The following is a 56,623-nucleotide window of genomic DNA, read 5'->3' as shown; positions in this document are numbered from 1 at the left end:
CGGCCGAGCGCATGGTGACCGCGATCGGCGAGCCGACTTTCTTCGATACCAGCGGCGACGAACGGCTTGGCCGGATATTCGCCAACAGGACGATCAAGATTTATCCGTCTTTCGCCGACTTCTACGGAATGGAAGACACGATCGAGCGCATCGCCGGCTATTTCCGCTATGCATCGCAAGGGCTCGAGGAACGCAAGCAGATCCTCTACCTGCTCGGGCCCGTCGGCGGCGGCAAGTCCTCCCTTGCCGAGCGTCTCAAGAAGCTGATGGAAGAGCGGCCCATCTATACTTTGAAAATTGGCGACAGGATCAGCCCGGTTTTCGAATCGCCGCTCGGCCTTTTCCATCCTGACCGCATGGGTGACCTTCTCGAGGACAAGTATGGCATCGCCCGGCGGCGGCTCAACGGCCTGATCTCCCCCTGGGCGTCGAAGCGGCTGGACGAACTGTCGGGCGACATCTCCAAGTTCAGCGTGGTCAAGCTGATGCCTTCGCGCCTGCGCCAGATCTGCATCGCCAAGACCGAGCCAGGCGACGAGAACAACCAGGACGTTTCGTCGCTGGTCGGCAAGGTGGACATCCGACAGCTCGAAAATTTCAGCCAGTCCGATCCCGATGCTTATTCCTACAGCGGCGGGTTGAACCGGACGACGCAAGGACTTCTCGAATTCGTCGAGATGTTCAAGGCGCCCATCAAGGTTCTCCATCCTTTGCTGACGGCCACCCAGGAGGGCAACTACAACGGCACGGAGAATTTCGGCGCCTTCCCCTACCAGGGCATCATCGTTGCGCACTCCAACGAATCGGAATGGCTGCAATTCAAGAGCAACAAGAACAACGAGGCATTCCTCGACCGCATCCTGGTCGTCAAGGTGCCCTATTGCCTGCGCGTCACCGAAGAAAGACAGATCTACGAGAAGCTGCTGCGCGAGAGCGAACTGGCCGAAGCCCCGTGCGCGCCGGAGGTTCTCGACCTGCTCAGCCGGTTCACCGTGTCGACGCGCCTGGCCGAGCACGACAATTCGCCGCTCTATACGAAGATGCGGGTTTATAACGGGGAAAACCTGAAGGAGAGCGACCCGAAGGCAAAATCCATTCAGGAATATCGCGATGCCGCGGGTGTCGACGAAGGCATGACCGGGGTGAGCACGCGCTTCGCCTTCAAGATCCTGTCGCAGACCTTCAACTTCGACACCAAGGAAGTGGCCGCCGATCCTGTGCATCTGATGTACATTCTGGAAGCGGCGATCAAGCGCGAGCAATTCCCGAAGGAAACAGAAACCGCCTATCTCGATTTCATCAAGACAGAGCTTGCCGCTCGCTACGCCGAGTTCATCGGCCACGAGATCCAGAAAGCCTACCTCGAATCCTACAGCGAATACGGCCAGAACCTGTTCGACCGCTATATCGCCTATGCCGACGCCTGGATCGAGGATCAGGACTACAAGGATCCCGACACCGGCCAGATTCTGAACCGCGAGGTCCTCGACAACGAACTGTCGCAGATCGAAAAGCCGGCCGGCATCGCCAACCCCAAGGACTTCCGCAACGAGGTCGTGAAGTTCACCCTGCGCGCCCGCGCCAGGAACCACGGCCGCAACCCCTCTTGGACGAGCTATGAAAAGCTGCGGGAAGTCATCGAGAAGCGGATGTTCGGGCAGGTCGAGGATCTGCTACCGGTGATCAGCTTCGGCTCGAAGCAGGACAGCGTGACTGAGAAGAGGCACACCGAATTCGTGCAAAGGATGGTCGAACGCGGCTATACTAAGCGTCAGGTCCGCCGGCTGGTGGATTGGTATATGCGCGTGAACAAGGCGGGCTGAAACCAACCCCGGAAGTTCCGATGACCATCTTCATCGACCGCCGACTGAACCCGAAGGACAAGAGCCTCGGCAATCGCCAGCGCTTCCTGCGCCGTGCCCGCGCGGAGCTGAAGCAGACAATCCGCGAACGGATCCGGGCCGGCAAAATCGCCGATGTGGATGGCGAGCATGCCGTTTCGATGCCGGCAAACGGAACCAGCGAGCCACAATTCACCGACGCAAGGGACAGCGGCACGCGCCGTCATGTCCTGCCGGGCAACAAGCAGTTCGCTCCCGGCGATCGGATGCCGAAGCCGGGTGAAGGCGGCAATGTTGGATCCTCGCCGTCGATGAAGGAATCGGAAGACGACTTCCGCTTCGTCCTCAGCCGCGAGGAGGTGCTGGACCTCTTCTTCGAGGATCTCGAGCTTCCCGACATGGTCAAGCTCAATCTCAAGGAGATCGTCGCCTACCGGCCGCGGCGCGCCGGATTCGCTGCGACCGGCTCGCCTACCAACATCAACATTGCTCGCACGATGCGCAACAGCCATGGCCGTCGCATAGCGCTGAAGCGTCCCAAGCAGGAGGCGCTCGATGCGATAACCCTGGAGTTGGCAGCGCTCCAATCGGGCCCACCCGATCCCGCGGCGCGTCAACGCATCGTGGCGTTGCAGGAGGAACTCGATCGTCTCAAGCGCCGCCGCAGGGTGATCGCCTATGTCGATCCGGTCGATATTCGCTTCAACCGCTTCGACGCGCAGCCGCAGCCGAACGCCAACGCCGTGATGTTCTGCCTGATGGATGTTTCGGGTTCGATGGGCGAACGCGAGAAGGATCTTGCCAAGCGCTTCTTCGTGCTGCTGCACCTTTTTTTGAAACGGCGCTACGACCGCACCGAAATCGTCTTCATCCGCCATACGCATGAGGCTCAGGAAGTCGATGAGGACACATTCTTCTACAGCACGCAAAGCGGCGGCACCGTCGTTTCCACCGCGTTGGAGGAGATGCACCGCATCATCAGGAAGCGCTATCCCAGTCGCGACTGGAACATCTATGCTGCCCAGGCGTCCGACGGCGACAATTTCCCCACCGATTCCGATCGCTGCATTGCGCTCCTCGATGGTGAACTCATGCGCTTGTGCCAGTATTTCGCCTATGTCGAAATCATCGATGAGCGAGAGACGCACATCTTCGGCTCGACCGAGAACGGAACATCGCTTTGGCACGCCTATCAGGAGGTCAAGAAAGGCTGGCCGAACTTCCAGATGACGCGGATCGCCAAGGCCTCCGACATCTACCCGGTCTTTCGACAGCTCTTCACTAAGGAGAAGCCGCAGCGTGGAGGCGGCTGAAGGAGCACGGATGCCAAGGCTCGCTCCCAGTTCCGGTTTGCTGTTTTCCGGATCCGACTGGAATTTCCAGACCTTGTCGCGGGCTTACGACGCTATCGAGGCGCTCGGCATCGAAGAGCTCGGCCTCGACATCTATCCGGTGCAGATGGAGATCATCTCGTCCGAGCAGATGCTCGATGCCTATTCGTCCACCGGTATGCCGCTGATGTACCGCCACTGGTCGTTCGGCAAGCATTTCCTCTACCAGGAATTGCTGTACCGCAAGGGCGGTCGCGGCCTCGCCTATGAGCTGGTCATCAACTCCGACCCCTGCATCGTCTACCTGATGGAGGAAAACACCATGGCCCTGCAGGCCCTGGTGACGGCCCACGCGGCGCTCGGCCACAATCACTTCTTCAAGAACAACTATCTCTTCCGGCAATGGACCGATGCCGGCGCCATCCTGAGCTATCTGGACTTTGCCAAGGGCTATATAGCCCGGTGCGAGGAAAAGCAGGGCCTGGCCGCGGTGGAGGCCGTTCTCGATGCCGCGCACGCCCTGATGGGACAAGGCGTTTTCAGATATCGGCGGCCGCCGAAACTGTCCTCCGAAACGCAGCGCGAGGGACTGCGCGAGCGGTTGGAGTACGAGGAGCGCTCCTACAATGATCTCTGGCGGACCCTGCCCCAGTCGAAGGACGGCAAGAAGGCTGCCGAGACAGACGACGCGATCGCCGAGCGGAAGAAGTCGCTCCACCTTCCGGAGGAGAACCTGCTCTACTTCCTTGAGAAGAACAGCCTCATCCTGGAGCCGTGGCAGCGCGAAATCCTCAGGATTGTCCGCGTCATAGCGCAATATTTTTATCCACAGCGGCAGACGCAGGTGATGAACGAAGGCTGCGCGACCTTCGTGCATTACACGCTCATGAACGCCCTTTTCGATCGTGGCCGCATCAGCGAGGGCGCCATGCTCGAAATCCTGAGCAACCATTCGAACGTGGTGTTTCAGCCGGGCTTCGACGACCGGCGCTATTCCGGCATCAATCCCTACGCGCTGGGCCTCGACATGATGCAGGACATCCAGCGCATTTCGACGAACCCCACCGAGGAGGATCGCGACTGGTTTCCCGACTTCGCCGGCAATGGCAACTGGCGCGACACCTTGCTCGACGCCTGGGCCAACCATCGCGACGAGTCCTTCATCCGCCAGTTTCTCAGCCCGGCCTTGATCCGCAAATGGCGGATGTTCGTTCTTGCGGACGCGGCGAACGAGCCTTTCTACGAAGTCGCCTCGATCCACAATGAGCGGGGCTATGAAGCGGTCCGCAGCGCCCTTGCCCGCAGCTACGACATCGGCGCAAACAGCATGGACATCCAGGTCGTGGACGTGGACCTGCTCGGCGACCGTCATCTTCGCCTGCAGCACAAGGTCCATGACGGTATCGTTCTGGAGGGCCGCAGCCGCGACGCGACGCTGCGCCATATCCGCAATCTCTGGGGTTACGAGGTGAGCCTCGAAGGCATAGACGCCCAGACAGGCGCCGCTCTTTACGAACGCTCCAGCAGCCAGGCCGGCGAATGACCGGCGGTCAGACCAGAAGCTGCTCTATCCTGATCGGCAGATCGCGGATGCGTATACCTGTTGCGTGATAGACCGCGCTGGCAACGGCGGCGGCCGTGCCGACATTGCCCAGTTCCCCCAATCCTTTGACGCCGGCCGGATTGACCGCGTGGTCGACCTCCGGCACCAGGATCACCTGCAGGTCCTTGATGTCGGCATTGACCGGCACGAGGTAGTCTTGGAGATCGCGGTTGACATAGCGCGCATAGCGCCTGTCGATCTCGGTCGCTTCATGCAGCGCCTGGCCGATGCCCCAGATCATGCCGCCCATCAGCTGGCTGCGGGCGGTGCGCGTGTTCATGATGCGGCCTGCCGCGAATGCACCGACCATGCGAGGCACGCGGATTTCACGCGTGTAGCGGTTGATCCGGACCTCGACGAATTCGGCGCCGAAGGCATATTTCACCGAATCCTCGTCCTGCTCGCCGCCATGGAATTCCGACTGGCCGGCATAAAGCTTTTTCAGCGCCTCGGGGCTCGCGCCCTTCGGCGCAAACTCGGCATATTCCTCGATCGCGCCGACTTGCATGAGCTTGAAGACGTCCTCGATCTTGGCCGCAGCGCCGCCTTCCGCCGCGATCTTGCCATCGGCAAAGGCCAATTCCTCGTTGTGCGAGCCGGCAAGGGGCCCGCCTTCCTTCGTCGCGGCGGCTACGAGCTTGCTCCGGATCGCGTCGCAGGCCTTCAGCACCGCCGAGCACACGCTCGCGGTGGAGATCGATCCACCCGACACCGGCGCCGGTGGCAGGCTGCTGTCGCCCATCTCGACAGCCACCTTGTCGATCGCGACACCAAGGCGCTCGGAAGCCATCTGTCCGGCCACCGTGCGGATCCCGGTGCCGATTTCATGCGAGCCGCATTGCACCCGCACGCCGCCGTCGGAAGCTAGGCGCACGCGCGACGCGCAAGGGGCGACAGCGGTCGGATAGATCGCCGTGGCGCAGCCCACGCCGATCAGCCAGTCTCCCTCGCGCATCGCGCCGACTCCAGCATCCCGCTTCGCCCAGCCAAAGGCTTCGGCAGCCTGGTCATAGCACTGGATCAGCGAGCGGCTGGAGAACGGCCTCTTGCCGATCGGCTCCAGCTTCGGTTCGTTGATCCGGCGGAATTCGACCGGATCCATGCCGAGCGCCACGGCCATCTCGTCCATGGCGTTTTCCAGCGCGTAGACATACGGCGTCTCGGGCGGCGAGCGCATATAGCCCGGCGTGTTGCGGTCGGCCTGCACCAGCGAGACATGCGTCAGCACCGAGCCGTAGTCGTACATGCGGCTGGTCGCCGAAGTGCCGCCGACCACGTAGGAGTCCGGGCGTGACGTCACTTCCCAGCCTTCGTGGGCGAAAGCGGTGATGCGCCCGTCCCTGCCGGCGCCGATGCGGATGCGGTGGCGGGTTTCGGCGCGGTAGGTCTGGGTACCGAAGGCCTGCATGCGGCTCGTCACGCAGCGCACCGGCCGGCCAAGCCGCTTGGCGGCAACGGCTACGATCGCGGTGCGCGGCGTCATCGGCCCCTTCGAGCCGAAGGCGCCGCCGATGAAGGGACTGACGATGCGCACATTGGCCGGTTCGATCTTCAACTGCCTGGCGAGCTCCACCTTCCAGCCGGTGACGTTCTGCGACGGTTCGTGCACGATGAGCTGATCGCCCTGCCAGAGCGCCGTCGTCGAGAACAGCTCGATCGGATTGTGGTGCTGCGTCGGCGTCGAATAGCGAGCATCGATCTTCATCGCCGCTTGCGCATAGGCGGCATCGAAGTCGCCCGCTTTCACATCTTCCTTGTACATCGGGCTCTTGCCCGCGGCGGGAACGGTCTTCGTGCCCGCGCTGTCGAAGCTCGCGCTCGGCTTCTCCTCTTCGTATTCCGCGCGGATGAGTTGCGCGGCCTCTTCGGCCGCCTCGAACGTCTCGGCAACGGCGAGCGCGATGATCTGGCCGTCATGGAAGATCGTGCGGTCATGCAGCGGCCCGATCGACGTGGCGCCGGAGTTGCCGAATTTCGGCTTCTCGATCTTGTCCATGTCGCCATAGGTGACGATGTCGAGCAGGCCGGGTACCGCGCGGGCGTCATCCAGATGAAGCTTCGTCACCTTGCCCTTGGCGATGCTGCTGGTCGCCAGCGCGCCATAGGCGATGTTGGCTGTCGGCAGGTCCGCCGGATAATGCGCCTGTCCCGTGACTTTCAGCCGAGCATCGATGCGCGGCAGCGGTTCGCCCATGTTCTCCTTGGGCCTGGGAGCAGCTGCATTCATGTCACACCTTCATGTCACGGGTTTCCAGCAGCGCCCGCACCAGCGCTCGCTTGCCGAGTTCGATCTTGAACGCGTTGTGCCGGCCGGGATTCGCATGCGCGAAGGCGGCTTCCGCTGCTGTGCCGGCCGACATCTCGTCGAGCTTCTTGCCTTGCAGGGCTGCTTCCGCCGCGCTGGCGCGCCATGGCACCGTCGCCACGCCGCCCAGCGCGATCCGGGCCTCGCGAACGCTGTCGCCGTCGAGATCGAGCGCGACCGCCGCCGAGGCCAGCGCGAAGGCGTAGGATTGGCGATCGCGGATTTTCAGGTACATTGAACGCGCCGCCCACGGGAGGGCCGGCACCTCGATGGCGGTGACGATCTCGTCCGCCGCCAGTTCCGTCTCGATATGCGGCGTGTCGCCGGGCAGCCTGTGCAGCTTGGCAAAGGCAATGTTTCGCGCACCGCGCGAACCCTCCACACGGACCACGGCATCGAGCGCGATCAGAGCCTGGGCGAAGTCGCCGTGATAGGTTGCGATGCAGGCCTCGCTGGTGCCGAGCACTGCATGCTGGCGGTTGAAGCCTTCCATCGCCGCGCAGCCCGAACCCGGCACCCGCTTGTTGCAGGCCCAGGAAGTCTCGCGGAAATACTCGCAGCGCGTGCGCTGCAGCACGTTGCCGGCAAGGCTTGCCATGTTGCGGATCTGGCCGCTTGCCGCCAGTCGCAGACTGTCGGCTATGACCGGATAACGTCGTTTGACCTCGCTGTCGTCGGCCGCCTCTCCCATCCGCACCAGCGCGCCGAACCGAATTCCGTTGTCCCCGACCGTGATCTCCCGGAGCGCAGGCTCGTCCAGCCGATTGAGATCCAGCAGCCGGCTCGGCTGCGCGACGCCGAGCTTCATATAGTCGGCGAGATTGGTGCCGCCGGCGATGAATTGGGCGTCGGCCCGCGTTGGCTGATCGCCATCGGAGGCAAATCGGGACGCGACGGCGACGGCGGTGCGAATGTCCTGCGGCTGTTCATAGATGAAGGGGCGCATGTCAGGCTCCCCTCGTCTCTTCACGCGCCTGCACGACGGCCGCGACGATGTTCGGGTAGGCCGCGCAGCGGCAGATGTTGCCGCTCATATATTCGCGGATATCGTCTTCGGAGCCGGCGTGGCCTTCGTTGACGCAGCCGATGGCCGACATGATCTGGCCCGGCGTGCAGTAGCCGCACTGGAACGCGTCGTGATCGATGAAGGCCTGCTGCATCGGATGCAGCTTGCCGTCGCTCGATGCGAGCCCTTCCACCGTCGTCACCTCCCTGCCCTGGTTCATCACGGCGAAGCTCAGGCACGAGAGCACGCGCTTTCCGTCGACCAGCACGGTGCAGGCGCCGCACTGACCGTGGTCGCAGCCCTTCTTTGTGCCGGTCAGGCCGATATGGTCGCGAAGCGCATCGAGCAGGCTCGTCCTCGTATCCAGCGAAAGCTCGTAAGGCTGCTTGTTGACCCGCAGCGACAGGACGGCCGGCTCCCGCAGTTTCGACGCGGGTGCAGGCTGCGCCTCGGCCTTCGGCGGCGCCGCCAGCATCGGCGCGGCCGCGGCGACCGAAGCCGTGCCGGTCATGAAACGTCTTCGGCTGAGGCCAGTCGCGCTCGAGGTGGAGGTTCGGGACATGGCTCGCTCCTGGCTGGCTTGTATCGGGCGCTAACCTTTCAGCCGGCGTGTTGTTCCGGATTGATCGGTCCGAAACTCAGGCCGCTCACGCAGGAGTGACCGGCCCGTGGGGGAGCGCCGACGCCGCTGCCTCGCCTTTGGTAAGCGCCGAAGGAGCAGGCTGGGAGGTCGGACCGCGCTGCGCCCGCTCTCAGCTCCAGCTCGACAGGACTGTTTCCATCTCGACAGTTTCCACCTGCTGCGCGAAACGCTGATGGTAGACCGTCATCAGCGCGTCATGCGTGGCATCCGAGGAGCTGCAGAGCGCATCGGTGACCAGCACGACGCGATAACCGATGTCGATCGCGCCCAGGACCGTTGCCAGCACGCAGACGTCCGTCTCGCCGCCGGTGACCACCAGTGTGTCGATCCGGCGGGCGGCAAGCAGCGCCTGCAGCCTGCCCTCAGGCCAGGGGGAATAGACATGCTTGTCGATCACCTGCGCCGGCGGATAAAAAGCCGACAGCGGCGGCAGCAATTCGATCATCTCCCGGCCGACATTCTCGATCGTCATCGACGCCCAGCGCTCATAGTAGCGTCGCCAGCTGCCGACGCCCTGGCCGGGCCTCTCAGCCGGCACGAAGCGCGTGAAGATCGTCTGCTCGGCCTTCCTCTCGACAAGGCTGACAATCCTTGGCAGCACGCGGGTGATCCAGGGTGTCGCCCATTCCGATGGTTCGGCGAACAATCTTTGCATGTCGACGCAAAGATGCGCGCAATGCGTGCCGAGAGGACCATAGGTCAAGCCTGGAGCTGACATCAGGGTAGCAGCCGCGCTCGCTTCCCGCGGGACGGGGAAAACTGCGGGCGTCTCGATGGGGCGGAGCGGTATCTGGGAGTCAAGGTTTCATCCTCGGCAACAGTCGGACCAACGCTTTGCTTTGAAACCCGTTCCGCCCGGAAACCACATCCGCCCTCGAAACGTTCAAGCTGGATGAAAATGTCCGAAAATCCCGCCCAAGCCGCTCCTGTCGAACGCACAGGCGGATGCCTCTGCGGCAGAATTCGCTATCGCGTCACTGCAGATCCGCGTGTTCATTATTGCCATTGCGATATGTGCCGGCGCGCGACCGGCAGCGCGTTTGCCGTGCTCGCTTGGGTGCCGTTGGCCAGCCTGTCCTGGCGCGACGAAGAACCGGCCTACCGCCGATCCTCGCCGCTCGCCCGCCGCGCCTTCTGCCAAGCTTGCGGTTCTCCGCTTAGTCTTTCCTATGACGCGACGCAGGACGAGATCGCGCTCCACGTCGGAACTTTCGACGATCCCGCGGAACTGGAGCCTCGCTACAACTATGGATCGGGGCAACGGCTGGCATGGGTCTGCTGCGGCATCGACCTCCCGCATCACGACGCGGAAGAGCGATGGTAGCGGCCCCGAGGAATGGCTTCCCGCTGCCTCTGGACACGCCTCCCATGGAAGCGCGCACCGCCGATGAGCTGCCCGAGGAGAAAGGCACGTGGCAATACGAGCCGAAATGGGATGGGTTTCGCTGCCTCGCCTTCAAGGCCAGCGAAGCAGTGGACCTCAGGGCGAAGTCCGGCAAGCCGCTTGGCCGCTATTTCCCCGAACTCACAGCCATGCTGCGCGGTGTCGATGCGAAGAACTTTGTCATCGACGGCGAGATCGTCATCGAGATCGAGGGCCGCGCCTCATTCGATGCGCTGCAGATGCGGCTTCATCCAGCGGAGAGCCGGATAGCCAAGCTCAGCTTGGAGACGCCGGCGCAGTTGATCCTGTTTGACACCCTCGTCGCAGCCGGCGGCAGGCTGGTGCTCGAAGAGTCTCTGGCGGAGCGGCGGGCGGCAACAAAGGAGTTTGTGGCGAAGGCAGGCATATCCTCGCTGCGGCTCTCGCCATCCACCACCAACCTCGCAACCGCCCGGAAATGGCTGCAGGGCGCCGGTCATGGTTCGACCGATGGGGTCGTCGCCAAGGCGATGGCCGAGACCTATCGGCCGGGCGAGCGCGCGATGATCAAGGTCAAGCGGCTGCGCACGGCCGACTGCGTGGTCGGGGGATTCCGCTACCTCAACGGCAAGCAACAGGTGGGTTCGCTGCTGCTGGGTCTCTACAACGAACGCGGCCTGCTCGACCATGTCGGCTTCACCTCGACCATCGCCAATGACGAGCGGGCCGCGCTCACGGACAGGCTGGAGAAGCTGCGCGGCGGGCCGGGCTTCACCGGCAAGGCTCCGGGCGGGCCGAGCCGCTGGAGTACCGAGCGCAGCGGGCAATGGGAGCCGGTGCGGCCGGACCTCGTCGTCGAGGTCCGTTTCGATCACGTCACCGGCGACCGCTTCCGGCACGGAACAAAGCTGGTGCGCTGGCGGCCCGACAAGGCGCCGCGCCAATGCACGTTCGAGCAGATCGCGTAGGTCTCATTCGGCATGCTGTCGGGCACCACGGTGATTGGAGAGGTGTCACGCCTGGAAGGCGAACAGGTCCGCGTCGGCGTCTTCGCCGCCTCTGATCGAGGCCGAGACGATTTCGGAGGCGATCTGCGAAAAGAGGATGCCGTTGCCGCCATACCCCATTACCGCATGGACCCGCGGATGGCTTGGCAAAGTTCCTATGACGGGCAGGCCCGTGGTCGTCGAGCCAAACGAACCGCTCCAGGCAAATTCAGCCTCTGTGTCAAGCTGCGGGAAAATCCGGCCGAGTTTCCCGGCAAGGCGAAGCGTCTTTTCGGGTGTCAGGCTGTCGCGGCGCTCCTCGTCGGAAAAATCCTCATCCTCACCGCCACAGATGACGCGCCCGTCGATCGTCGCGCGGATATAGAGATACGGATCGGATGCCTCCCAGATCAGGGTCGTGCCCGGCCAGAGCTTCCCGGGTTGCCGACACGTCGCGATCGCCCAGGTCGAGATGACGCGGTGAGACACGTGCGGCACGATTTTCAGCAGCTCGTATCCAGTCGTCAGGACGAGGTGCCCCGCGCTGATGATTGGGCCGTGCCGCGTCGCAACCATCACGCCGAGGCGACCATCCTCGACCGCTGTCGCCTCCGCCGGAGCATAGAAGCGGGCCTTTCCTTTCAGCGTCTCAAGCAACAGTCCCGCGGTCAGCTTTCTCGGATCGAGGGCGAGATTGTCATGACTGAGAATTGCCGCCGCACGCCCGATGCCGAATTTTTCCAGCAAGGATGCACGGGATAGAAACCTTGCGCCGATGCCGACCTCGACGCGCGCTTGCGCTTCCTTGCGCAACTCGGACGGACCGAGCGTGTTGCCGGCGAGGTAAAGCGAGGGCGTGCTGGCCGCTTCGCAGCTGATGTCGAGTTCGCTGATCCGCCCTCGCAGATTGAGAAGGCCTAGACGTGACCTCCGCCATGCCCTGCGGGCGGCTGCGGCGCCGATCATAGCGGACAGCCTCGTCAAGGGTTGGTCGATTTCGAACTGCACCAACGCCGTCGTTGCAGCCGTCGATCCCTGGACCGGTCCGCGCCGGTCGATGCAGACGACGGAGTGGCCGTCACGCGTCAGCGCTTGCGCCATCATTGCGCCGCTGATGCCCATTCCGACGATGAGCACGTCCGTCTTGAGATCGCGAATGAGGCGGTTCACCGGCACATCGGGCGACCGATAGGCGGACCATACAGGCGTGCCGCTTCTGAGATCCAGCTTGCGATGCATGAAGTGTTCCCCGACTTTCAACCATAAGTCGGGGGACGCTTTGGCGTTCCACGCGCCACCATTGGGGAAGCACCTTGCTGCGGGCTGAAGGAACAACCGCCTGCCTGAGCGGTTCCTCAATGGAGGCTAGAATTGGAGGAACAAGGATGGACCCGCGCAACAAGCAACGATCGGCAAAACAGGACGAAGCCGAGGCTCCGGCCATCGAACAGCAGGATTGGGATACCCTTGAGGGCAACAGGATTCTGCCCGACAGCGTCGCCGTCAACGGCGACCCGCAGGACGATGTCGAAGCGGAGGGGACCCTCCCCGAAGAAGACGATGACAATCCCTACCAAAACAGCGACGAAGCCCTTCCCGAGGACGAGGAGGAGCGCGTCCTTTCGCGCGACCCGTCCAAGGAAGGAAGCCGGTTCGACGAGGTCTGACCAGATCAATTCCTGGGAAAGTGCGCAGTTGTTTTCCGTCGCAATGCCGCAAAACCAAACACTTGGAGCGGTTTCTTGTGAGAAGGTGAACCGGTCTGAATCCCGCCGGCCTCAAGCCGACTTGCGCTTGGCCTTGCTTTGCGCGCTCGGCTTGATGCCTTCCTTTGCCAGGCTCTTGCGCAGAACCGCGGCCAGGTCGATGACGTTCTCGCGCGGCTTCGGCGCAGCCTTCGGTGGCTTCTTGCCCTTGCGCTTGGCCTCGATCATCGCGATCAGCGCCTGCTCGTAGGTGTCCTCGAATTTCGAAGGATCGAACTTGGTCACCTTCTTGTCGATCAAAAGACCCGCGATTTCCAGCAGGTCCGGATCGTAGCTCTGCTTCTTCAAGCCTTCGAAGACGCTGTCCTCCGAGACCATTTCGTTGCGGTCGCGCAGTTCGGTGAGAAGCATGCCCTTGCCGAAGGGCTGGATCAGAACTTCGCGGCCGCGCTGGTAGAGGACGACGCAGGAGCGTGCTGCGACCCGCTTGTTCTTCATCGCCTCGCGCAAGACGGTGAATGCCTCCAACGCGGCGGAATCCGACGGCACCAGATAATAGGGCTTTTCCAGATAGCGTGTGTCGATCTCGGCGATGGGCACGAACTCGCCGATTTCCAGCGTGTGTTCGGAAGTCAGTTTCAGCGCCTTGATCTCGTCAGGCTCTACCTGGATGAAATCGTCCTTGTCGGTCTCGAAACCCTTGACCTGGTCCTCGGTGTCGACCGGCTCTCCGGTCTCTTCGTCTGCATAGACGCTTTTCACCGGCAGGCTGTCCTTGCGGTTCAAGATCCTGAAATGGATCTTCGACGCCTCGCTCGTGGCTCCGACGATCTTGACGCCGCAGGAAACCGACCCGACCTTCATGAAACCTTTCCAGACTGCGCGCGGCGCTGCCATTGCCCTTACCTTTCCCTTTGGCCGCCACCGGCATGCATTGGCGGCTCCTCGTTTTCATCCGGATTGGGCAATGGCGTCTCGTCAGGCAATTCATCCAGCGGCGGCTCCTTGACCGGGTCGGGCTTCCAGGTCGGAGCCGGCATCGGCGTGTCGCGGTCTGGATCTGGTTGTCTGGGGTCAGGCATTGAGGTCTTCCGTTGGTCACCGGCAAAACTCATGTCCGCCCGCATGGTTCCGAAGGGTGCCGCGGCCGCCGCGGGGCCGTTCAGATTTCAAGCAAGGCGTAGGGGCGGCCCGTCGGCTTGGTGACATGCTTGGCGACGTTGTAGACCCTGGCGCCGCCGGGAGTCCGGCCTTCGTAGGAACCGCGATGGGCGTGTCCGTGCACGACCGCGCTCACCTCGAATCGGTCGATCGTCTCGGCCAGCCGCGAGGATCCGAGGAACGGGAAGATTTCCAAGGGCTCGCCGGCAACGGTCTCGGCGATCGGAGCATAGTGCAGGATCACGAGCGTGCGCTTGGCGCGGACCTGGCGCATGGCATTCTCGAGCCGCATCGCCTCGTTGACGCTCTCGGCCACCATCGCCTTGATCGCGGGCTCGCCGAAGGAGCCGAGCATTCTGGGGCCGAAGCCGCCGACGAATCCCTTCACGCCGACAAAGCCGACATCGTTCAGTTCGACCGCCTGCCCGTCCAGGAGATGGACGCCGGCCTGGCGCAGCGTTGCCGAAACCTGTTCGACACAACCGCATTCGTAGTCGTGATTGCCGAGCACCCCGACGACGGGGATAGAGCATGCGCGCAGCTCCTCAGCCAGCAGCTCGGCCTCCCGGGGCTTGCCGAGGTTGGTGAGATCGCCGGTGAGGACAAGGACATCGGCTTCCCGAGACACCTCCCCAAACAGCTCGCGATAGGAGATGTCGGCATCTTCCTGGACATGCAGGTCGCCCATGGCGGCGACTTTGATGGTCCCGTTCCCGTTCGGCTTCGCTGATTTGGTCGGTTCAGGCATCACGTAGCTCTCCCACACCGCCGACGCCCGCAAACCCCCATTCCTTGACGTCGATCTCATAGTCGAGCTGCGACAGAAGCCGGCCGCGACAGACCTTGGTCCGTGAGGGCGGCAGCAGCCGTTGCCGCGCAAGCCGTTCCAGCAGATCGTCGAGCAGCCAGTCGGGAATGCGGTCGCGCTCGCTGGGATAGATCCATCGGAAACTGAGCAACTGCATCAGCAGCACTTCCCAATGGACGTCGAGATAGGTAAGCAGCCTTTGCCAGTCGATCTGGTCATGCGCTTTCAGGATCGTATGGGCGATATCGGCGCCGTCGTGGCGGCCTCTGTCCTGGATGAAGCATTTCGACCAGATCAGCTCGGTCGGACCGATGATCCTGACCCGGCTTCCCAGCAGTTCGATCTGACGGGCATGTTCCAGCCACTGGTCCTCGACCTGCATGGTGCCGTTGGCCGAAGCAAAGATCACGTCGAAGAAGTGCTTGCCATCGAAGACCTTTCCAAGCCAACGCTCGTCCCTGATCTCGACCGCATGGCCGATCTGCTTGAAATGGGCCAGAATGCGCGGACAGTCCCCGGCCTTGCAGAAGATATCGAGATCCTTGGTCGCACGGACAACGCCTGTGTAGGCGCTTACCGCATAGGTGCCGGCGACGAGAAAGGGAATGTCGGTGGCGGCGAGTTCGCGGATTGCATGCGTGTAGAAGGCTTCCGCCTCAGCGCTTTTTAGCGTCGGCTCGGCTTTGGCGTCGATGGCTGGAAGTGACTCCAACACGCCCGTCAACTCATCGTTGCCCATGAACCACTCCGGCTTCGGACCTTGTCCGTCTGCTCGATAACAGCCGGCGCCCTGGCTTGTTCCGTTGTCGGGTATTTCGTCCAGACCCCGCGCAATCGCGGCCAAGGCGGCAACGATCAAAACCTAAGCACCGCCCGTCTGCTCTACAACCAAGCGAAAACAATGCCTTAAGGGCTATGAGCTTATCTGGCGCTCTAGTCTTTTTGCTCGCGATACAAACGCTCGGCGCCACGGTCGCTTTCGCGCCGCTCTACCAGTCCTCTGCGGCGACGGGTGGCGAGCGCATAGATGATCACAAGCAGAAGAATAACCGGCCCGCCGATCACAGCGAATGTCCACAAATCGGTGCCGAACATGACTTTCCCTTCCTGGTCGAAAGTGGCTGTTCCAGCAACCATGCGCTGGTCCTGGCTAACCGGCGAAGGATGGAAATGTTCCGGTTCGCCGGGCCGACGCCAATGCGCCGTTCAATGCCCGCGTCCGTGCTCGACCAATTGGAACCGGTAGCGATCGCGCACGAACTCGTTGAAGAACCGCCCTTTCGAGAAAGCAGATTTGAAGGCCGCATAAGTTTCGGGCTCGACCTCTTCATAGTCGTAGCGGTCGCCGCTCGGAACGAACCACACCGAAAGCGTCCTCGTCGCCGGATCATAGTGCATGTTGCGTATGGCGGTTGAAGGCATCTCCGGCATCCAGCTGGCGAATGCGTAATGCCCCGGCCGCTCCCTCGGTTCCGGGCAATGGGCATGATCATGCTGGTGGTGAAGCCTTGCAGGAAACCCTGAGCTCCCTATCTGGCAGCCATGCCAGCAATGAAACCCAGAACTATGACGTCGGCCCGGCAGGGCGATCTGTTCGCCCCCGCAGCCAGCTTGCCGCAAGGCTTTCTCTATCGGCCGGATCTGATCACGCGCGCCGAAGAAGACGAACTGGTTCTTCGCCTCGCCGGTCTGCCGTTCAAACCTTTCGACTTCCACGGTCATCTGGCCAACAGGCAGGTCGTCGGCTTCGGTTTGCGCTACGGCGCAGGAACGGCGCGAGATGGGATCGGGAAACGATCGAGGTCGAACCAAGATCCGCCTATCTTATGGGCGGTCCGACGCGCGATGAATGGGAGCACAGCATTCCGCCGGTGGACCAGCACCGCTACTCGGTCACCTTCCGGACCTTGAGGCCCAATCCGTGACTTCCTACGAGGCCGGCGCCGCCGACGTCACCCGCCAGACGGTGTTGCCGACATCGTCGGCGATGAGCAGCGCGCCGGATTTGTCGACGGCGACGCCGACCGGCCGGCCCCTCGCCTCGCCCTTGTCGTTGAGGAAGCCGGTGACGACATCCTGCGCCATGCCGTTCGGATGGCCGCCGCTGAACGGCACGAAGACGACCTTGTAGCCGTTGAAGCGCTGGCGGTCCCAGCTGCCATGCTCGCCGACGAAGGCGCCGCCCCGATAAGCCTGCGGCAGGCTCGTGGCCGTGTAGAACGCCAAGCCCAGCGGCGCGACATGCGAACTCAGTGCGTAGTCGGGCGCAATGGCCTTGGCCACCATGTCCGGCCGTTGCGGCATGACGCGCGGATCGACATGCTGACCGTAGTAGCTGTAGGGCCAGCCGTAGAAGGCACCGTCCTTCACCGAAGTCATGTAGTCCGGCACAAGGTTCGGACCGAGCTCGTCACGTTCGTTGACAACCGTCCAGAGCGCTTTGCTCGTCGGCTCGAACGACAGGCCGTTCGGGTTGCGCAGACCGCTGGCGAAGATGCGCGACCGGCCCGTGGCGCGATCCACCTCCCAGATCGCCGCCCGGTCCTTTTCGGCCTGGATGCCGTTCTCGGTGATGTTGCTGTTCGAGCCGACGCCGACATAGAGCAAAGAGCCATCGGGGCTCGCGACCAGGCTTTTCGTCCAATGGTGGTCGATCGGACCGCCCGGGAGGTCCGTCAGCACCTTGCCCGGCGCGGTGATCTTGGTGTCGCCCGGCTGGTAGGGGTAGCGCACGATTGCGTCGGTGTTTGCCACGTACAGGTCGTTGCCGACCAGCGCCACGCCGAAGGGCGCGTTGAGGTGGTCGAGGAAGACGCCCTGATATTCAGGCTTGCCGTCGCCATTGCTGTCCCGCAGCAGGGTGATGCGGTTGCTGGACCCGGTGTTGCCGCCGGAAGTCACCCAGGACTCGACCCAGCCCATCACGATGTCTTTCGGCCGTTTGGCCGATGCTTCGTCGGGGGCTTTCGATTCCACAACGAGAATGTCGCCATTGGGCAACACATACAGAGACCGCGGATGCTGGAGGCCTTTGGCCAGGGACTGGATCTGCAGGCCCTGCGCGACGGCGGGCTTCTCGTCGTTCTTCCAGCCGACGACCGACGCCAGATGCATCGGTGGGAACAGATACTGGCGTATCTCCGGCAGTTTCGGATTTGGACCGATCTGGTCCTTCGGGTCCGTGTTGTCGTCGCTGCACCCGGCTGCGCCCAATGCGGCCGCACTCAGCAGCGCCGCCGTCGTCCATCTGATGGGTCCTTCAAATCGTCTCATCGGCCACTCCCACATGATGGCGATAGACCAGCCCCCAGCCGAGCCAGCCGGTGAACAACAGGATGACCACCACCAGGGCCGACAGGATCAGCCCGGTCGGGACCACGGAAGTCCAGGCGTCGCGCGTATGGACAAGCATGTTGAGGAAGGCGAGCACGAGCGCCACGAGATTTCCCCCCATGTGCAGCCATGCGGTCGGCTGCTCGCGTATGCGGCTTTCCCCGAGAAGATCGATCAAGCCCGCAAGGGCCGCCAGAATCCCGACGATGACACCGACCGTGACCAGCCAGGCCGAAAAATTGGCCCATGTCATTTCCGCGGTTCGCCAGTAGACGATGTCGGTGAGCAAGGTGCCGACAAAGCACGCGATGGGTATCGTGACAAGCATGGGATGGACGGGATGACCGGCTATTCTTGCCGTTGATCTTGGGTTTTTCATGCGGAAGCTCCTTTCCGCCAGACGCCGCGTTGGATTCAACAAGGCAGACAGGCGAATGTTCCTCCGAACCTGTTCCCGCGCTTCACTTGATCGTGAGGATTCGCTTGCGCCTGCGCGCCTCAGGCGGCATGCATCGGCAAGACATGGAAGCGTATGTCTAATTCCGCTTTAGGCCCGCGTGCGAATTGCGCGAAGAGGGATCTGGGCATCGAAACTGAGCCCCGTCGGCTCGATGCGCAAATCCACCGACGCTTCGAGTTCGTAAGGCAGCGTGCGGTGAAGGACCTCCCAGCCGAAGCCCTGTCGCGACGCCGGCTTCAGATCCTGCAAGCCGTTCTCGGTCCAGGTGAGCCGAAGCATGTCGTCATCATTGACGTTCCATTCGATGACGATCCGCCCTGCACGGTTGGAAAGCGCGCCATATTTCACGGCGTTTGTCGCCAGTTCATGCACGGCCAGACCGATGGTCTCGGCAGCCTTGGCCGCGAGCGCCAATGCGGGACCATTGATGGTCAGGTTCTCACCTTCCTTGGCCCCTGCGGCGCGCAACTCCTCCGCGATGATCGGCGCCAGTTCGACTTCGGACGAGCGATTGCGGGTGACAGCCGCCTGCACGCGCGCAAAAGCATTGATACGCCCGTCGAGATGCGCGGTGGCTTCGTCCAAGGACTCGCTCTGCTCCATGGTGCGCCGCACGATGGAACGGATCACCGCCAAGGTGTTGCGCACATGGTGCTGCAGTTCGGCAAAGCGTGCCTGCTGCTGTTCCCCGGCCTGTCTGAACCGGGTGATGTCCTGCCCGATGCCGCCGATATGGGCCACCTTGCCGGTCTCGTCGCGTATGGGGAAATCGGTGTCGCGCAGCCATCGCACCTCGTTGTCGCTCGGCCGGCATATGCGGTATTCGAAGACCACGCGCTCACCGTCGCGAACGCGCCGGATATGGGCAAGCACGTGATCGCGGTCCTGCGGCACGACCAGGTCGATCCATCTGGCAAAATTGTCGCCGGCAAGCGCCTTCTCTCGCGGCAGGCCATAGATCGCGTCGAATGCCGGTGTCAGGTACTCCCATTGCAAGGTCTCGGCATTGCGGATCCACAAAACGTCGGAAGCCGCCTCGCCGAACTGCCGCAGGTTTTCTTCGCTTTGGCGAAGGCGGACCTTGGCGCCTGCCCGCTCGTGCAAGGCCGCCCGAATTTCGGTCAAGTCGCGTTCGCGATGTTCATCTGCCGGGGTCTTGGACATCACTCCTCATTGGCATCGAGATGCCGGCCTTCCCGGTCAAGATGCAGATAGTTCGGATTGAACAACGCTGCGTCCTGCAGCGCCTTGAGATTGGGGATCATCAGGGTTCGATCTTTGAGGATGATGAGGTTTGATGCCCGCAATTCCTGCAATGTTCGATTGACATGCACCGTCGACATGCCGAGCGTCTCGCCAAGCTCGGTTTGCGTCAGCGGGAATTCGCAGCTGTTGTCACTGGTGCAGCCCGCGGCCTCAAGCCGAATGAAAAGTTCGCACAACAGGTGCGCCATCCGCTCCAGCGCATCGCGCTGGCCAAGGTTGACGGTCCACTCGCGCTGGATTGCCGCCGCGACCAGGGATTCCCACCAAAGCGCCTGGGTTATGCGGGGATGGCCGATCATCATTTCATCGAAGGACGTCCGCGAAATTTCGGAAACCGCCACCGGCGTGATCGCGCCGATCGAATGATCCATTTCCTTCAGGATGAACACATTGAGATCGCAAAGGTCGCCCGGCAGGAAGAAGGCGATGATCTGGCGGCGGCCGTCTTCCAGCGTCTTGTAGCGGCAAGCCCATCCTTCGTTGATAAGATTGATGAATTCCGGCTTCTCGCCCTCGTGGATGATGTCTTCGCGCGCGGCAAAGCGGCGCACGCGCTGCGCCGCGATCCTGACCAGCATTTCCTTGTCTGCCAGGGAAAGCCGCGTGAATTTTTCAAGCTTGCGGATCAGAGGCCGTCTCATCGCGTTGTCCTCTTGACCTGATACATCGATCGCGCGGCGTTTGACCTATCCTATGTTAACGTCGGGTGGTCGCACCGCAGTCCAAGGGTGGTTGTCCAGGAGACTCGTCATGGAAAATCCGCTTGCGATGCTCCGCGTGCTCGTGGCCGAAGACGAGTATTTCATCGCTCAGGATATCACGAACAGCCTTGCGTTGCTTGGAGCGACGGTGGTTGGCCCGGTCTCGAGCGGCAACAAGGCCCTGCGCGCCATCGCAGAACTCGATATCGACGCCGCGGTGCTGGACCTTAATCTCGAAGGGACCATCGACTTTGCGGTCGCCGACGAACTCACCCGCAGGAATCTTCCGTTCGTCTTCGCCACCGGCTACGACCCCGCCGTCATTCCCCCTCGTTTCGCCAGGATCGGCCTGTTCGAGAAGCCGTTCGACACCGCAGAATTGGCGCGGCACCTTCTTGACGTGATGCGTGACGATCCCCAGCCCGGCGCGAGCAATTGACCAAGTTGAGCTTGCCGCGCCGGCCCGCCCACCAGGTGGGCAGGGGCCGGGCCGGCTTGAGCTGGTTGCCACCATTGTCAGCCAAGATCCGAAACTAACTGAAGCCGGAAGTCGCGCCATAACCCTCGTTAACGATGCCTACCTGCATGTCGCGCAAAAGTGTGCAGCGGTTTTTGCGAAAACGACATGCATAAAGACAAAGCCCTAAGGCGCGTCGCCGGGATCCGTTTCAGCGCGACGCGCTTTAAAACCAACGATCCAGGTCTGCGACATCCGCGACCAGACGTGGCCGGCGGCAGCACCGTAGCCATAACTATTTGCTTGGCAAGCAGTGCTTCTCGGGGACAAACTGGCCAATCTGCCAGCCAGCCTCAAGGGGAATCCAAATGACCGCCAATGTGTTTTCCGGCTGCATGCCGGCGCTGATGACGCCCTGCACGAATGAGCGTCTTCCCGACTTCGACGCGCTGGTGCGCAAGGGACGCGAACTGATCGTCGCCGGCATGTCGGCGGTCGTCTATTGCGGTTCGATGGGCGACTGGCCGCTGTTGACCGACGCGCAGCGGATGGCCGGCGTCGAGCGCCTGGTTGAGGCCGGCGTGCCGGTGATCGTCGGCACCGGCGCGGTCAACACCGCCAGCGCCGTCGCCCACGCCGCCCATGCCCACAAGGTCGGTGCCCGCGGCCTGATGGTGATCCCGCGCGTCTTGTCGCGCGGCCCCTCGGTGGCGGCGCAGCGCCATCATTTCAAGGCCATTCTGGCGGCCGCGCCCGATCTGCCGGCGGTGATCTACAACAGTCCCTATTACGGCTTTGCCACGCGCGCCGATCTGTTCTTCGCGCTGCGCGCCGAGCACCCCAACCTGGTCGGTTTCAAGGAGTTCGGCGGCCCGGCTGATCTGCGCTATGCGGCCGAAAACATCACCAGCCGCGACGACGAGGTGGCGCTGATGATCGGCGTCGACACCGCCGTCTTCCATGGTTTCGTCAATTGCGGGGCTTCCGGCGCCATCACCGGCATCGGCAACGTGCTGCCGAAGGAAGTGCTGCACCTGGTGGGCCTGAGCCAGGCGGCGGCGAAGGGCGATGCCGAAGCGCGCCGCCTCGCCCAGGAGCTGGACGCCGCGCTGGCCGTGCTCTCCTCCTTCGATGAAGGCCCCGACCTGGTGCTCTATTTCAAGCACATGATGGTGCTCAAGGGTAACCCCGAATACCGGCTGCATTTCAACCAGACGGATGCCCTGAGCGACAGCCAGCGCGGCTATGCCGAGCAGCAGCTCAGCCTGTTCGATACCTGGTATGCGCAGTGGTCGCGACAGCCGCAGATGGCGAGATACGCCGCCTGATCATGGACGCGGCGCCGGGCTCGCCCGGCGCCGCCGCTTCGCGACGATGATTTGATGTTCGCGCCGGGGAAGCAGGCGGAGTCTGATGGCCCCGCCAACAACCCTGCCGCAGGCTCGTCATCCCAGGCCCGGCCCGACCCAGGCGGGCACCGTGGCGCGACACTGCTGCGGCGAGAGCCCGTTGAAGGCTCTGAAGCACTTTGCAAAGTGCGAGGCGGACATGAATCCGCAGGCGATGGCGACATCGATGATGGGCATTCGCGTGCCTTCGATCAGGCGCTTGGCATGATCGACTCTGATCCGCAGGTAATGGCGCACTGGCGGCAGCCCCAGATGCACCGCAAACAGTCGTTCCAGTTGGCGGCGCGATATCCCTGCCCGGTCCGCCACCTCGTCCATGGGGAGCGGGAATTCGACGTTCTCCTCCATGATCCGCATTGCCATCACGAGCTTGTCGCTCACGCCGGTAAAGGCGAGACCCGAAGGCCCGGTCTGCCGGTTCGATCCTGAGCGCTGACCTTCGACGGTCGCGTGCCGGCACACCTCCTGCGCCACATACCTGCCTGCATGGCTGCCGATCAGGTCGACGGCAAGGTCGAAGGCGGCCAGTTCGCCGGCGCAGGTCGAATACTGCCCATCCTTGACGAAGAGAGAGTCGCGGATGCGCGGCTGGTTGAACATTTCTGAAAAAGCGGCAAGCCGCGACCAATGGATCGTGCAACGCGTGCCTGCCAGGAGACCGGTCTGGGCAAGCAGCCATGTCGCGGTTCCGACGGCTGATATCGCAACGCCACGGCGCGCCATCACCCGCAGAAACCGATTGAGTTGCGGGGTCAGTTGCCGCTCTACCGGTTCGCCTGCAACGACGGCAAGCTGGCCAAGTCTACGATCCTGTGGGTTGGAAGTCAGCTCATCGACGGTGACGTCAACGGGAATGGCGAGGCCGTTGGCGCCCTCGACCGGGCGCGCATCCAGGCCCGCGATCCGCCATCGGAAAAGCGGCAATCTCGATACCGTGTTGGCGATGCGGAACGGCTCGATGTAGGCGTGCAGCGCCAGATGCGAGAACCCCGGCAGCACCAGGACCACCAGGTCGAATGGCCGTTCCGCCGCCGCCGAAATTTCCGGCGTCGCCAACGACCTCATGGCGCTGATGTTGGCGGGTGCGTTCATCCGTATGTGACCAACGGTTTGCCGGACATGGCGTTCTGATCCTCGGCGTCTTCGTCCAGATACACCGGATGCGTGACCCTGCTGCGATAGACGCCGCCCTTGACCGGCAGCTGCGCCGCATAGACGTTGATCCGGTCAATGCGCACGCTCAGTAGTCCTCGTTCAGCGCGTCCACCGCCGGGATCTCGCGCGATCGACGGTCGATATAGGCGCGCAGTTCCTCGTCTTTCGCAATATCGAGAGTGGGCCCTTCATACTCGGCCAGCAGCCGACGGGCATGCTCAAGCGCCCGCTGCTTGATGTCCTTGGAGCCGTCCGCGTACCACTGCTCGATCGAGTTGTTGTCGAAAAGCTTTGGGATGAAGAAGGCCCGCTCGAAATTCGCCTGCGTGTGGGGGTGGCCGAGATAATGGCCGCCCGGGCCGACGTCGCGCACGGCAGCAAGAGCTTCGTCGAAGTCGTCCCACTGGACGCCCTGCGTCATGCGATAGCCCATCGAGCAGACCTCGGCGTCGACGACGAACTTCGCGATCGAGCAGTGCATGCCGGCTTCGTTCCAGCCGGCCGAATGCCAGATGTAGTTGGCGCCCGACATCAGCACCGCCATCATGGTCATGGCGCTTTCATAGCCGGCCTGCGCATCGAAGACCTTGGCGCCCCCGAGCAGGTTGGATGTGCGCCAGGGAACGTTGTAGCGGCGAGCCATCTGGCCGATCATGAAATTCATCAGCGAGATTTCCGGCGTTCCCGCCATCGGCGCTCCCGATTGCATCGACACGGTCGACAGATAGTGCCCATAGATTGCGGGGCAGCCTTTGCGGATCACCTGCGTGTAGGCGAGCGCCGAAAGCGCCTCCGCGTTGAGCTGCGCCACGGCCGCCGCCGTGGAGGCCGGCGTGTTGGCGCCGCCGAGAACGAAGGGCGAGCACAGCACCGGCTGGTTGCGCCGGCAGAAAGCGCGCATGGCGCCGAGCATGACCTGGTCCCAGACCAGCGGTGAATTGCCGTTGCAATTGCCCGTCGCCACCGCATGCGTCTCGAGAAAGCCTTCGCCGAAGAGGATCTCGCACATGTCGAGCACATCCTCGGCATTCTTGGGCGAGGTGGTCATGCCCATGAACATCTTGTCCGAATGCTTCATCGACGAATAGGTGATGTGCAGGTGCCGATGCGCAACGACAATGTCCATTGGCTCGACGATGTGGTGCGCCGACGAATGCAGCGCCGGCATCATGTGCGCCAGCTTGTGGAAGGTACCGAGGTCGGCGATCGTCGGGCCACGCCTGACGTCGTCGAGGTCGCGCATGTAGGGCGCGCCGGTCATCGGCACGAAAATCGACTTCGGCCCACCGAGTTCGACATTCTTCGCCGGATCGCGAGCGAAGTATTCGATCTTGGAAGGAATGGTCTTGATGAGTTCCATGACCAGGCCGCGGTCGAGATGGACGCGGTCGTCCGCGCGCACATCGGCCCCTGCCCTCTTCCAGTCCTCGATCGCGATCGGATCGCGAAACACCACGCCGACCTCTTCGAGGATCGCGAGCGAAGCCTCGTGGATACGCTCGACCTGCTCGGCATCCATCGGCTCCACAACCGGCAGGCCCCGCTTCAGCGTCGGCAGCATGTCGATCTTCGGTGCCGTGCGGATCGTGCGCCGCGCTTCCCGGCCGCCTCTACGAGAAACTTGCAGTTGAGCAGTCATACCGGCCTCCAGAAATAGCAACGCGGCCCGTTTGAGCCGGTCGGAACTATTGCCGGAGCCAGGAGATTTGACCAACTGCAAAAGTCTCACGCGTCTGTTGACTAAACTGCCACGCAGTTGCGCGCAGCCAGTTCGATCGCGTTGGAGGCTGATACGGGCTGCCCGTCAGCCTCGGCGCGATCTCGCTGAAGCAGCAGGACGCGTGCCCGGCCCCGGAGAAAATCCCAGCAAACCAGAGAAGGTTGACGATCGGGCTACCGCTGCACGGGCGCGCACTCGGCAAGCGGAAATAATGTCACGAGGCAGGCTATTTTTTGCGAGGCTCCAGGGCCGCGTCGCAAGCTCGCATCAGGTCGGAAGCTGACCTTCCGCCCTGCCTGGTTCTGGCGCAAGCCGCCCGAAGGCGGCCGCCTTACTCATCGGCGGCTGGTTCGCGTCTGGTGTAGATCAACAGAACCAGCGCCCCATCTTTGGACCCTGAACTGTGCGCGGCGTCCGGCGCCCTGCAACAATACTCACCCGGCCCAAGCGTGTGATCCTGATCGTAGAAGGATCCTTCGATCACATAGATCTGCTCGAACTCTCCCGGATGGGTGTGACTGCCCGCATATGCGCCGGCATCGACCTTCATCAGCATGGTTTTCTCGCCGCGCGCGGCATCTTCATACAGAGGCTTTATCCAAAATCCCGAAGCGTCCGTGGGCTCCCATTCCGCCGAGCTTGACGAAAAATATCGGGAGCCCAGGACAGGCGCTCGAATGCCAGATCTTGCTGAACTGCCACCTTCTATGGACCAGGTCTCCGCGGTGGACTCGCTGCGCTCATTGGCTTTCATGTTTTTCCTTTCGCTATCGAAATCCCCGGACGTTCTCGTAAACGATCATCGCGTCCGAGGGCCACTGCATCCCTCACGCGGCGATGCCCGATGATAGAGCCGCCGTGATCTGACGAAGGGAAACCAGTCCGAGAGGCTGGTCGCTGTCGCCGGTGACGACGGCCGTGTCATGGGAAGAGTTCGTCAGTTCCTTGGCGGCGACTTCGAGCGTCGAGCCGGACTTCAGCTTCGGCAGCGACCTGTCGTCGGATCGCGGGGCGGGTTCCATGACGGCATCGATCCTTATGAAACGCCCGCGATTGACGTCCTTCACGAACCTCGCGATGTAGTCGTCGGCGGGTCTCAAGAGGATTTCCTGGCTGTCGCCCTGCTGGATGATCGACCCGTCCCGCAAGATGACGATCTGGTCGCCGAGCCTCAGCGCCTCGTCCAGGTCGTGAGTAATGAAGACGATGGTCTTCTTCAGCTCCGCCTGCAATTCGAGAAGCATGGTCTGCATATCGGTCCTGATCAGCGGATCGAGAGCCGAGTAGGCTTCGTCCATCAGAAGAATCGAGGCATCGTTGCTGAGAGCGCGCGCCAGCCCGACCCGCTGTTGCATGCCGCCGGACAATTCTTCGGGATAGCGCTGCTCAAACCCGACGAGGCCCACGCGCTCGATCCAGCGCATGCCGATCTCGCGAGCCTTGCCCTTCTCGACCCCGCGGACCTCAAGCCCGAACGTCACGTTGTCGATCACGGTCCTGTGCGGCAGCAGGGCAAATCTCTGAAACACCATCGCCGTCTTGTTGCGGCGGAATTCCCGCAACTCCAGCTCGGACATTTCAAGAATGTTGCGTCCTTCGATTATGATCGAGCCGGACGTTGGCTCGATCAGGCGGTTGATGTGCCGGATCAGCGTCGACTTGCCGGATCCGGACAATCCCATCACGACCTGGATCTTGCCGGCGGGCATGGAGATGTTGATGTTGCTCAGCCCAAGAATATGTCCGTGCTTCTTTCCGAGTTCGGATTTTGACAACCCGTTCTGGACAGCGTTGACGTATCGCTCCGGAGACCGGCCAAATATCTTGTACAGATCGCGTATTTCGATCGACGCATCGCTCTTATTCATGTGCTGTACCCCGATGCTTCTGTAGGCGATGTCCGTAGGCCTGGCTGATGCGGTCGAAGATGATCGCGATGCCCACGATGGCAAAGCCGTTGAAGATGCCTTGTGTGAAATACTGGTTGGCGATGGCCTGCAGGACGTTCAGGCCGAGTCCCTGCACGCCGATCATCGAAGCAATGACAACCATTCCCAGCGCCATCATGATCGTCTGGTTGATGCCGGCCATGATCGTCGGCATGGCGAGTGGCATTTGGACCTTCCAAAGCTTCTGCCCGCGCGAGCAGCCATACGCGTCCGCTGCCTCCAGGACTTCCTTGTCGACCAGGCGGATGCCGAGGTCGGTGAGGCGGATGATCGGCGGGATGGCATAGATCACCACGGCGATGAAGCCAGGCACGCGGCCGATGCCCAGCAGCATGACCACCGGAATGAGATAGACGAAAGGCGGCATCGTTTGCATGACGTCGAGCACCGTCTGCATGGCGCCGCCCACGCGCTTGTAGCGGTTCATCAGGATGCCGAGCGGCAGGCCGATGGCAATGGAGAAGATCGTTGCCGTAAAGACGAGCGAAATCGTCTTCATCGCATCCTGCCACAGGCCGATGAGGCCAATCGCGATCAGCGTTCCCACGACGGCCAGAACCACGCTCCACTTACGCGCTGCAAACCACGCCACGGCGGCCAGCACAAGCACCACGAGCGGCCAGGGTGCGCTCGAAATTACCTCTTCGAAGAAGATCAGAACACGCTGCAGCGGGTAAAAAAAATTCTCGATCGACTCGCCGTAGACGCGTGTGAGGGCCCGGAGGGAACCGTCGATTGCCCGTTTGGCAGTCAGCAGGCCTTCAGGGTTCAATTGCGGGAATTTGAACAGCCAATCCATATCGCGATGCCCTATCGTGAGTGCGCCCGTTGGATACGCATTGCCGGCTACAGCCGACAGCAGAGATTAGACCCTATGCCGACACCGAGGCGCATAGGTGGAGGCCTCAAGAACGCTCGAAGCCCCCACCCGCTCGGCGCCAGACTTTAGAGCGCGGCCTTGACCTTTTCGGCGACGTCAGCCGGGACCCACTTGGTCCAGACTTCCGGCATGTTCTTGATGAACCACTTGGCCCCATCCTCGCCGTTCGCCTGGTTCTCGGTCATCCACAGCATCACCTTGCCGACTTCAGCCTGGGTCCAGCTGCGCTTGGCCAGATATTCCTTGACCGGGCCGACGTCGTCACGCTTGGTGAACTTGCTGCTGGCCAGCGTCACCATCTCAGCCTGTTTCCAATAGTTCGGCTTCGGGTCGGGGCAGTCCTGCTTCGAAGTGCAACGTGCCCACTCGGCGTCGTCATGCGCGCCTTCCAGACGCACCATCGGATACTTCACCAGAAGGGATGTCGGCGCCCAGTAAGCCGCGATAAAGCCCTGCTTGCGCTCGTAGGCCTTGGTGATGGCGCCGTCGAGAGCTGCCGCCGAGCCGCTCGGGATCAGCATGAAGCCCTTCTTGTCACCATCCATGGCCTTATACAGCTGCGCCGTCACAACCGTGTCGCCCCAACCCTGAGGCCCCTGGATGACGCCGCCTTTCGAAGGGTCTTCCGGAGCCGGAAACAGCTCCGGATGCTTCATGGCGTCGTCGACGGTTTTGATATCGGGATGCGCATCCGCGACATATTTGGGGATGTACCAGCCCGAAACCTGTCCGTCGCTGATCGCCGTGCCGATCTGGCTGATGCGTCCCTCGGCGGCGCCTTTGGTGTAGACGTCACCGAGCAGGCTTGGCGTCGATTCGGGCGAAATATCAGGCTGGCCCTTCTCGACCATCGCGGTGATGGTCGGCACGGTGTCACCCGCAACCGTCGTGGCGTTGCAGCCATAGCCGTTCGTAAGAATGAGCTTGTCGACATTGGACATGGCCTCGGCCGACTGCCAGCTGAACACCGCTAACGTGATGTCGCCGCAGGCCGCCTGCGCGGCACCCCCGCACAGCAGCCCTCCGAGGGCAACGGCAGAAAATAGTACTCTTCTCATGTAATCTCCTCCATACGCGTGGCTTTACTGACAAACCGACACCGAACCCACGCCGTCCGGCGAAACAGATCTCTGCGAGCAAGCAGGTGGATGCTAAGATGGTTTTCCTTCTTGTCGCGCCTCGGAACCGAGGCTTCACTCCAGGCCCGCCCTCCATTCACGAACCGCCATCTGGACCTTTGCGCCGAGCGTCGTGATTGGTTGAGGTGGCAGCATCCGCGGCGGCGGAAAGCTGGCGAAAATGCGGGTCAGGTCGGTCTGGACGCCTGTCGCGACCTCGGCGGCCGCTATCCCGGATGCGGTAGCCTTCGAAGCGCCAAGTCCATTGCAGCCGCAGGCGGCGAAAACCCCCTGCTCGACCTCGCCGAATGCGGGCACGCTGTTCCACGTCAGCGCCATGGCACCGCCCCAGCGGTGCTCCATGCCAACGTCCTTCAACGCCGGAAACCGCGCCGCAAACTTGCGCTCATGCAGAATGCCGGCGCTTGCGACTTCGCGATCTCCGGCGTTCAGGCCCGGATGGTACGAATAGCGCGATCGAACCAGAATGCGGTCGCCGCCCTGGGTGTTGATCCGGCGAACGGTCGTGCCCATCGGGAGGGCGGGCGTCGCGGCCCATTTCCTCTCTCCCGCCAGTCGCCTCGGGTCGAATTCCCTGGTCAGCGATGCATAGGTATAGACGTGCAGGAGCTGCCGCCGGAAGAAGCCGAAGCCCTGCGCATGACCGTTGTTCGCCAGGATGATCTTGGCCGCGCGGACGGACCCCTTCGGCGTCTTGACCAGCCATCCCGCACCGCTTTGTTCGAAGGAAATGGCAGGGGTGCGTTCAAAGACCTTCACAGGCCCCCTGAACGAGTCGGCAATGGCCCTGACATAAGCGGCTGGCTGAACGATCACCGTGCCTGGCGTGAATATCGCCGACGTGAATGTCTCAGTGCCCGTCACTGCGGCAGTTTCGGCCGCGCCTAGGAATTGATGGTCCTCTCCCAGCAGTCTTAGCTGTTCAGAATAAGCCACCAGGTGGCGGTCGCCTTCTGCAGTTGTCGCCATGCTGTAGCGGCCGCAGGGGTCGAAGATTTCGCGATCCCAGCCCTGCTCCTCCGCGAGTTCCTTGCCCAGCGAAATCGCTCGCCGATAGATGGCAATGTCTTGCTTGCTCTTTTTGGACGAGTCGCCGCTGAAGTCGTCGGACGAAACCTCGTGCGGCAAGTCGATGATGAAGCCGGAGTTGCGGCCCGCGGGGCCCTCGCCGACGACACCTGCCTCCAGCACCGCGACCTTCAGCCCGGGATCGAGCTGGGAAAGCCGGCGCGCCGCGGATAGCCCGGCGAAGCCGGCTCCGATAACCACGAAATCAACCGTCAGCGCACCTTCGAGCTGCGGTCGCTCGATACGCGGAGGCAGCATCGCAACCCATCCCGACACGCCAGGGTGTGTCGGGAAGCTGGAGGTTGCGAAGACTTTCGCTTTCGCGCTCACGTCAGGCCGCTTCCCTCTCGATAAGATTGCCGAGCGCCTGTCGCAGAGCCGCCACTTTGTCGGACGGGAGCGCCCGCAACGGCTTGCGGGGAATCCCCGCGCCATAGCCGGTCAGTTCGGCCGCGGCGTAAACCGACTGCACGTAGTCGCCTTCCCACAGAAGCGACATGACGGGCTCGAGCGACCTCCAGATCTCGCGGGCCTTGTCCCAATTTCTGGCGCCGGCCGCTTCAACCAAGGCTACGGTCGTCCTGGGGGCAAAATTCGCTCCGCCCCAGATGAGGCCGCTGCATCCCGCATAGAGCGCATAGGCGACCAGGTTGTCCGCGCCATTCATGACCGGAAGCCCGGTGCGGATCAGCGCGGCCTGCCTGCCGAGATCGCCGCTGCTGTCCTTCACCGCGCAGAAGCCGGGGATGGCGCAAAGTTCCTTGAGCAGCGACGGGGTGATCGCGACGCCCACCGCCTGAGGCACGTTGTAGCCGATGATTGGAAGTCCGCCATCGGCGACTTCCGAGTAGAAGTCCACGATACCCTGATCGTCCGTAGGCCCCTCGAAGAATGGCGGGAGCACCATCACGCCGTCCGCGCCGCTGCCTGCCGCGTGCCGGGTCTGCTCCACGACATCTTCCGCCAGCAGCGCCGAAGTCTGGGCGATGATCTTGGCGCGGCCGTTGATGAACTTCGCGCCCCGCTCGACCAGGGACCTCGATTCCTCTTTCGGCAGATAGACATGCATGCCGGTTCCGGAGCTCAGGACGAACCCCCGTACTCCGGCCGCGATGTAGCGTTCGATGTTTCGTTCGAGCCGTTGGAAGTCGATACGGCCTTGGGCGTCGAACGGTGTGGTGATGGCCAGGTTCAGGCCTGCAAAAAGAAAATCGGACATGCGCCTAAAACCTTTCCGGGCCGGACATTGTCAGATCCGACCAGATCGTTTTGAGCTGCGTGTATTGGTCGCGTGCCTGCAACGAGTTGCTCAAGCTGCCGAAACCCAATTGCTTGGGTCCGCCGAACGGCGTCGTCATCTCACCTTTGCCGAAGGAATTGACGCCGATGACGCCGGCTCCGATCATGTGACCGCCCCACCCAGATGCATATCCATTCCTTCTGGGGTCGCGTACATGGCAATGTTCTTTCGCGACAGATCGAGGTGAGCGCGAGTTATTTCAGCAGCTCGCTCGCCATTTCGAGATTCTATCGCCTCGATGATTTCATCATGCTGGTTCGATGCGGTGTCGAGGTCTCCCTGCATTTCCGCGTTGTTAGGGCGATAGAAGATTTTCGCGATACGCCCATGATCGATCAGCAGGCGACGCAAGCTGGGCAGCAGGTAGGGATTGTGCGCCATCTTGCCGATGCTCAAATGAAACTCGTCATTGAGGAAAACACGGCCATCGATGTCGCTTTGCCTGATCGCCTCTTTGAAACGGCTTTGGGTAAGCTTCAAAGCCTCGATCTCGGACGGCCTGGCGTTCTCTGCGGCAAGCTTTGTCGTCGCGACATAGATCATTGGCGCGACTAGGAAGAAATCCCGCAGCGACTGATAGCTCATCGACGCGACGCGGGCGGGCCGATTTGCCTCGAGCTCGATGTAGCCTTCCCCGGCCATCTGCCGCATGAGCTCGCGAACCGGCGGCCGCGACAAGCCAAACTCCTCGCTCAGCGCAACCTCGTCGACCACGGCTCCGGGCGCCAGTCGCATCGTCAGAATCCGTCGGCGCAGCACATGGTTCATCGTCGCCTTGCGGTCGGACGACAGAGGACTGCCTTCATCCATCTCCATTTGCGCTCCTCCCTCTGTCTACCTTAAGTCTACAAATTGTCTACAGTCAATAATAACTTTTGTAGACAGAGCTGGAAACGGGTCGAAATAACAGCCGCAACGCGATTCCAGGGCCGCCACACCTTGCCGCTGCGTGCCCCAATCGGGAGGCCGACAGGGTTCGGTTCAAGCACCTCGCTTCGAGACCATCGCGGCCGAGAGGAGCCCTTGACTATTGCCGGAACACGAAGGGGGTGACCTACTGCAAAAGTCTCACGCGCCTGTTGACTCAAGCGCCTGCGCCCTGGTCATTCCCCAGGGACCTGGAAAGCTCAACGCCAATTCCGCAGGCGGATGGTCACGAAGCGGCAGTTTACTTCACCTAACTTGGCCGAAATTTTTTTGCCGTTGTGGAGACTGGCAAACAGTCCAATATCGGCATGTCGCCCCTATCGCATGAAGGTGAATACATGTCCGTTGATCTGGTAGCCAAGCTTGACGACAAGCTGCGTGCAAAGCGCGAAAGCTTTGACAAGATCCCCGTGGTCGACATCGCGCCGCTTCTCGACGGCAGCGACAAGCAGGCGGTGGCCAAGCAGATCCGTTGGGCGCTGTCGAACACTGGATTCATGTATGTGAAGAACCACGGCATCGCGCGGGACTTCGTCGATTCCGTGTTTGACGTCAGTCGCCGGTTCTTCGAATTGCCCATGTCGGAAAAAATGGATTTGCACGTAAGCCAATCCGACGTGGCGCTGCGCGGATATATCGAGCCATTCGGAGAAAACACCGACCCAGGCAAGACGAAAGACCTGAAAGAGTGCTTTGACATTGGCCCCGAGCGGCCAACCCTGGAAGGGCCTTTCTTCGGCGCTAACCAGTGGCCATCAGGCTTCCCTGAGTTTCGCGAACTGACCTACGGCTATCACCAGAAGATGGTGGACCTGGCAAAGAAGCTGTTGAAGGGCATAGCGCTTAGCCTGGACCTTGCCGAAGATCACTTCGAGGGCTTGATGCACAATCCCATCAGCATTCAGCGCTTGCTTCATTACCCTCCGCAGACCGGCCATATAGGCGAAAACATCATCGGTATCGGAGCGCACACGGATTACGGCAACCTGACCATCCTGGCGCAGGACGACGTCGGCGGTCTCCAGGTGATGAACCGTGATGGTGACTGGGTCGAGGGCACGCCAATTCCCGGGACCTTCGTCATCAACATTGGCGATCTTATTCAGCGGCTGACCAATGATGTCTACCTCGCGAACATGCATCGCGTCGTGAATACCTCTGGGCGGGAGCGGTATTCGATCCCGTTCTTTATCGATGCAGACTTTGAAGCAACCATCGAGCCCCTGGCTTCTTGCGTCACCGTAGCCAACCCGCTCCGCTACAAGCCGGTGACATGCGGGCAGCATAAATTTGGGCGCTTTGCGGCCAGCTATGCCCACTTGGCAAAGGTGAATGAGCAACGGGTGGCAAGCTGAAAGAAGCCCACGCGGCATGCCTGTCGCCCAGCGCTGCGCAGCAGTTCTGGGCGAGACGCAAAGGACTCAAAGCGGTCGCCTGAATGTTCGGCGCGACGCGGTTTAGACGCCTTCAAGAACTTTCGGCGAGCCATTTGGCAAAAAGCCGTACTTTGGCCCCGGCCTTCGGGCGAATCTTCAAATAGAACGCCATGGGTGACGGCATTGCATCGGGCACAAGCTTGACCAGCCGTCGCTCGCGCATCAGGCTCTCGACCAGCCCGTCCCAGCCAAGGACCGCTCCGACATCGTCCTGAGCCGCCTGCAGCGCAATCATATAGTTGTTGACGGAGAATCTCCGACCCTTGGGATTGCCTTGTCCAAGCGCTTGAAACCAATCGTTCCAGTTGGTCCAATCGGTCTCCTCGTTGTTCATATGGATCAAGGGAACCTTTAACAGGTCTTCAACACTGGAAATATCGTGCTCCGAGGCAAATCTTGGAGTTCCAAGAGCGACGATCTGATCCCGGAACAGTTCGCGGCACTCATCGCCATCTTCCTGTGGAATTCCGTATTGAATGCTCAGGTCGCACCGAGTGGCCGCCCCGGGTACGTCGCTGACGATTTGCGCAACGGTAACGCTGGGGTGGCTTTTCCAGAATGCTGAAATTTTTGGCGTGAGCCACAATGAGCTGACTGCCGTGGTGGTTCGGATTGTCACGTCGACGGTTTCCGGCCGATCGCGTATCTGGGTGACGGCTTCCGAGATCGCCTCGAATCCGCGCTGAAGGGCAACGAACAAAAATGCGCCCTTTTCCGTCAGATCGACACCCCGGCTTCTACGCAGGAACAGGTCGCATTTCAGGTCGTTCTCGAGCGCCTTGATCTGGTGGCTGACCGCCGCGGGTGTGACGTTCAACTCCCGAGCAGCCTTCTTGAAGCTCCCGTTTCGCGCTGCCGCCTCGAAACAGATGAGAGCTGTCACCGAGGAAAGATCATAGGGTCTTGGCATCAGCGCCTCTGGACGGTTCGCTCAAACAGACAGATTAGATAAACTAAATCCGAACAAAAATTTATGCTATTGCCGAAATGAGGCCGGGGCGAAAAAATTGCAGCTTAAAACTCTGCAGCCCGTGGAATGCTTCTATGACCGCCTTCGCGCCCTCGATCTCAGACATGCTCAGACGCCGCTTGCCGGGCCATGCCCTTGAGCAGCCGTTCTACACCTCGCAGTCGGTTTACCAGATCGACCTTGAACAGATCTTTTACAAGCAATGGCTCTACGCGGCCCCGTCGTGCCAGCTTTCGAAACCGGGAAGCTATTTGACGGTGCGCGTCGGCGCCTACGAGGTGATTGTCGTTCGGGCACGCGACGGCCAGATCCGCGCCTTTCACAACTCCTGCCGCCATCGCGGCTCGATAATCTGCAAGGCGCGCGAGGGCCAGGTCGCCAAGCTCGTCTGCCCTTATCACCAATGGACCTATGAGCTCGACGGCAAGCTCATCTGGGCGAACGACATGGGGCCTGACTTCGACATGTCCAAGCATGGCCTGAAGCCCGTCCATCTGCGCGAGTTGGCCGGTCTGATCTATGTCTGCCTGTCGGACGATCCTCCGGATTTCGAGTATTTTGCCCGAACGGCTCTTCCCTATTTGGAAATTCATGACCTCAGCAACGCAAAGGTCGCCTACACGTCGACCATTGTCGAAAAGGCCAACTGGAAGCTGGTCTGGGAAAACAACCGCGAGTGCTATCATTGCAGCGCGAACCACCCGTCGCTCTGCCGTTCCTTCTCCCTCGACCCCGAGGTCGCGGGCGTGTCGCCGGACGGCTCCGTGTCAGCGGCTCTTCAGGCGCATTTCAACCGCTGCGAAGCCTCCGGCGCGCCGGCGCAGTTCCGGCTCGCGGACGACGGTCAATTTCGTCTGGCGCGGATGCCGTTGCAGCAGAAGGCCGTCAGTTACACCATCGATGGCAATGCGGCAGTCGCCAAGAATCTCGGGCATGTGGCTTTGCCTGACGCAGGCTCGCTGCTGATGTTCCATTACCCGACCACCTGGAATCACTTCCTGCCGGATCACTCGCTGACCTTCCGGGTGATGCCGCTCGGTCCGACGGAGACCGAGGTCACCACCACCTGGCTGGTGAACAAGGATGCCGTCGAAGGCAGGGACTACGACATCAAGCGCCTGACCGAGGTCTGGATCGCCACCAACGAGGAAGACCGCGAGATCGTTGAAGGCAACCAGCGAGGCATCTTCTCGCCCGCTTATGTCCGTGGGCCCTATTCGCCTGTGCAGGAAAGCGGCGTTTCGCAATTTGTCGACTGGTATGTGGCCTGCCTCGAGCGCTCGCTGGCGCCCAGGCTGATGGCTGCGGAGTAAGCGGATGAACGCCGTCACAAGACCCAATCTGGTCTTCTGGACCGACTTGGAAGAACTGGAATGCGCCTCCTTCCTTCCGGAGGCGCCGAACGTCCTGACCTTCTGCTTCCGGTCGCCGTCGGGAGGGCTGTTCAACTTCGAACCTGGGCAGTTCCTTACATTGGAACTGCCGGTCCCCGGCGGGCCCATCTATCGCACCTACACGATTTCGTCGTCCCCATCGCGGCCGACGTCATTGACGATCACGGTGAAGGCGCAGGCGGACTCGGCGGGAACGCGTTGGATGTTTGACAACTTACGTCCCGGCATGCGCCTGCGGGCAATTGGCCCCGGTGGCACTTTCTCGATCGCGCAACAGCCGGCTCGAAAGTATCTCTTCATCTCAGCTGGCTCGGGCATCACGCCAATGATGTCCATGACAACCCATTTGTACGATTCGGGGGTCGACCCGGATATCGTTTTTGTCCACTGCGCACGCAGGCCTTCCGAAATCATTTTTCGTGAACGGCTGGAGCATATGGCCTCGCGCGTAACCGGCATCGACCTGAAATGGGTGGTGGAAGAAACCGACCCCTACAAGCCTTGGACCGGCTACAAAGGCATGTTCAATCAGCTGATGCTGGGCCTGATGGCGCCGGATTATCTGGAACGCGAAGTGTTTTGCTGCGGCCCTGAACCCTTCATGCAAGCTGTGCGCGAGGCGCTGGCCGGTCTCGGCTTCGACATGGCGCACTATCATCAGGAAAGCTTTCGCGCGCCGCTCCCCGAGGCGGAGAACGTTCCGGACGATTTCATCCCTGGTGACAAGAACGAGGCCAAGATCGAGTTCGTCTTGTCCGGCGTTTCAGCAAGGTGCGTCGAGACGGATACGGTTCTAACAGCGGCGCGGTCGGCAGGGCTGGCGGTCCGATCGGGATGCAGCATGGGGATATGCGGCACCTGCAAGGTTCTGAAAACCGAGGGCCAGGTCCATATGGTTCACAACGGCGGCATCACGGAAGATGAGATCTCGGCCGGTTATATCCTTGCCTGTTGTTCCAACCCGATCGGCCTTGTGAAAGTTGACTTGTAGCCCGGGGAGCCATTACTGCTGGTCGGATATTGATTGGCGGGCGTCGCAGATCGTGAAGAGCGGTTCGGCGAATTTCCCTAATCTTGCGCCGCAATTGGATTTGGGAATCACGGCTGCAGTCGGTCGAACGCAGGCCATCGCGACGCCTTGCAACTAGCCCCTGAGCATCTCTTGCTCAAGTCGTGGCGTCGCGCGATCATCGCAGTGTTTGGGGGCTACAGATGGTTCGCCGTTATTACGACCTGCCGTCCTTGACCGCGTTGGCGGTTTTCGAGGCGTCTGCCCGGCATCTGTCGTTCAAGCTGGCAGCGGCGGAATTGAACGTCACCCCCGGAGCCGTCAGCCGACAGATCAAGGCGATCGAGGATGAGCTCGGCGTCCCGCTTTTTACGCGGTTGGGAACCGGTGTGGCTCTGACCAGCGCCGGCGAGGACCTTTATGGCGTGTTGGCCAGCAGTTTCTCGCGAGCGGCAGACATCGTCCGGAATGTAAAGCGCGGCGACCGTTCCAAGAACGTCACGCTGGCCTGCTCGGACGCCTTGGCATCGATGTGGCTGATCCCGCGCATGCCGGACTTCTGGGCGCGCCACCAGGACATATCCGTCGACCACCTTATCTCCGACAATCCTCGTGACTACCGCCGCGCCGAGGTCGAATTGCGCATCCGCTACGGATTCGGATCGTGGTCCGACGAAAATGCCGAGCTGCTTTTCGACGAGACGATTTATCCCGTTTGCGGGCCGGAATTTGCGAACAAGCACCGGGACGCGACGGCGGAGTCGCTGCCCGACCTGCCGCTGCTGCATGTTGATTGGGTTGATCCCGACTGGGCGAGCTGGGATGAGGTTCTGCGTCGCGCGGGCGTCCCGCACGGACCGACCCGGGGCCGGCGCTTCGGCAAATTCTTTGTGGCGCTCCAGGCCGCTCAGGCCGACCAGGGAGTTGCCGTGGGCTGGCACCGCCTGGTCAAAGCACAGATCGAGGAAGGCAAACTCGTCAGGCTGACGGATCTCGAATTGCCGGCACCGGGTGGCTACTATCTCACCTGGAATAACAACCGCACGCTTTCGCCTGCCGCCGAGACCCTGCGCGGCTGGATCCGGGAAGTCGCGGTACAAGAACGAGAGACCTGATATACACGGCCCAGAAGCGCCTTCGGTTCTGGGCAACCACATGCATCAAAGCAAATCGCGTCGCCTGGGTTCGTTTAGCGCGACGCGCTTCTATCTTAGAGTTCCTTGCCGGCGCGCTTCTGCATAGCCCATAGCTTCAGCGGCGCGCCGATCGACATCAACGGTTCTGGATAGAGGCGGGTCGGAGCCGGTTCGTTCAGGGCGTCCGCGATCATCGGCTCGTCGCTGCCGGCGGCAAGGTCGGCAGCCAGCATGCCATAGAGGGTACCCTGCACCGTTCCCAGGCCATTGCAGCATCCGGCGACGAACACCCGCTCCTCGATCTCTCCGAACGCCGGCGCGGAGTTCAGCGAGAGGCACAAATGCCCTCCCCACCGGTACTCCATCGGTATTTCGCCCAGCATCGGAAAGCGGGCCCGGAACGATCGATCATGCGCGTCGCCGATCTGATCGATCTGCTTCTCGCTCGTGGACATGTTCGGATTGTAGGTGAAGGTGTTGCGAACGACGATGCGATCGCCGATGCGACGGATGGTCGATCCCATCGGGTCGGCCGGAATCAAGCCCCAATGCGGCTCTCCACCGAGGGTCGCCTGCTCGCTCTTGGCAAGCGGCCTGGTCATGCTGGCATAGGTGAAGACGTGCAGCAGGCGCTTCTTGAAGAAGCCGAAGCTTTCGAGGTGACCGTTGACCGTCAGGATCAACCGCGGCGTGGTGATTTCGCCTTCCGTCGTTTTCACGGTGTGCAGCTTGCCGGTCTGCACGGAAGTGACTGCGGACTTCTCAAATATTCGCACGCGGCTCGACAAACCTTCGGCAACCCCGCGGACGAAGCCGGCGGGCTGTGCCATGACCGTGCCCGGCGTGAAGGTGCCGCCGACGAAGAAGTCGGTTCCGGTGATCTTTTTCAACTGCGGCGCGTCGAGCCGCTCGAATGGCTCGTCGAGGCCGGTCAGATGGTCCTCGAACTCGCGCAGAACGGCAAGTCCGCGATCGGTTGCGGCGCCGTGGAACTTGCCGGCGCGAACGAAGAAGCGCTGCAATCCATATTCATCCGCCGCCGAGGCCGAAAACTCGATCGCGGCGCGATTCATGCGAATGCGCTTGCGGTCGTGGTTCTGGCTTCCGCCATAATTGTCGCCGCCAAGCTCGTGCGGCAGATCGATCATGAAGCCCGAGTTTCGCCCCGCCGCACCCCAGCCCACACGCTGGGCATCGATAAGGACGATGCGGTCTCCAGGCACGAGTTGCGAAAGCCGGCGGGCCGCGGCCAGCCCGGAAAATCCGGCGCCGACGATCACCCAGTCCGCCGTGTGCCGGCCGCGCAGCACCTCGGGCGCCTTGGGAGGCGGCAGGAGCCCGTACCAGCCGGACATGTTGATGTCGGCAGGCGTTCTTACAGCCTGATGTACGCTCATGGCCTGACGGGTTAGTCGACCGCGCGCGAGACCTTCTGGTCGGAGATGTCCGCCCAGATGGTCTTCAATTCGGTGTACTGGTCGTGGGCGTGCAGCGATTTGTCCCGTCCGCCAAAGCCCGAAAGCTTGAAGCCGCCGAATGGGGTCGAGATGTCTCCCTCGCCGTAGCAGTTGATGGTTACCGTTCCGGCGCGGATGTCGCGCGCGATGCGATGTGCCTTGCCGAGATTGGCGGTGAAGATCGAGGCTGCCAGCCCGTATTGCGTGTCGTTGGCGACCCGGACTGCCTCGTCGGCGTTGGCCACCTTGATGACCGACAGCACCGGCCCGAAGATTTCCTCTCGGGCGATCGTCATTTCGGGCGTGACGTCGTCGAACACGGTCGGCTCGATGAAATAGCCTTTGCCTTGCTTGTGGGCGTTGCCGCCCGTCACGACCTTGGCGCCTTCCGCGCGGCCCTTCTTGATGTAGCCCATGATGCTGTCGAACTGTTCTTTCGACACGATGGCGCCAAGCCGGTTGCCCGGATCCAGCGGCTCGCCCAGAGGCCATTCCTTGAGCTTGTGAAGCACGGTCTCGACCAGGCGGTCCTTGATCTTCTCATGGACGATCAGACGGGAATTGGACGAGCAGTTCTCACCCATGTTCCAGAACACGGCCTGCGTGACATGCTGTGCCACGACGTCAAGGTTCTCGGCGTCGTCCAGCACGATGCACGGGTTCTTTCCGCCGCATTCGAGCACGATACGCTTGAGGTTGGACCGGGCAGAATATTCCAGGAATTTCCGGCCGATATCGGTCGACCCGGTGAAGGCGACCATGTCGATATCCGGATGCATGCCCAGCGCCTTGCCGGTGATCTCGCCGGGACCGGTGACGATCTGCAGCACGCCCGGCGGCAGCCCGGCTTCATGCGCCAGTTCGGCAATCCGCAACGCCGACATGTTGGTCTGCTCGGCCGGCTTGACGATGACGGAATTGCCGGTCGCGAGTGCCGGACCGATCTTCCAGGCCAGCATCAGGATGGGGAAATTCCAGGGCAGCACGCAGGCCACCACGCCGAGCGGCTGGCGCACGATCATCGACACGACGTCATCGCCCGAAGGCGACGTCTGGCCGTAGAGCTTGTCGGTGGCTTCCGCGTGCCATTCCAGGCAGTGCAGCGCCTCGGGGATGTCTATGGTTTCGACGTCATAGATCGGCTTGCCGCTTTCGAGCGTTTCGAGCACAGCCAGTTCATGCACGTTGCGCTTCATCAGCTTGACGAGACGGCGCAGCACGCGCTTGCGCTCGCTGGGATGGGCGCGCGACCAGGCGCCGGAGTCGAATGCCAGCCGCGCCTTCTCGACAGCGAGATCGACATCGGCCTCGCCGCAGGAAGCGATTCTGGCGATGACCTGCCCCGTCGCCGGGTTGATGGTTTCGAAAGTATCGCCGGACTGAGCCGCCCGCGCCTTGCCGTCGATCACCGCATTGGTTGGCAGCGGCAGGCTGTCCGCCAGGTTCTGGTACTCATCACGCGTTAATAGCGATGACATTTTCGGAAGCCCTCTTTTGTGATTTTGCGGTGATGGAGGCAATGACGGCTTTGAGGGTGCGGATCGTCGTCTCGAGTTCCCGCTTCTGTTCGTCATCGAGCGCGCGCATCGGACGGCGCACGGGGCCAGCCGGCAGCCCGGCCAGTTCGCAGCCGAACTTGATGCTCTGCACGAACTTGCCGCCCTGCTCGAGAACGCGCATCAACGGCAGCAGCGCCGACATGATCTGCCGGCCCTTGGTGTAGTCCTTTTCGACCACGCAGGCTTCATAGAGGGCGATGTGCTCAGCCGGAAGGCAGTTGCCGGCGCCGCAGACCCAGCCCTTGGCACCCCAGGCGAAGAATTCGAGCGCCTGATCGTCCATGCCGCAGAACAGGTCGATATGCGGATAGTCGCGCGCCAGCGCGTGCAGTTGGTTCATGCTGCCGCTGGATTCCTTGATAGCGCAGAAATTGCTGCTGCGGCCGACACGGTCCAGGAATTCGAGGTCCATCATCGTGCTGGTACGGCCGGGATAGTTGTACAGCATGATCGGCAGATTGGCGGCCTTGTCGATCGCCAGCGCGTGATTGGCCAGTTCGAGCTGCGTCGGCACCGCATAGTACGGCGCTCCGATCAGGATCCCATCATATTTGAGATCCTTGGCGACCAGCGCATAGTCGATGCAATCCTCGGTGCGGATGGCGCCGACGCCCGCGATCAGGGGCACCTTGCCCTGCACCATGGTTTTGGCAAGCTTCAGCAGGCTGACGCGTTCATCGCGCGACTGGGCGTAATATTCGCCGGTCGTGCCGCCGACGATGATGCCGTGCACGCCCGACGACACCAGATGCTCAACCATGACGCAGAAGCCGTCGCGGTCGATCGATCCATCCGCGTGAAACGGCGTGGTGACGGGCGGAATAATGCCTTTGAACGACATCTACCTGGCTCCATTTTGCCTTTAGGCCGACGGTTATATGCAAGGATTGCGCGCTCGGCAGCCGAAATAATATCACGCGACAGGCTACTTTTTTGCGCCACGTTTGCCGAGCGACCTGCGCCACAAATTTTGCGCAAGGGGGTCTCTAAAAGCGCGTCGCGCTGAAATGGATTCAGGGGACGCGCTTTAAGTCTTTGTTTTGATGCATGTCGTTGTCCCAGAACCGCTGCACAGGGCGACATGCACTGGATGTTCAGATCCTGAAGATTGATCCAGCGTCGATCGGGTGCCACCAACGGCATTCGCGCGTGGCATGCGCAGCTTGGCGGCCGAGTACGCTATCGAGCCCGAGCCTATCAACCAGTGGAGGGCTCGCTCCTCACGACCGCATCGACTTCACCGTCGCAGGACTTATGGCGTCTGGCGGCATCACACCGCTGCGCCGGCTGGATGAGAAAGGGATCGCCGGCGCGGAGGGCTCCGCGCCGGCGTCCATCGCGCGTTCGCCGACCGCGCCGGACAGCGTTCAGATCGACTTGCCGCCCGCCCCCGGCATGTCGGCGAGTTCGAGCGCGCGGCGCTCGTCGCCGGCGCGCTCGGTCTCCTCCCCGTAGGGATTTCGCAGATGCACCGGGCGGGCGCGGCGGCGGAGGGCCATGTTGATCAGTTCGATGAACACCGAGAAGATCATGGCGGTGTAGATGTAGCCCTTGGGCACGTGCGCTCCGAATCCGTCGGCGACCAGCGCCATGCCGATCATGATCAGGAACCCGAGCGCCAGGATCTTCACCGTGGGATGGGCCTCGACGAACGAGGCTACCGGGCCGGAAGCGATCATGAGCACGATCATCGACAGGATCACCGCCACGGCCATGACCCAAATCTCGTTGGCCATGCCCACCGCGGTGACGATGCTGTCGATCGAGAAGACGAGATTGATCAGGGCGATCTGCGTGACGACGGCGGCGAAATTGGCCATTACCCTGGCACTGGCCTCGCCCTCCTCGCCCTCGAGGCTCGCGTGGATCTCATGGGTCGCCTTGTAGATCAGAAACAGACCCCCCAGCGCCAGGATCAGGTCCTTGCCGGAGACCCCATGGTCGAAGAGATGAAATAGCGGCTCGGTCAGGCCAATGATCCAGCCGATGAACAGCAGCAGGACGAGGCGGGGTATCAGCGCCATCACCATGCCGGTATAGCGCGCCGACGCTTGCCGCTCCACCGGCAGCTTGCCGACGAGAACCGCAATCACCACCAGATTGTCGATGCTCAGCACCACCTCCAGCACGGTGAGGGTGAATAGGCTTGTCAGGGATTCCAGCATGGTGACCTCCTCAATTCGAGAACAGGGTTGGCACGCTCGCGTGCTCAAGGACGTGGCGCGTGGCGCGTCCGAGCAGCGCCTCGCGCGATTGGAAATGGCCGTAGCCGCCCGTCGGGGGCCAGGAAGTTTCGTTTGCGAGCACTACCGGCATGGCGGTGAACTTTCGAACTCTGCACTGGTCGGCCCCGTCGAGGCGCGCGATTGTGGGGCCGAAGACAGCTTCCAAAGCTGTCAAAGCCTCAGCTCTGCCAGCAGGTGGGAGGTCACATCATCCATGGGCAACAGGCCGTTGACCGTTCGAAGCAGACCGACCCCGCGATAGTATTCGGCGAGCGGTTCGGTCTGGGCCCGATAGGCATCCAGCCGAACCTTGAACGCCTCCGGATTGTCGTCCGAACGGATCGGCAGGCCTGCAGCCTTGGCCACGCACGCCCGATGGATGATGCGATCGAGAAGCGCCGCTTCGACCACCCTGAGCTCCAGCACAGCGTCAAGCTTGGACGCGGCATTTTCCAGCTCGGCATCGAAGGCCCTGGCCTGGCCGAGGGTGCGCGGAAAGCCGTCGAGGATGAAGCCGCTGGCCGCATCGGGATCGGCGATACGCTCAAGCACGCAGCCGATAACGATCTCGTCGCTGACGAGATCGCCGCGTTCCATGACCGCCTTTGCTGCACGCCCGACCGGCGTGTCCTTGGCGACGGCCGTCCGCAGCATTTCCCCGGTCGACAGCTGCGGGACGCCGAGCCGCTCCGCCAGCCGGGCGGCTTGCGTTCCCTTGCCGGCACCGGGTGGACCCAGCATGATCAATCTCATTCCTCTCCTCCTCAGATCCTCCAGGCAAGGCTGGTCGTGCTGGCGCAGCCGCAGGCCTTCACTGCCAGTCGCACCGATAAGCCGACGTTCCCGCCGGTGCCTTCGCTCCCATACGCGAGGCAGCCCGGGCTCCTCGGCTTGCGAAATGCGCCACGGGCTCATCGCACACTCTTGCGGTTCTGGCGGTTGTCGATGAGGTGGTCGATCACCGCCGGTTCGGCCAGCGTCGAGGTATCGCCAAGAGCTGCGAATTCGTCCTCGGCGATCTTGCGTAGGATACGGCGCATGATCTTGCCCGAGCGGGTCTTGGGCAGGCCGGGCGCGAACTGGATCTTGTCGGGGGTTGCGATGGGCCCGATCTCCTTGCGCACCCAGGCCGCGAGATCCCTGCGCAGATCGTCGCTCGGGTTTTCGCCCGCCATCAGCGTCACGTAGGCATAGATGCCCTGGCCCTTGATGTCGTGCGGGTAGCCGACAACCGCGGCCTCCGACACCTTTGGATGTGCGACCAGCGCCGACTCGACCTCGGCCGTGCCCATGCGATGGCCCGATACGTTGATCACGTCGTCGACCCGGCCGGTGATCCAGTAGTAGCCGTCCGTGTCGCGCCGGCAGCCGTCGCCGGTGAAGTACTTGCCTTTGTAGGTCGAGAAATAGGTCTGCACGAAGCGGTCGTGGTCGCCGAACAGCGTGCGCATCTGGCCCGGCCAGGAATCGGCGATGACCAGATTGCCCTCCCCCTCGCCCTGCAGGACCATGCCTGCGGCATCGACCAGTTCCGGCTTGACGCCGAAGAAGGGCAGCGTGGCCGAACCGGGTTTCAGATCGGTCGCGCCCGGCAGCGGCGTGATCAGGATGCCGCCGGTCTCGGTCTGCCACCAGGTGTCGACGATCGGGCAGCGGCGATCGCCGACGACGCGGTGGTACCACTCCCAGGCTTCCGGATTGATCGGCTCGCCGACCGAGCCGAGCACCCGCAGGGTGGCGCGCGAGGTCGCCTTGACGGGCTCCTCGCCGGCCGCCATCAGCGACCTGATCGCGGTGGGGGCGGTGTAGAAGATGTTGACCTTGTGCTTGTCCACGACATCCCAGAAGCGGGAAATCGACGGGTAGGTCGGGATGCCTTCAAAGATCAGCGTGGTGGCCCCGTTGGCGAGCGGCCCGTAGACGATATAGCTGTGGCCGGTGACCCAACCGACATCGGCGGTGCACCAGTAGACGTCTCCGTCGCGGTAGTCGAAGACGTATTGGTGCGTCATCGATGCGTAGACGAGATAGCCCCCGGTGGTGTGCAGCACGCCCTTCGGCTTGCCGGTCGAGCCCGAGGTGTAGAGGATGAACAGCGGGTCCTCCGCTTTCATCTCCTCCGGCGCGCATTCGTCGGCCACGGTGGGCGCGAGATCGTCGAAGTAGCGGTCGCGGCCCGGATGCATGTCCACCGGCGAGCCGGTGCGCCGGACGACGATGACGCTGGCGACCGTTTCGGGGATCCGCTCCAGCGCGGCATCGACATTGGCCTTCAGGGGCACCGTGCGGCCGCCGCGCAGTCCCTCGTCCGCCGTCACCAGGACGGCGCTCGAGGCGTCCGCGATCCGGCTTGCCAGGCTGTCGGGCGAGAAGCCGCCGAAGACGATCGAATGGACCGCGCCGATGCGGGCGCAGGCGAGCATCGCGAAGGCGGCCTCTGGTATCATCGGCAGGTAGATCGTGACGCGGTCGCCTCTCCTCACGCCCTGCGACTTCAGCACGTTCGCCCATTTTCATGACCCGGGCATGAAGCTCGCGGTAGGTGATGCTGAGATCGTCCTTGGGGTCGTCTCCCTCCCAGATGATCGCGACCTGGTCGGCGCGGTCGGCGAGGTGGCGGTCGATGCAATTGTAGGAGACGTTGGTGGTGCCGTCCTCGAACCATTCGATCGCGACATTGTCCGGAGCGAAGGAGGTGTTCTTGACTTTCGTGTACGGCTTGAACCAATCGATGCGCTTGCCGTGCTCACCCCAAAAGGCGTCTGGGTTCGTCACGGAGACATCATACATCGCCGCATAGGTCGCCTTGTCGGCGTGAGCCCGGCTCGACCACTCGACGGGCACGCGATAGGTCCCCGATTGCTGCTCCCTTGCACTTCCACTCATCTTTCCCTCCCGAAACTCATCGGCCGATGCAGGGCGTCAGCCGCCCTCAGCCAGTGTCCGTTGGCCGCCTCGCCATGAGGAAATCCGTGACCACCTTGATCTGATGCGGTTCGAAGAGCGGCGGGACGTGACCGCATTCGTCGAACCGGTGCACGACGGCATTCGGGTTACGCGCCAACATCTCGTCGCACAGTTGCGGCGTCAGCAGATCCGACTTGGCGCCGTGCAGGATCAGCGTCGGCACCTTGATCTGCTCCCAGTACTTCCAGATGTTGAGGCTGGCGAACCAGGCGCTGCGGAAGCCACGCGCGATCTCGCCGTCGCACAGCATGACGAACCGGTTGCGCTCATCGTCCCAGCGCACGCTGTGCATGGTGATATGGCGCCACTGCGGGTCGTCGAGGTCACCGTAGGGTGCCAGGATGCTGCGGAAGTACTCCTCCGCCGCTTCCATCGTCGCGAACGAAGCCGGCATGTCGCGCAGATAGCCGCCGATGCGCATCAAGCCGGTCGAAGAAACGAATGGCCCGATATCGTTGACCACCAGGCGGCGGATGCAGGAGCCGGGCATTCCTGCCAGAACCATCCCCACCAATCCGCCGAGGGACGTGCCGACCCAGTCGACCTCGCTTGCACCGAGCCGCGCGATCAGGGCGTTCATGTCGGCGCAATATTGCGGCAACGCATAGTCGTCGGGATCGGCCAGCGACGCGCTGCGGCCGCGGCCAGGCAGGTCGGGACAGACGACCCAGCGTCCGTGCATCGCCAACTCGGCCGCGAGAAAGTCGAAGTCCCTGCTTTGGCGGGTCAGCCCATGCAGGCAGAGGGTCGGAACGCCCCCCGCTTTGGGCGCCCATTCGACATAGGCGATCTTGTGGTAGCCCTTGGTCGAGAGGCCGAGCAGATAGTTGCTGCGGTCCGGTTCCAGCGGTTCCGGCGAGAGAGCGGCGCGTTGAAATGGAACGGTGTTGGACATCAGTAGAGGTCTTCGCGCCTTACGTGTCTGCGGATCTGCTGCACGCCCTCTATGGCGCGCTTGCGCGCCGTCCCAAAAGCCTCCTCCACTGTCGATGACACGATGTCATGGGCTTCGCAAAAGCCGGCCAATGTTGTGAACGCCGCTTCACAGGCAAGGTTTGCTCCGTGCTGCGGGGTGATTGGCCCTGCGGCGTATAGAGACTGCATGAGCGTCGACGCAGCCTGGAACATCTTGCCCTGCAGCTCGACCGCTCTGCCGAGCCCGTCACTTGCAGTCCTCAACATTGTGACGGCGGCATCGATATTCTTGGTGTGCTGATCGGCAACGGCTTCGGCGTTTATCCCAAGCACCTTGCCTTTCCAGACAACCGCCTCGAACTGATCGAGATTGAGCGCCGGCTGATGGTAACTCGCCATGCCGATTCTCATTTTTCCGTCGCCTTGCGGTCGAGATGCTTGCGGAACTCCTCAACCCCATCGGTGACCCGCCGCTTGGCGATGGAATAGGCTTCCTCGCTGGCCTTCGCGGTGATGTCATAGAGATCGCGCGAGCCGGCCAGCGCCGCCTCGAAGGCCTCCTTCGCCAGATTGGTCCGCTCTTCGGGCGTCAACTTCTGTTCAGTGAACAGGGACAGAAGCTGCGTCGAGGTGACGTGGAAGAGCTCGAGCTGCCGTTCGGCGACGGTATGGGTGCCCTTGCTGCCGACGCGCATGGCTTCGACGGCGGCGCCGATGTTCTTGCGCTGCTGTTCGACCATGGCCTGCGCATCGATGCCCGGCACCTTGAACTGGCCGACCATTTCCTTGATCTGGTCGCTGACGGCCTGAACGTCCGGGCCGAAGGATGTTGCTTTTGACATTTCGAGTTCTCCAGATCTGTTTGCAGCGGTTTCAGGGTCGGGCGGACAAGGCATGGGAGGCCTTTTGGGTCGGCCTTGCGGCCTTGGATTTCTCCAGCACGTGGTCGGCGGCCTCGTGCTGGCTTTCAAAGACGTGTGGGGCAACGTCGCGATCGGCGAGCGCCGAGCCGAGCTTGAGGCGAAGGAAGGCGCTGGTCGTGTAGCGGGAGACGTGGTCGTAGCACTCCCGCTCGACCTCGCTTGCCATGTTGAACCAGGCATCGCTCATGTAGGGCGCGATATCGATGGCGTCATAGTTGATGATCGCCGAGAAACGCCGGCCGACGCGCCGCGCCAATGAGTGCATGGCGTCCCTCACCGCGTTGACGTCGGCGCTGGTGTACACGCGGTAGCCGCCGAGGTTGAGGTAGAGAGTGTTGTGTCCCTCGTCGAACTCCATGCGCTCCGACAGGGGGCGATTGAGGAACAGCTCATCCAGTTTCATCGGCGCGTCGCCGAAGATCGCGGCGGCCATCAGGCGCGGCGAACGAACAATCGGCGTAAAGCGCATCTTCGAGAGGATGTCGCGCTCGATGTCGACGCCCGGCGCGACCTCGATCAGTTCGAGCCCCTCCTGGCCGAGCGAGAAGACGCAGCGCTCGGTGACGAACAGCACCGGCTGGCGCATCTGGCGTGCGAGTTGCCCGGAAAAGGTGATCTGCTCGACCTTGTCGACGAATTTCGATTGCTGGCCATCCTGCAGGATATGCAACTGGCCGTCCCTGACCTCGGTCTTGAGACCGCGTGCCGAGAAGGTCCCGCAGAACACCAGCCGCCGGGCATTCTGCGAGATGTTGATGAAGCCGCCGGCGCCCGCCAGCCGGTCGCCGAACTTGCTGACGTTGACGTTGCCCTGGGCATCGGCCTGGGCGAGGCCGAGGCAGGCGAGATCGAGCCCGCCGCCGTCATAGAAGTCGAACATCTGGTTCTGGTCGATGATGGCTTCTGCGTTGACCGCGGCGCCGAAATCGAGGCCGCTTTGCGGAATGCCGCCGATGATGCCCGGCTCCGCCGTCAGCGTGACCAGATTGATGATGCTCTCTTCCGCCGCGACCGCCGCGACCCCTTCCGGCATGCCGATGCCAAGATTGACGACACCGCCCATCGGCAGCTCGAAGGCGCAGCGGCGGGCGATGATCTTGCGCTCGTCCAGCGCCATCGGCACGTTGCGGTCGACCGGCGCGCGAAGCTCCCCCGAGAAGGCGCCGTTGTAATGTGTCGCGTAGGTTTGCGCATGGTGCTCGGGTTCGGCGACGACGACGCAGTCGACCAGCGCACCGGGGATCCTGACCGCGCGCGGATTGAGCGAATTGGCGGCCGCGATCCGCTCGACCTGGACGATGACGAAACCCTTGCAGTTCTTCGCCGCCATGGCCAGCGACAGGTTGTCGAGCGTCAGCGCCTCCTTCTCCATGGTCACGTTGCCATAAGGGTCGGCAGTGGTGCCGCGCAGGATCGCGACGTGAATCGGAAAGGCCTTGTAGAACAGCCACGGCTCGCCGCCGATCTTCATCAGCTCGACGAGGTCTTCGGTGGTGCGCGCGTTGAGCTTGCCGCCGCCGTTGCGCGGATCGACGAAGGTCTGCAGGCCGACCTTGGACAGGAGACCGGCCTTGCGGCCGGCGATCTCGCGAAAGAGGTGCGAGACGCAGCCGAGCGGCAGGTTGTAGCCCTCGCATTCGCCGCTGACCGCCTTGCGCGCCAGCTTTGGCACCAGCCCGAAATGGCCGCCGACCAGGCGCTTGACCATGCCGTCATGCGCCAGCCGGTTGAGGCCCTTCTCCGCGCCGTCGCCGGGTGCCGCGGCAAAGACAAGGCTCAAGTTGCGCGGCTCGCCGGTCTCGAGGAACCGCTTCTCCAATGCGCTGATCACGGCGTCCGGCGTGCCGACGCCGACGAAGCCAGAACTTGCGACCGTGTCGCCCGACCGGACGATGGCGACGGATTCGGCGGCGGAGACGATCTTGTTGCGCATCGTCAGCCGTCCCGCGCCTGGAGCCATTCGGCGATGCTCTTGGTGAGCGCGCCTTGCGATTTCGAGGACACGAACAGCCCGACATGCCCGCCAGGAAGCGGGATCTCGGTGTAGTCGGAACTGCCGACCTTCTTCGCCAGCGCCTTCGAGCAGGTGGGCGGGATGATGTGGTCGTCCAGCGCGAAGATGTTGAGCACCGGGACATCGATGGCGCCAAGATCGACCTCGCGCCCCGACAGCACGAACTTGCCCTGGTAGAGGCGGTTCTCCTGATAGAGTTCCCTGAGCCATTGCCGCCCCGCTGCGCCCGGATGGTCCGGCCTGTCGGCCAGCCACTTCTCCATGCGCAGGAAGTTCATCAGCTTGTCCTTGTCATCGATGATGTCGATGAGGTCGACATTGTATTTGGTCAGCGACCGCATCGGCGTCATCAGCGAGAAGATCGAGCTCATGAACTCGCCGGGGATGACGCCCAGCGCATCGACCATGCGGTCGATGTCTTCCGGCGAGAGGCTCCGCGTCCAGATGTTGAGGAAGCCGTGATGTGCCGCCGGATCGTCCACATCGGCATGAAAGTCGATCGGCGTGATCGTCAGCACGAGGTTCTTGACGCGCTCCTTGTGCAGCGCCGTGTAGCAGGTGGTGAAGACGCCGCCCTCGCAGATGCCGAGCAGCGTGATCTTGTCATGGCTCGTCTCGCGGCAGATGCGCTCCACGGCTTCGTCGATATAGTCGTCGACATAGTCGTCGATTGTGAGCCACCGCTCGTTGCGGCCGGGCTGCCCCCAATCGATGAGCCACAGGTCGAGCCCCTTGTTCAGCAGGCTGCGCACCAGAGAACGGTCGGGCTGGAGATCGGCCATGGTATAGCGGCCGATCAGCCCGTAGACGATCAGCACGGGCGTCTCGACCTGCTGGTCCGTCAGCGGTTCGTAGCGGAACAGCTCCACCTTGTCGCGGCGCTGGATGAGCGTCTTGGGCGTCGCGCCGACATCGACGTCGGCGTCCCGGATGCCGGCAAGCACATCCGCCCCCTTCTGCATCTTGCCCATGTTCTGGGCAAACTCCTCGAAGAAGCTGTTGAGCGCGGCACTGGCTTTGACGTCCGTCATGCCGCCCCCCTGTTCGAGCGCTTTCTGCCGACAGGCCGGGACATTTCGTTCCCTTCGGATAGAGCTTGACCGCTTGCGGGGCGCCGCTGTGCTCTCAGATGCGCGCGCAGCTCACGCCGTAGCTCGGTGACCTGCCGGGTCAACTCGTCGAAATCCTGCTGGGTCGGCAGACCGAACAGCTTGGCCATCTGATCGGCGATGCTCTGTTGTTTGAGACGAAGATCGAGCGCAGCGCGCAGCAGCTCGCGCTGCGCCGTCAAAAACTCTTCCGAGCGCTGGTTCCTGATCAGCTCCTCATTGGTGATGCCGCTCCACAGGTTGAACTGCTTGCGCCAGTCGTCGTTCGTCTCGGCGTCGCCCTTTGTGTCCTTGAGCGCCGCGCCGTAGCGGTCGAAGGCGCGGGTCCACGGCACCGAGACCACGGCGCGATAGGCAGCCATGCGCTGCTGGACCTCGATCCAGGCCGCCATCACCGCATAGATCTGCTTGTCCAGGCTCAGCATGTCGGCGAGCTGCGGGCCCTCGGCCATGCGCTTGATCGCTTCCGATATCTCACCGCCCTGTGCTGCCGCGAAAAGGCTGCTGTCGGCCGCGCGCGTGGTCAGAAACGGCATCATGGAATCCGACCACATCTTGCCTGCCGCCGCCGCCTTCTCCATCTGTTCGCGCCAGGCGTCGCTCATGCGAACGAACATCTGGGAAAGCTCCGGCTGCTTGTCTTGCCTGTCGGCCATGGCTTGCTTCGCCCTTCCCGATCAGGCCGCCGCACGGCGTCCGGCGAGCGCGTCGGCGTAGATCTGGAACGCCTGCTCATGCGTGAGCTCCCGCGGATTGTTGACCAGCAGCCGCGTCTGCTTCATCGCGTCCTCGGCCAGCTTGGCCAGGTCTTTTTCCGCAATTCCCACCGCCGACAGCGTGTCCGGCACCTCGCAGTCGCGGCAGATCGCGGTCATCTCGTCGATGAAGGCGGCAGCGGCCTCGGTCGCGGACGCCGGACGATGGTCGGGTTTCACGATCGCCAGCAGCTCGGCGTAGAGCACCGAAGCCGCCGGACGGTTGAATTCCAGCACATGCGGCAAGACCAGCGCATTCGACAGGCCGTGGGGCACGTGGAAGATCGCGCCGATCGGATAAGCCAGCGCATGCACGGCGGCGACCGGCGCGTTGGCGAAGGCCATGCCGGCCAGCATCGAGCCGAGCAGCATGCGTGAGCGTGCCTCCAGATCCTGGCCATTCGTGAAGACGGTCCGGATGTTGGCCGACAAGAGTTCCAGCGCCTTGCGCGCGAGCTGGTCGGACATCGGGTTCTTCTTGACCCTGCTCGTATAGGCCTCGATCGCATGCACCATGGCGTCGATGCCGGTCGCCGCCGTCACATGCGGCGGCAGGCCCAGCGTCAATTCGGGGTCGAGGATCGCCCAGTCCGGGATGAGACGCGGCGAGACCACGCCCTTCTTCTCCGTCGTCGGCGTTGTTACGATCGCGATCGGCGTCACCTCCGATCCCGTTCCGGCCGTCGTCGGCACGAGCAGCAACGGCAGGCGCTCGCCCTTGGCCATGCCGACGCCATAGATGTCGTCGAGCTTGTCCGGCGTCTTGGCGAGATAGGCGACGAGCTTGGCAGTGTCGAGCGCGCTGCCGCCGCCGATCGAGACGACGACGTCGACGCCCTGCCCGCGGCACAGTTCCGCCGCCGCTTCGATCACATGCGAAGGCGGATCGGCGACCACGTCCTCGAACACGGTCAAGGCGATGCCGGCCTCGGTGAGCGCCGCTTCCGCGCTCCGGGTCAGCCCCGCGCCTCGAACGCCCTTGTCGGTGACAAGCAGAACATGCCTGGCGCCATAACCCTTGACGAGTTCAGCGATCTTTTTCGATGCCCCTGCCTCGAAAAGAATGTTGGACGGCGCCTGGAAGGTGAATGGTGTCATGCTCAAATCTCCTGTCTCGCGCCTTCGGTCCTGTGCCTTGGCGCGGGACCTCATTCATCGCGGAGGCAAAAGCTTCCCCGCCCGGGCACCCCGACGGTGCCTGGCCAATCAAGAAGCCAATTCCTTGTTACAACCGCCCTGGGGGCGGTCCGGCTAAAACATTTCCGCTTTCCTCCGAAACGCGAAGTGCTCTAGCCTCGCACGGCCTCCGCCCGTGCAACTTGATCAGGCATCCGCAGGCTTCGACGTACGCCCCCGCAGTTCGTCGATGAGCACGCGAATGTTTTCCGAATAGTCGATCGGCACCGCCACGACATGAACCCCTCCGCCCTGGAAGGCGGCTTCGAGCGTCGGCGCGAACTCCTCCAGGGACTGGACCCGCGTGCCCTTCGCGCCATAGGCCTGCGCATAGGTCACGAAGTCCGGATTGCTGAAGGTCAGGCCGAAGTCCGGGAAGTTGTCGACCGCCTGCTTCCAGCGGATCATGCCGTAGGCGCCATCGTCGAGGATGAGCACGACGAGGTTCAGCTTAAGCCGAACCGCCGTCTCCAGCTCCTGGCTGTTCATCATGAAGCCGCCGTCGCCGCACACCGCCATGACGCGGCGATTCGGGTAGAGCATGGCAGCCATCATGGCCGAGGGCAGCCCCGCGCCCATCGTCGCCAGCGCGTTGTCGAGCAGCACGGTGTTGGCGACATAGGTCCGGTAGTTGCGCGCGAACCAGATCTTATACATGCCGTTGTCGAGCGCCAGGATGCCATTCTCGGGGATCACCCCGCGAATGTCGTGGACGAGGCGCTGCGGCGTCACCGGCCAGCGGTCCTCGTCGGCGCGATCCGCGATCTTGGCCAGGATCTCCTGGCGCAGCGGCAGCAGGGCGGCGGCGTTGGGCAGTTTGCCTTCGATCCGGTCCGCCAAAAGTTCGAGACTCGGGCCGACATCGCCCACCACCTCGGCATGCGGGAAGAAGACCTGCTCGACCGTCGCCGGCGTATAGCCGACATGGATCACCTTCGGTCCCTTCGGCCCCATGATGAAGGGCGGCTTCTCGACCGTATCGTGTCCGATCGAGATGATCAGGTCGGCCTTGTCGACCGCATCGTGCACGTAGTCACGCTCGGATAGCGCGGCGGTGCCCATGTAGAGGTTGGAGCCGCCGGGCACCGTGCCCTTGCCCATCTGCGTATTGAAGAACGGGATGCCGGTGCGCCGCACGAAGCTCGAGATACCATAGGTCCCGCGCGGCCGGCTGGCCGCGGCGCCGAACATGATCAGCGGACGCTTGGCCTGGATGATCATCTCGGCGGCGCGGTCGAGCGCGGTGCGATGCGCAACCGGAATCTCGATCGGATGGACCGGCACCACCGGCACGGCCTCCACCTCGTCGCCGGCGATGTCTTCAGGCAATTCGAGATGGACCGGGCCGGGCCGCTCCTCCATCGCGGTGCGGAAGGCATCCCGCACAATCGTGGGAATGCTGGCGGCACTGACGATCTGGCGGGTCATCTTGGTCAACGGCTTCATCGAGGCGATGACATCGACGATCTGGAAGCGCGCCTGGCGGCTGCTCATGATCGCCTTCTGGCCCGTGATCATGACCATCGGCATCGCGCCGAGATGGGCATAGGCCGCACCCGTCGAAAAATTGAGAGCACCCGGTCCCAAGGTGGAAATGCAGACGCCCGGCCTTCCGGTCAGGCGTCCGTAGGTGGCGGCCATGAATGCGGCGGCCTGCTCATGCCGGGTCAGGATAAGCTGGATCTTCGAATTGCGCAGCGACTCGACAACGTCGAGATTCTCTTCGCCGGGCACTCCGAAAATTCGATCCACCCCCTCGTTCTCGAGGGCGGCAACGAGAAGGTCTGATCCTTTTACCATCCGCATTTCGGTCCGCTTGTCTTGCTCGGGAGGAGCATTCGTTGTTTGCGTTTGTGTCATGCCAGTCGCTTTACGATCGCTGCCGCGAAGTCCTTCGTTGAGGTATTGCCGCCGAGGTCGCCGGTCCGGATGTTGTCGGTGTTCAGGACAGTGTCCACCGCCTTGCGGATCGCCTCTGCCTTCGCACCCTCGCCAACATGTTCCAGCATGAGGCAGGCAGCAAGCAGCAAGGCCAACGGATTGGCGATCCCCTTGCCCGCGATGTCGGGAGCTGACCCGTGGACCGCTTCGAAGATCGCGGCGTCGGGGCCGATATTGGCTCCCGGCGCCATGCCGAGACCGCCAACCAGGCCGGCGATCTGGTCGGAAAGAATATCGCCGAACAGATTGGTGGTCACGATGACATCGAACTGCTCGGGCTTCATGACGAGCTGCATGGCGCAGGCGTCGACGATGCGGTCGTCCATCGCGACGCGGCCTTCATATTCCTTAGCGATTTCCTTGCCGGCGGCGAGGAAAATGCCCGTGAGCGCCTTCAGCACGTTCGCCTTGTGTACGACCGTGACCTTCTTGCGCCCGTTGGCCAGCGCATAGTCGAAGGCGTATTTCACGATGCGCCGGCATTCGGCCTTGGTGTTGATGCCCTGCGAGATCGCCACCGCCTGCGGATCGTCGCCCACCGGGATGAAGTGCTCGAAGGCGACGTAAAGACCTTCGAGATTCTCGCGGATCAGCACGATATCGATGTCGTCATAGCGCCCGCCGGAGACCAGCGTCTTGGCCGGACGAACATTGGCATACAGTCCGAACGTCTCCCGTAACCGCACATTGACGGAGCGGAAGCCTCCGCCGACGGGCGTCGTCAGCGGACCCTTCAGAGCCAGCTTGGTACGGCGGATGCTGTCGAGCGTGGCCTGCGGCATGGGCTCGCCGCCCTGTTCGATGCCTGCCAGGCCGCCAAACTGACGGTCCCATTCGAACGGCGCGTTGACGGCGTCGAGAATCTGGACCACGGCATCCGAGATTTCAGGACCGATGCCGTCGCCGGGTATCAGGGTGGCGGGAACGGCTTTTGTCACGGTTCTTCTCCCTATCATGCTGAGATCGTTGATGTTTGATTACGCAGCCAGATCCCGCAGCACGTATTGCAGGATGCCGCCGTTCTTGAAGTAGTCGAGTTCGTCCAGCGTATCGATGCGGCAGACGATCGGGATGGTCTTCACGGTGCCGTCGCCATAGGTGAGCCTGGCCGCCATCTTCT

Annotated in this window: 53 protein-coding genes and 2 pseudogenes (1 of these 55 cut by a window edge); 13 read left to right on the top strand and 42 right to left on the bottom strand. The window is 62.5% G+C overall.

Annotation, left to right across the window (positions count from 1 at the left end; all coding sequences use genetic code 11):
• The 3 genes in view from EN818_RS14010 to EN818_RS14000 are tightly spaced (at most 20 nt apart) and all read left to right on the top strand, a layout consistent with a single transcriptional unit that may run on beyond the window.
• Positions 1-1,823, top strand: the 3' portion of a protein-coding gene (locus tag EN818_RS14010) for a PrkA family serine protein kinase (protein WP_095808589.1). The gene continues 127 nt to the left of window position 1, outside the view; the window shows 1,823 of its 1,950 coding nt (coding positions 128-1,950); the start codon falls outside the window, past its left edge; its stop codon occupies positions 1,821-1,823.
• Positions 1,824-1,843: 20 nt separating this feature from the next.
• Complete coding sequence (locus tag EN818_RS14005; protein ID WP_095808588.1) at positions 1,844-3,154, top strand: YeaH/YhbH family protein; 1,311 nt, start codon at positions 1,844-1,846, stop codon at positions 3,152-3,154.
• Between the two features lie 10 nt (positions 3,155-3,164).
• Positions 3,165-4,715, top strand: a complete 1,551-nt coding sequence (locus EN818_RS14000; RefSeq protein WP_095808666.1) for a SpoVR family protein — start codon at positions 3,165-3,167, stop codon at positions 4,713-4,715.
• 7 nt (positions 4,716-4,722) lie between these two features.
• Here EN818_RS14000 and EN818_RS13995 read toward each other — a convergent pair whose 3' ends face one another.
• From EN818_RS13995 to EN818_RS13980, 4 genes are all read right to left on the bottom strand, one after another.
• Complete coding sequence (locus EN818_RS13995) at positions 4,723-7,002, bottom strand: xanthine dehydrogenase family protein molybdopterin-binding subunit (RefSeq protein WP_135904658.1); 2,280 nt, start codon at positions 7,000-7,002, stop codon at positions 4,723-4,725.
• 1 nt (position 7,003) lies between these two features.
• Entirely contained in the window at positions 7,004-8,026 is a 1,023-nt protein-coding gene (locus EN818_RS13990) for a xanthine dehydrogenase family protein subunit M (protein WP_095808586.1), read from the bottom strand.
• A gap of 1 nt (position 8,027) precedes the next feature.
• Complete coding sequence (locus EN818_RS13985; protein WP_095808585.1) at positions 8,028-8,648, bottom strand: (2Fe-2S)-binding protein; 621 nt, start codon at positions 8,646-8,648, stop codon at positions 8,028-8,030.
• 190 nt (positions 8,649-8,838) lie between these two features.
• Entirely contained in the window at positions 8,839-9,447 is a 609-nt protein-coding gene (locus EN818_RS13980; RefSeq protein WP_095808584.1) for an isochorismatase family cysteine hydrolase, read from the bottom strand.
• A 174-nt stretch (positions 9,448-9,621) separates the two neighbouring features.
• On the opposite strand from EN818_RS13980, the gene EN818_RS13975 reads away from it, so the two are divergent.
• On the top strand, positions 9,622-10,053 hold the full coding sequence (locus EN818_RS13975) for a GFA family protein (RefSeq protein WP_095808583.1): 432 nt from the start codon (positions 9,622-9,624) through the stop codon (positions 10,051-10,053).
• Entirely contained in the window at positions 10,047-11,060 is a 1,014-nt protein-coding gene (locus tag EN818_RS13970; RefSeq protein WP_095808582.1) for an ATP-dependent DNA ligase, read from the top strand. Before EN818_RS13975 ends, EN818_RS13970 begins: the two co-directional genes overlap by 7 nt.
• 45 nt (positions 11,061-11,105) lie before the next feature.
• Here EN818_RS13970 and EN818_RS13965 read toward each other — a convergent pair whose 3' ends face one another.
• Positions 11,106-12,317 carry an FAD-binding oxidoreductase gene (locus EN818_RS13965; protein ID WP_095808581.1) on the bottom strand — a complete coding sequence of 404 codons (1,212 nt, stop codon included), beginning with the start codon at positions 12,315-12,317 and terminating at the stop codon, positions 11,106-11,108.
• 146 nt (positions 12,318-12,463) lie between these two features.
• Here EN818_RS13965 and EN818_RS13960 point away from each other — a divergent pair, with 146 nt between their 5' ends.
• A complete protein-coding gene (locus EN818_RS13960; protein WP_095808580.1) occupies positions 12,464-12,745 on the top strand; it encodes a hypothetical protein in 282 nt (93 codons plus the stop codon).
• A 111-nt stretch (positions 12,746-12,856) separates the two neighbouring features.
• Here the strand turns inward: EN818_RS13960 and EN818_RS13955 are convergent, their stop codons facing one another.
• The 6 genes from EN818_RS13955 to EN818_RS13930 all read right to left on the bottom strand — a co-directional run bounded on the left by EN818_RS13955 (position 12,857) and on the right by EN818_RS13930 (position 16,175).
• Positions 12,857-13,681: a Ku protein gene (locus EN818_RS13955; protein ID WP_095808579.1), complete on the bottom strand. Its 825-nt coding sequence runs from the start codon at positions 13,679-13,681 to the stop codon at positions 12,857-12,859.
• Between the two features lie 5 nt (positions 13,682-13,686).
• Positions 13,687-13,866, bottom strand: a complete 180-nt coding sequence (locus EN818_RS13950; RefSeq protein ID WP_095808578.1) for a hypothetical protein — start codon at positions 13,864-13,866, stop codon at positions 13,687-13,689.
• Between the two features lie 80 nt (positions 13,867-13,946).
• Complete coding sequence (locus EN818_RS13945; protein ID WP_095808577.1) at positions 13,947-14,693, bottom strand: metallophosphoesterase; 747 nt, start codon at positions 14,691-14,693, stop codon at positions 13,947-13,949.
• Complete coding sequence (locus EN818_RS13940) at positions 14,686-15,492, bottom strand: nucleotidyltransferase (RefSeq protein ID WP_095808665.1); 807 nt, start codon at positions 15,490-15,492, stop codon at positions 14,686-14,688. The genes EN818_RS13945 and EN818_RS13940 overlap by 8 nt, the downstream gene beginning before the upstream one ends.
• Before the next feature lie 194 nt (positions 15,493-15,686).
• Positions 15,687-15,890 carry a hypothetical protein gene (locus tag EN818_RS13935; protein WP_129553856.1) on the bottom strand — a complete coding sequence of 68 codons (204 nt, stop codon included), beginning with the start codon at positions 15,888-15,890 and terminating at the stop codon, positions 15,687-15,689.
• Between the two features lie 69 nt (positions 15,891-15,959).
• Entirely contained in the window at positions 15,960-16,175 is a 216-nt protein-coding gene (locus tag EN818_RS13930) for a KTSC domain-containing protein (RefSeq protein ID WP_095808663.1), read from the bottom strand.
• Positions 16,176-16,319: 144 nt separating this feature from the next.
• On the opposite strand from EN818_RS13930, the pseudogene EN818_RS33620 reads away from it, so the two are divergent.
• Positions 16,320-16,678: pseudogene (locus EN818_RS33620) on the top strand (hypothetical protein).
• A 4-nt stretch (positions 16,679-16,682) separates the two neighbouring features.
• Here EN818_RS33620 and EN818_RS13920 read toward each other — a convergent pair.
• The 4 genes from EN818_RS13920 to EN818_RS13905 all read right to left on the bottom strand — a co-directional run bounded on the left by EN818_RS13920 (position 16,683) and on the right by EN818_RS13905 (position 20,453).
• Entirely contained in the window at positions 16,683-18,026 is a 1,344-nt protein-coding gene (locus tag EN818_RS13920) for a sorbosone dehydrogenase family protein (RefSeq protein WP_095808575.1), read from the bottom strand.
• On the bottom strand, positions 18,013-18,465 hold the full coding sequence (locus EN818_RS13915; protein WP_095808574.1) for a DUF2231 domain-containing protein: 453 nt from the start codon (positions 18,463-18,465) through the stop codon (positions 18,013-18,015). The genes EN818_RS13920 and EN818_RS13915 overlap by 14 nt, the downstream gene beginning before the upstream one ends.
• Positions 18,466-18,633: 168 nt before the next feature.
• Positions 18,634-19,710: an HWE histidine kinase domain-containing protein gene (locus EN818_RS13910; RefSeq protein WP_095808573.1), complete on the bottom strand. Its 1,077-nt coding sequence runs from the start codon at positions 19,708-19,710 to the stop codon at positions 18,634-18,636.
• Positions 19,710-20,453, bottom strand: a complete 744-nt coding sequence (locus EN818_RS13905; RefSeq protein ID WP_165350009.1) for a Crp/Fnr family transcriptional regulator — start codon at positions 20,451-20,453, stop codon at positions 19,710-19,712. The genes EN818_RS13910 and EN818_RS13905 overlap by 1 nt, the downstream gene beginning before the upstream one ends.
• A 109-nt stretch (positions 20,454-20,562) precedes the next feature.
• Here EN818_RS13905 and EN818_RS13900 point away from each other — a divergent pair, with 109 nt between their 5' ends.
• Positions 20,563-20,952: a response regulator gene (locus EN818_RS13900; protein ID WP_095808572.1), complete on the top strand. Its 390-nt coding sequence runs from the start codon at positions 20,563-20,565 to the stop codon at positions 20,950-20,952.
• A 386-nt stretch (positions 20,953-21,338) separates the two neighbouring features.
• Complete coding sequence (locus EN818_RS13895) at positions 21,339-22,298, top strand: dihydrodipicolinate synthase family protein (protein ID WP_095808571.1); 960 nt, start codon at positions 21,339-21,341, stop codon at positions 22,296-22,298.
• Positions 22,299-22,415: 117 nt separating this feature from the next.
• Here EN818_RS13895 and EN818_RS13890 read toward each other — a convergent pair whose 3' ends face one another.
• The 11 genes from EN818_RS13890 to EN818_RS13845 all read right to left on the bottom strand — a co-directional run bounded on the left by EN818_RS13890 (position 22,416) and on the right by EN818_RS13845 (position 32,406).
• Positions 22,416-23,471 (bottom strand): GlxA family transcriptional regulator, encoded by a 1,056-nt coding sequence (locus EN818_RS13890; protein WP_095808570.1) that lies wholly within the window; start codon positions 23,469-23,471, stop codon positions 22,416-22,418.
• On the bottom strand, positions 23,468-23,617 hold the full coding sequence (locus EN818_RS32685) for a hypothetical protein (RefSeq protein ID WP_165350008.1): 150 nt from the start codon (positions 23,615-23,617) through the stop codon (positions 23,468-23,470). The genes EN818_RS13890 and EN818_RS32685 overlap by 4 nt, the downstream gene beginning before the upstream one ends.
• A gap of 2 nt (positions 23,618-23,619) precedes the next feature.
• Positions 23,620-25,173: a trimethylamine methyltransferase family protein gene (locus EN818_RS13885; protein WP_095808569.1), complete on the bottom strand. Its 1,554-nt coding sequence runs from the start codon at positions 25,171-25,173 to the stop codon at positions 23,620-23,622.
• Between the two features lie 412 nt (positions 25,174-25,585).
• A complete protein-coding gene (locus EN818_RS13880) occupies positions 25,586-26,008 on the bottom strand; it encodes a cupin domain-containing protein (protein WP_095808568.1) in 423 nt (140 codons plus the stop codon).
• 73 nt (positions 26,009-26,081) lie between these two features.
• Positions 26,082-27,122: a betaine/proline/choline family ABC transporter ATP-binding protein gene (locus EN818_RS13875; protein WP_095808567.1), complete on the bottom strand. Its 1,041-nt coding sequence runs from the start codon at positions 27,120-27,122 to the stop codon at positions 26,082-26,084.
• A complete protein-coding gene (locus EN818_RS13870; RefSeq protein WP_095808566.1) occupies positions 27,115-28,002 on the bottom strand; it encodes a proline/glycine betaine ABC transporter permease in 888 nt (295 codons plus the stop codon). Before EN818_RS13870 ends, EN818_RS13875 begins: the two co-directional genes overlap by 8 nt.
• A 146-nt stretch (positions 28,003-28,148) precedes the next feature.
• The gene (locus EN818_RS13865) at positions 28,149-29,141 is read right to left on the bottom strand and encodes a glycine betaine ABC transporter substrate-binding protein (RefSeq protein WP_095808565.1); all 993 of its coding nucleotides are present in this window, start codon (positions 29,139-29,141) and stop codon (positions 28,149-28,151) included.
• Between the two features lie 135 nt (positions 29,142-29,276).
• Positions 29,277-30,620: an FAD-binding oxidoreductase gene (locus EN818_RS13860; protein ID WP_281036008.1), complete on the bottom strand. Its 1,344-nt coding sequence runs from the start codon at positions 30,618-30,620 to the stop codon at positions 29,277-29,279.
• 1 nt (position 30,621) lies between these two features.
• Complete coding sequence (locus tag EN818_RS13855) at positions 30,622-31,509, bottom strand: dihydrodipicolinate synthase family protein (RefSeq protein ID WP_095808563.1); 888 nt, start codon at positions 31,507-31,509, stop codon at positions 30,622-30,624.
• A 4-nt stretch (positions 31,510-31,513) separates the two neighbouring features.
• Positions 31,514-31,696 (bottom strand): hypothetical protein, encoded by a 183-nt coding sequence (locus tag EN818_RS13850; RefSeq protein WP_095808562.1) that lies wholly within the window; start codon positions 31,694-31,696, stop codon positions 31,514-31,516.
• The gene (locus EN818_RS13845) at positions 31,693-32,406 is read right to left on the bottom strand and encodes a GntR family transcriptional regulator (protein ID WP_095808561.1); all 714 of its coding nucleotides are present in this window, start codon (positions 32,404-32,406) and stop codon (positions 31,693-31,695) included. Before EN818_RS13845 ends, EN818_RS13850 begins: the two co-directional genes overlap by 4 nt.
• A 449-nt stretch (positions 32,407-32,855) precedes the next feature.
• On the opposite strand from EN818_RS13845, the gene EN818_RS13840 reads away from it, so the two are divergent.
• Positions 32,856-33,872, top strand: a complete 1,017-nt coding sequence (locus EN818_RS13840) for a 2-oxoglutarate and iron-dependent oxygenase domain-containing protein (RefSeq protein ID WP_129553852.1) — start codon at positions 32,856-32,858, stop codon at positions 33,870-33,872.
• A 112-nt stretch (positions 33,873-33,984) separates the two neighbouring features.
• Here EN818_RS13840 and EN818_RS13835 read toward each other — a convergent pair whose 3' ends face one another.
• Positions 33,985-34,863 (bottom strand): LysR family transcriptional regulator, encoded by an 879-nt coding sequence (locus EN818_RS13835; protein ID WP_095808560.1) that lies wholly within the window; start codon positions 34,861-34,863, stop codon positions 33,985-33,987.
• Between the two features lie 134 nt (positions 34,864-34,997).
• On the opposite strand from EN818_RS13835, the gene EN818_RS13830 reads away from it, so the two are divergent.
• From EN818_RS13830 to EN818_RS13820, 3 genes are all read left to right on the top strand, one after another.
• Positions 34,998-36,236 carry an aromatic ring-hydroxylating dioxygenase subunit alpha gene (locus tag EN818_RS13830; RefSeq protein ID WP_135904655.1) on the top strand — a complete coding sequence of 413 codons (1,239 nt, stop codon included), beginning with the start codon at positions 34,998-35,000 and terminating at the stop codon, positions 36,234-36,236.
• 4 nt (positions 36,237-36,240) lie between these two features.
• Positions 36,241-37,308 carry a hybrid-cluster NAD(P)-dependent oxidoreductase gene (locus tag EN818_RS13825; RefSeq protein WP_095808558.1) on the top strand — a complete coding sequence of 356 codons (1,068 nt, stop codon included), beginning with the start codon at positions 36,241-36,243 and terminating at the stop codon, positions 37,306-37,308.
• A 251-nt stretch (positions 37,309-37,559) separates the two neighbouring features.
• The gene (locus EN818_RS13820; RefSeq protein WP_348631411.1) at positions 37,560-38,441 is read left to right on the top strand and encodes a LysR substrate-binding domain-containing protein; all 882 of its coding nucleotides are present in this window, start codon (positions 37,560-37,562) and stop codon (positions 38,439-38,441) included.
• A gap of 95 nt (positions 38,442-38,536) precedes the next feature.
• On the opposite strand, the gene EN818_RS13815 is transcribed toward EN818_RS13820, so the two are convergent.
• The 15 genes and pseudogenes from EN818_RS13815 to EN818_RS13745 all read right to left on the bottom strand — a co-directional run bounded on the left by EN818_RS13815 (position 38,537) and on the right by EN818_RS13745 (position 56,441).
• The gene (locus tag EN818_RS13815; protein WP_095808556.1) at positions 38,537-39,859 is read right to left on the bottom strand and encodes an FAD-binding oxidoreductase; all 1,323 of its coding nucleotides are present in this window, start codon (positions 39,857-39,859) and stop codon (positions 38,537-38,539) included.
• Between the two features lie 11 nt (positions 39,860-39,870).
• Entirely contained in the window at positions 39,871-41,397 is a 1,527-nt protein-coding gene (locus tag EN818_RS13810; protein WP_095808555.1) for an aldehyde dehydrogenase, read from the bottom strand.
• On the bottom strand, positions 41,375-42,319 hold the full coding sequence (locus EN818_RS13805; protein ID WP_095808554.1) for a dihydrodipicolinate synthase family protein: 945 nt from the start codon (positions 42,317-42,319) through the stop codon (positions 41,375-41,377). Before EN818_RS13805 ends, EN818_RS13810 begins: the two co-directional genes overlap by 23 nt.
• Before the next feature lie 526 nt (positions 42,320-42,845).
• The gene (locus EN818_RS13800) at positions 42,846-43,643 is read right to left on the bottom strand and encodes a TerC family protein (RefSeq protein ID WP_095808553.1); all 798 of its coding nucleotides are present in this window, start codon (positions 43,641-43,643) and stop codon (positions 42,846-42,848) included.
• Positions 43,644-43,874: 231 nt separating this feature from the next.
• Positions 43,875-44,456 (bottom strand): adenylate kinase, encoded by a 582-nt coding sequence (locus tag EN818_RS13795; protein ID WP_095808551.1) that lies wholly within the window; start codon positions 44,454-44,456, stop codon positions 43,875-43,877.
• Positions 44,457-44,614: 158 nt separating this feature from the next.
• Positions 44,615-46,589: pseudogene (acs, locus tag EN818_RS13790) on the bottom strand (acetate--CoA ligase).
• Positions 46,590-46,635: 46 nt separating this feature from the next.
• On the bottom strand, positions 46,636-47,565 hold the full coding sequence (locus EN818_RS13785) for an alpha/beta hydrolase (RefSeq protein WP_095808550.1): 930 nt from the start codon (positions 47,563-47,565) through the stop codon (positions 46,636-46,638).
• Entirely contained in the window at positions 47,565-47,996 is a 432-nt protein-coding gene (locus tag EN818_RS13780; RefSeq protein WP_095808549.1) for a hypothetical protein, read from the bottom strand. Before EN818_RS13780 ends, EN818_RS13785 begins: the two co-directional genes overlap by 1 nt.
• A complete protein-coding gene (locus EN818_RS13775; RefSeq protein ID WP_165350007.1) occupies positions 47,993-48,427 on the bottom strand; it encodes a phasin family protein in 435 nt (144 codons plus the stop codon). The genes EN818_RS13780 and EN818_RS13775 overlap by 4 nt, the downstream gene beginning before the upstream one ends.
• Positions 48,428-48,458: 31 nt before the next feature.
• A complete protein-coding gene (locus EN818_RS13770; RefSeq protein WP_095808547.1) occupies positions 48,459-50,441 on the bottom strand; it encodes a CoA-transferase in 1,983 nt (660 codons plus the stop codon).
• Positions 50,442-50,443: 2 nt separating this feature from the next.
• On the bottom strand, positions 50,444-51,553 hold the full coding sequence (gene phaC / locus EN818_RS13765; protein ID WP_095808546.1) for a class III poly(R)-hydroxyalkanoic acid synthase subunit PhaC: 1,110 nt from the start codon (positions 51,551-51,553) through the stop codon (positions 50,444-50,446).
• Positions 51,550-52,287 carry a poly(R)-hydroxyalkanoic acid synthase subunit PhaE gene (locus tag EN818_RS13760; RefSeq protein WP_095808545.1) on the bottom strand — a complete coding sequence of 246 codons (738 nt, stop codon included), beginning with the start codon at positions 52,285-52,287 and terminating at the stop codon, positions 51,550-51,552. Before EN818_RS13760 ends, phaC begins: the two co-directional genes overlap by 4 nt.
• 21 nt (positions 52,288-52,308) lie before the next feature.
• Positions 52,309-53,484 (bottom strand): iron-containing alcohol dehydrogenase, encoded by a 1,176-nt coding sequence (locus EN818_RS13755; protein WP_095808544.1) that lies wholly within the window; start codon positions 53,482-53,484, stop codon positions 52,309-52,311.
• Positions 53,485-53,709: 225 nt separating this feature from the next.
• The gene (locus EN818_RS13750; protein ID WP_095808543.1) at positions 53,710-55,362 is read right to left on the bottom strand and encodes an acetolactate synthase large subunit; all 1,653 of its coding nucleotides are present in this window, start codon (positions 55,360-55,362) and stop codon (positions 53,710-53,712) included.
• Positions 55,363-55,418: 56 nt separating this feature from the next.
• Positions 55,419-56,441, bottom strand: a complete 1,023-nt coding sequence (locus EN818_RS13745; protein WP_245420587.1) for an isocitrate/isopropylmalate family dehydrogenase — start codon at positions 56,439-56,441, stop codon at positions 55,419-55,421.
• Between the last annotated feature and the right edge of the window lie 182 nt (positions 56,442-56,623).

The organism is Mesorhizobium sp. M3A.F.Ca.ET.175.01.1.1, assembly GCF_004791945.1.
GTDB lineage: Bacteria > Pseudomonadota > Alphaproteobacteria > Rhizobiales > Rhizobiaceae > Mesorhizobium.
The sequence above is the reverse complement of the archived record's forward strand: the minus strand, read 5'-3'. Positions and strand labels throughout refer to the sequence as shown.

Coding starts and splice junctions, on each gene's coding strand:
- EN818_RS14005 (WP_095808588.1), top strand. CDS start 1,844: ATGACCATCTTCATCGACCGCCGACTGAACCCGAAGGACAAGAGCCTC.
- EN818_RS14000 (WP_095808666.1), top strand. CDS start 3,165: ATGCCAAGGCTCGCTCCCAGTTCCGGTTTGCTGTTTTCCGGATCCGAC.
- EN818_RS13995 (WP_135904658.1), bottom strand. CDS start 7,002: ATGAATGCAGCTGCTCCCAGGCCCAAGGAGAACATGGGCGAACCGCTG.
- EN818_RS13990 (WP_095808586.1), bottom strand. CDS start 8,026: ATGCGCCCCTTCATCTATGAACAGCCGCAGGACATTCGCACCGCCGTC.
- EN818_RS13985 (WP_095808585.1), bottom strand. CDS start 8,648: ATGTCCCGAACCTCCACCTCGAGCGCGACTGGCCTCAGCCGAAGACGT.
- EN818_RS13980 (WP_095808584.1), bottom strand. CDS start 9,447: ATGTCAGCTCCAGGCTTGACCTATGGTCCTCTCGGCACGCATTGCGCG.
- EN818_RS13975 (WP_095808583.1), top strand. CDS start 9,622: ATGAAAATGTCCGAAAATCCCGCCCAAGCCGCTCCTGTCGAACGCACA.
- EN818_RS13970 (WP_095808582.1), top strand. CDS start 10,047: ATGGTAGCGGCCCCGAGGAATGGCTTCCCGCTGCCTCTGGACACGCCT.
- EN818_RS13965 (WP_095808581.1), bottom strand. CDS start 12,317: ATGCATCGCAAGCTGGATCTCAGAAGCGGCACGCCTGTATGGTCCGCC.
- EN818_RS13960 (WP_095808580.1), top strand. CDS start 12,464: ATGGACCCGCGCAACAAGCAACGATCGGCAAAACAGGACGAAGCCGAG.
- EN818_RS13955 (WP_095808579.1), bottom strand. CDS start 13,681: ATGGCAGCGCCGCGCGCAGTCTGGAAAGGTTTCATGAAGGTCGGGTCG.
- EN818_RS13950 (WP_095808578.1), bottom strand. CDS start 13,866: ATGCCTGACCCCAGACAACCAGATCCAGACCGCGACACGCCGATGCCG.
- EN818_RS13945 (WP_095808577.1), bottom strand. CDS start 14,693: ATGCCTGAACCGACCAAATCAGCGAAGCCGAACGGGAACGGGACCATC.
- EN818_RS13940 (WP_095808665.1), bottom strand. CDS start 15,492: ATGGGCAACGATGAGTTGACGGGCGTGTTGGAGTCACTTCCAGCCATC.
- EN818_RS13935 (WP_129553856.1), bottom strand. CDS start 15,890: ATGGTTGCTGGAACAGCCACTTTCGACCAGGAAGGGAAAGTCATGTTC.
- EN818_RS13930 (WP_095808663.1), bottom strand. CDS start 16,175: ATGCCTTCAACCGCCATACGCAACATGCACTATGATCCGGCGACGAGG.
- EN818_RS13920 (WP_095808575.1), bottom strand. CDS start 18,026: ATGAGACGATTTGAAGGACCCATCAGATGGACGACGGCGGCGCTGCTG.
- EN818_RS13915 (WP_095808574.1), bottom strand. CDS start 18,465: ATGAAAAACCCAAGATCAACGGCAAGAATAGCCGGTCATCCCGTCCAT.
- EN818_RS13910 (WP_095808573.1), bottom strand. CDS start 19,710: ATGTCCAAGACCCCGGCAGATGAACATCGCGAACGCGACTTGACCGAA.
- EN818_RS13905 (WP_165350009.1), bottom strand. CDS start 20,453: ATGAGACGGCCTCTGATCCGCAAGCTTGAAAAATTCACGCGGCTTTCC.
- EN818_RS13900 (WP_095808572.1), top strand. CDS start 20,563: ATGGAAAATCCGCTTGCGATGCTCCGCGTGCTCGTGGCCGAAGACGAG.
- EN818_RS13895 (WP_095808571.1), top strand. CDS start 21,339: ATGACCGCCAATGTGTTTTCCGGCTGCATGCCGGCGCTGATGACGCCC.
- EN818_RS13890 (WP_095808570.1), bottom strand. CDS start 23,471: ATGAACGCACCCGCCAACATCAGCGCCATGAGGTCGTTGGCGACGCCG.
- EN818_RS13885 (WP_095808569.1), bottom strand. CDS start 25,173: ATGACTGCTCAACTGCAAGTTTCTCGTAGAGGCGGCCGGGAAGCGCGG.
- EN818_RS13880 (WP_095808568.1), bottom strand. CDS start 26,008: ATGAAAGCCAATGAGCGCAGCGAGTCCACCGCGGAGACCTGGTCCATA.
- EN818_RS13875 (WP_095808567.1), bottom strand. CDS start 27,122: ATGAATAAGAGCGATGCGTCGATCGAAATACGCGATCTGTACAAGATA.
- EN818_RS13870 (WP_095808566.1), bottom strand. CDS start 28,002: ATGGATTGGCTGTTCAAATTCCCGCAATTGAACCCTGAAGGCCTGCTG.
- EN818_RS13865 (WP_095808565.1), bottom strand. CDS start 29,141: ATGAGAAGAGTACTATTTTCTGCCGTTGCCCTCGGAGGGCTGCTGTGC.
- EN818_RS13855 (WP_095808563.1), bottom strand. CDS start 31,509: ATGTCCGATTTTCTTTTTGCAGGCCTGAACCTGGCCATCACCACACCG.
- EN818_RS13850 (WP_095808562.1), bottom strand. CDS start 31,696: ATGATCGGAGCCGGCGTCATCGGCGTCAATTCCTTCGGCAAAGGTGAG.
- EN818_RS13845 (WP_095808561.1), bottom strand. CDS start 32,406: ATGGAGATGGATGAAGGCAGTCCTCTGTCGTCCGACCGCAAGGCGACG.
- EN818_RS13840 (WP_129553852.1), top strand. CDS start 32,856: ATGTCCGTTGATCTGGTAGCCAAGCTTGACGACAAGCTGCGTGCAAAG.
- EN818_RS13835 (WP_095808560.1), bottom strand. CDS start 34,863: ATGCCAAGACCCTATGATCTTTCCTCGGTGACAGCTCTCATCTGTTTC.
- EN818_RS13830 (WP_135904655.1), top strand. CDS start 34,998: ATGACCGCCTTCGCGCCCTCGATCTCAGACATGCTCAGACGCCGCTTG.
- EN818_RS13825 (WP_095808558.1), top strand. CDS start 36,241: ATGAACGCCGTCACAAGACCCAATCTGGTCTTCTGGACCGACTTGGAA.
- EN818_RS13815 (WP_095808556.1), bottom strand. CDS start 39,859: ATGAGCGTACATCAGGCTGTAAGAACGCCTGCCGACATCAACATGTCC.
- EN818_RS13810 (WP_095808555.1), bottom strand. CDS start 41,397: ATGTCATCGCTATTAACGCGTGATGAGTACCAGAACCTGGCGGACAGC.
- EN818_RS13805 (WP_095808554.1), bottom strand. CDS start 42,319: ATGTCGTTCAAAGGCATTATTCCGCCCGTCACCACGCCGTTTCACGCG.
- EN818_RS13800 (WP_095808553.1), bottom strand. CDS start 43,643: ATGCTGGAATCCCTGACAAGCCTATTCACCCTCACCGTGCTGGAGGTG.
- EN818_RS13795 (WP_095808551.1), bottom strand. CDS start 44,456: ATGAGATTGATCATGCTGGGTCCACCCGGTGCCGGCAAGGGAACGCAA.
- EN818_RS13785 (WP_095808550.1), bottom strand. CDS start 47,565: ATGTCCAACACCGTTCCATTTCAACGCGCCGCTCTCTCGCCGGAACCG.
- EN818_RS13780 (WP_095808549.1), bottom strand. CDS start 47,996: ATGAGAATCGGCATGGCGAGTTACCATCAGCCGGCGCTCAATCTCGAT.
- EN818_RS13775 (WP_165350007.1), bottom strand. CDS start 48,427: ATGTCAAAAGCAACATCCTTCGGCCCGGACGTTCAGGCCGTCAGCGAC.
- EN818_RS13770 (WP_095808547.1), bottom strand. CDS start 50,441: ATGCGCAACAAGATCGTCTCCGCCGCCGAATCCGTCGCCATCGTCCGG.
- phaC (WP_095808546.1), bottom strand. CDS start 51,553: ATGACGGACGTCAAAGCCAGTGCCGCGCTCAACAGCTTCTTCGAGGAG.
- EN818_RS13760 (WP_095808545.1), bottom strand. CDS start 52,287: ATGGCCGACAGGCAAGACAAGCAGCCGGAGCTTTCCCAGATGTTCGTT.
- EN818_RS13755 (WP_095808544.1), bottom strand. CDS start 53,484: ATGACACCATTCACCTTCCAGGCGCCGTCCAACATTCTTTTCGAGGCA.
- EN818_RS13750 (WP_095808543.1), bottom strand. CDS start 55,362: ATGGTAAAAGGATCAGACCTTCTCGTTGCCGCCCTCGAGAACGAGGGG.